This is a genomic window from Tistlia consotensis USBA 355, assembly GCF_900177295.1.
GTDB lineage: Bacteria > Pseudomonadota > Alphaproteobacteria > Kiloniellales > DSM-21159 > Tistlia > Tistlia consotensis.
In genome coordinates this window covers 450,444-504,425 of record NZ_FWZX01000001.1, presented here as the reverse complement: position 1 = coordinate 504,425, position 53,982 = coordinate 450,444, and the positions used below count along the sequence as shown (strand labels likewise).

Sequence of the window (53,982 nt, the reverse complement as noted above, 5' to 3'; positions counted from 1 at the left end):
ACGAAGCCGATGAAGGCGGCGAGGCCCAGGCGCTCGGCCTCGGCGCGGCTCGGCGCGTCGGCGACCGCCTCGGCGAGGTAGCCGCGCAGGCGCGAGCCGAGGTCGGCGACCAGCTCGCGGTACAGCAGCTCCTTGCTGTCGAAGTAGAGGTAGAAGGTGCCCTGGGCGACGCCGGCGTTGGCCGTGATGCTGGCGACCGAGGCCTCGTGGAAGCCGCGCGCGCCGAACTCCTGCTCCGCCGCGTCCAGAATCTTCCGGAGCGTACGGCGGCCGCGGGCCGTCTTCGGCGTCTTCTCTCCCAGCATCGTCATTTTTTGCTTTTATGAAACCTGACTCAGGTGTCATGTTCGGTCCAAAGAGGCCGGCTGTCAACGGCCGACCACGCCTTTCGAGACGAAATCCATGCCGAGCTACGACGCGGGCGACGGCCGCCGCCTCAGCTATCTCGACGCCGGCCCCCGGGACCGCCCGGCCGGCCGGCCGCTGGTGCTGCTGCACGGCTGGGGCTGCGACGGCGGGCTGTTCGAGGGGCAGCTCGCGGCGCTCTCGGGGCGACGGCGGGTGATCGCGCCGGACCTGCGCGGCCATCGGCACTCCTGGCGGGCCGGCGACGCGCCCGACATCGGGCTGCTGGCCGACGACCTGCAGGCGCTGCTCGCGCAGCTCGACGGGCCGGCGCCGGTCGTGCTCGGCTGGTCGATGGGCGCGCTGGTCGCCTTCGAGCTGCTGCGGCGGCGGGGCAGCGGCGCACTCGGCGGCCTCGTCGTCCTCGACATGACGCCGCGCGTCGCCAACGACACCGACTGGAAGCTCGGCCTGCTCGGCGGCTACCGCCAGAGCCAGGCCGAGAAGGCGGCGGCGACGATCCGCGCGCACTGGGACTACTGGGTCGAGACCTTCCTGCCGAGCGTCTTCGCCGCCGGACGGGCGCCCGACCCGGCGTTGCTGGAGCGGGTCGGCGCCTCGATGCGCGGCTGCGACCCGGCTGCCATGGCGGCGCTGTGGCGCGCGATCAGCGCCGCCGACTACCGGGCGATCCTGCCGTCCCTCGACCTGCCGACCCTGATCCTGCGCGGCGCCGGGAGCCAGCTCTACGGCCCGGAGACGGCCGAATGGCTGGCCGGGACGATCCCCGGCGCCGAGCTTTCGGTGATCGAGCGGGCCGGCCACGCCCCGCACCTGGAGCAGCCGGCGGCCTTCGACGCGCGGCTCGCGGCCTTCCTGGAGCGCCTCTAGCCGAGCCGCCGAAGCAGCCGGACGAGGCGCCGGCTGCGCTCGCTGAACAGGCGTGGCAGGAAGTAGCCGGCGGCGGCGCGCTTGCTCGCTTCCGAGCGGGTCGGGTAGGGCACGATCGCCTGGGCGAGGTCGCCGGCCTTCATGCCGCGCTTGACCGCCAGCACCCAGGGCAGGATCAGCTCGCCGGCCTGGGGCCCGGCGATGCCGGCGCCGAGCACCCGGCCGCGGGGCGTCACCAGGACCTTGACCAGCCCTTCGGTCTCGCCCTCGCACTGCGCCCGGTCGTTCTCGAAGAAGGCGCTGCGCAGGACCTCGAAGCGACGGCCCTGGGCGCGCAGCTCGGCCTCGGTCGGGCCGACCTGGGCCAGCTCCGGCTCGGCGTAGGTGACGCGCGGCACGGCCAGGCGCTCGGGCCCGGCCGGCAGGCGGAACAGGACGTTCTTCAGGACGACGCCGGCGTGATGGCCCGCGAGGTGGGTGAAGCAGGGCCCGCCGGCGGCGTCGCCGGCGGCGAAGACCCGCCGGTTGGTCGTGCGCAGCCGGCCGTCGAGCTGCAGCCGGCCCCGCTCGTCGAGCGCGATGCCGGCGCCGTCCAGGCCGAGCCCGGCGAAGTCGCTGCGCCGCCCGGCGGCGACCAGCAGGTGGCTGGCCTCCAGCGTCTCCGCGCCGGCCTCCGTCGCCAGGGTCAGGCGCAGGCCCCCGGCCGCGGCCTCGGCGCGCTCGGCCCGGGCGCCCTCGCGCAGCGCGACGCCCTCGGCCAGCAGGCGCCGGCGCAGCGGCTCGACCAGTTCCGGGTCCTCCCCGGCCAGCAGTCGGCCCTGCTCGACGATCGAGACCTCGGCGCCGAGCCGCCGGAAGGCCTGGCCGAGCTCGCAGCCGATGGCGCCGCCGCCGAGCACCAGCAGGTGCCGGGGCAGCGCCTCGAGCGCGAAGACCGTCTCGTTGGTCAGGTAGGGGACGGCGTCGAGACCGGGCAGCGGCGGCACGAAGGGGCGCGAGCCGGTCGCCAGCACGAAGCGCCTCGCCGCGATCCGCCGTTCGCCGACGGCGACCGTGCGCGGGTCGAGGAAGCAGGCCCGGCCCCGCAGCACCGTGACCCCCATGGCGCTGTAGCGCTCCTCGGAATCCACCGGCGCGATCGCCGCGACCGTGCGGTGGACGTGGCCCATGACGGCGGCGAAGTCAATCGCCGGCGGGCCGTAGGCGACGCCCAGCCCGGCGGCGCGCTCGCCCAGGGTCGCGGCCCGTGCGGCGGCGATCAGCGCCTTGGAGGGCACGCAGCCGACGTTGAGGCAGTCGCCGCCCATGGCGCCCGCTTCGATCAGCACGACCCGGGCGCCGAGCTGGCTGGCGCCGGCGGCGATCGACAGGCCGGCCGAGCCGGCGCCGACCACGCAGAGGTCGGCCTCCAGCCGTTCGGCGGTCGCTCCGGCCATCTGCGTCCTTCCCCTCGCTGCTGCCCGTCCCTATCTAGGGGCTACGGCGGGACCGCGGCAACGACGCTGCGGGCCCGGGTGCCGCAGGCCGCTTTACGTTGACACCGGCTCGCGCCACTTCTATACAGCCGCGCATTCCGCGAAACGCTTGGATTTCGGAGTAACAAACGTGAAGCGCACGTATCAGCCCAGCGTGCTCGTCCGCAAGCGTCGCCACGGCTTCCGCAGCCGCATGGCGACCGTGGGCGGCCGCAAGGTCATTGCACGCCGTCGGTCCAGGGGCCGCAAGCGCCTGTCTGCCTGAGGTCTCGGCCGGTGCCCGGTGTGGAACGGCTGAAGCGACGGGGCGAGTTCCTCGAGGTCGCCGGGCAGGGTCGAAAGTGGGCGATGCCCGGCCTGGTGCTCCAGGCGCTGCATCGGCCCGACGATGGACGAGCTCCCCGCTATGGCCTGACCGCCAGCCGCAAGGTCGGCGGCGCCGTCGCGCGCAATCGGGCGCGGCGCCGTTTGCGCGCGCTCGCCGAGCGATGGCTGCCGGAGGCCGGGCAGAGTGGCACCGACTACGTGCTGATCGCGCGCGCCGGCACCGTGACCCGGCCGTTCGACGCGCTGGAGCAGGACCTGAGGACGGCGCTGGAGCGGGTCGTGGCCGGCCGCCCGGCCCGGCCGTCGGCGGACCGCCCGCGCGGCGGACGACGGGAAGCCCGGTCGTGACGGGCCTGCTGACCCTCCTGGGCCGCGGCGTCGGCCTCCTGCTGGTCGGCCTGGTCCAGGTCTACCGCTACACGCTGTCTCCGATGCTCGGCCCGCGCTGCCGCTTCGCGCCGAGCTGCTCGGAATACACGATCGAGGCGATCCAGCTGCACGGGCCGGTCGTCGGACTGGGCTATGGCCTGCGTCGGATCGTCCGTTGCCATCCGTTCGGTGGCAGTGGATACGATCCCGTCCCCGCGCCGCGCCGATCGCGCGATGCCTCGGGCCGCGCCGCTGATCGTTCCGGGGCGGGTCGTTCCGGGGCGGGTCGCTCCGGGAGCGCGGCCGTCAGCCAGCCCGCACACGAACAGAAGGTTTGAGAGACGCACGATGGACGGTGATAACCAGCGCAATCTGCTTCTGGCGATCGCTCTCTCGGTAGCCATTCTGTTCGGCTTCCAGTTCTTCTTCGCCTCGCCGGAGAAACAGCAGCCGGCCCAGCAGCAGGCGAGCGAGCAGGCCGACATGCAGCCGGCCGCCCCGGCCTCCGGATCGACGGCGGACCATCCGGCTTCGACCCAGGCGCTCGACGCCACGGCCAGGGCCGGCAGCATCGAGAAGCTGCAGAGCCGCGAGCAGGCGCTGAAGGCGGGCCCGCGGATCATGATCGAGACGCCGACGGTGACCGGCTCGATCTCGCTGGTCGGTGCGCGCCTCGACGACCTGGTGCTGAAGCGCTACCACGACACCGTCGATCCGAAGAGCCCGAACATCGTGCTGCTCAACCCCAGCGGCACCGCGGATTCCTACTTCGCCGACTTCGGCTGGACCGCCGTCGGCAAGTCGGTCGACCTGCCCGGCCCCGACACGCGCTGGCAGGCCGACAATCAGACCCTGACGCCCTCGACCCCGGTCACCCTGACCTGGGACAACGGCCAGGGCCTGACCTTCGAGCAGACCTACGCGGTCGACGACAACTACATGTTCACCGTGACCCAGAAGGTGAAGAACGCCAGCGGCCAGGAGCTGCAGCTGGCGCCCTTCGGGCTGGTGTCGCGCAGCGGCACGCCGCCGACCAGCGGCTACTACCTGCTGCACGAGGGCCTGATCGGGGTGATGGGCGACACCCTGAAGGAGGTCGCCTACAAGAAGCTGCGCGAGGAGAGCACGATCAGCTACCCCTCGACCGGGGGCTGGATCGGCATCACCGACAAGTACTGGATGGCGACGCTGGTGCCCGACCAGCAGAGCGCGGTGACCGGCCGCTTCGTCTACAGCGACAAGAGCGGCATCAACAAGTACCAGGCCGACTTCCTCTACGACGCGAAGACGGTCCCGGCCGGCGGCTCGCTGCAGTCGACCAGCCGCCTCTTCGCCGGCGCCAAGCGCGTCAACCTGCTCGACCAGTACCGGGACGAGTACGGCATCAACAAGTTCGACCGCGCCGTCGACTTCGGCTGGTTCTACTTCCTGACCAAGCCGATCTTCCTGGCGCTGCACTGGCTGCACAGCGTCGTCGGCAACTTCGGCATCGCCATCATGATCCTGACGCTCGGGGTCAAGCTGCTGTTCTTCCCGCTGGCCAACAAGTCCTACAAGTCGATGGCCAAGATGCGGAAGCTGCAGCCGCAGATCATGCAGCTGCGCGAGCGCTTCGGCGACGACAAGCAGCGGCTCAACCAGGAGGTCATGGCGCTCTACAAGAAGGAGGGCGCCAACCCGATCAGCGGTTGCCTGCCGGTGGTCGTGCAGATCCCGGTGTTCTTCTCGCTCTACAAGGTGCTCTTCGTCACCATCGAGATGCGCCACGCGCCCTTCTTCGGCTGGATCCACGACCTCTCGGCGCCGGACCCGACGACGGTGCTGAACCTCTTCGGCGCGCTGCCCTGGGACCGTCCCGAGCTGGGCGCGCTCAACGTGCTGAACCTCGGCGTCTGGCCGCTGATCATGGGCACGACGATGTTCCTGCAGCAGCGGCTCAACCCGCAGCCGGCCGACCCGGTGCAGGCCAAGCTGTTCATGTTCATGCCGATCATGTTCACCTTCCTGCTGGCGCACTTCCCGGCCGGCCTGGTGATCTACTGGAGCTGGAACAACACGCTCTCGATGACCCAGCAGGCGATCATCATGAAGCGCCAGGGCGTGCCCTTCGGCGGCAAGCAGAACATGCTGCCGACCAAGGCCGGCACCCGCGCCGCCTCCAAGGGCGGCAAGCCGCCGGCCAAGCCCGACGACACGCCGCCGACGCCGGCGCTCCAGGCTGCCAACGATTCCGGCAACGGGGGCAAGGCCGCCAAGAAGGGCGGCCGGAGCCGGGGCCGCAACAAGTCGCGCTAGGCATGATGACCGGCAGCGAGCTCGAGGCCGACGAGGCGCAGCCGGACGGTTCCGGGGCGGAACTGGAGGCCGGGCGCAAGCTGTTCGCCCAGCGCTGCGACTTCGTCATGGCCGGGGTCAAGCCGGACGACGTGCCGGCCTCCGACCGGCCGGAGATCGCCTTCGCCGGGCGCTCCAACGTCGGCAAGTCGAGCCTGGTCAACGCCCTGACCGGCCGCAAGACCCTGGCCCGTGCCTCGAACACGCCGGGCCGCACGCGCCAGCTGATCTTCTTCGACCTCGCCGGCCGGCTGATGCTGGTCGACCTGCCGGGCTACGGCTACGCCAAGGCGCCGAAGCAGGACGTCGCGCTCTGGACCGGCCTGACCCGGGCCTACCTGAAGGGGCGGCCGCAGCTGCGCCGGGTGCTGCTGCTGATCGATTCGCGGCACGGCCTCAAGGACAGCGACCGCGAGGTCATGACCGCGCTCGACAAGGCGGCGGTCTCCTACCAGGTCGTGCTGACCAAGGCCGACAAGCCGAAGCCGGACGAACTCTCGCGCTGCGCCGAGGCGACCGCCGCGGAGCTGGCGAAGCACGTGGCGGCCCATCCGGCGGTCGCGGTGACCAGCGCCGAGAGCGGCCAGGGTATCGCCGAGCTGCGGGCCGAGCTCGCCTTGCTGGCGCTGCCCGCCGCCGCGGGCTGAGCGGCATGGCCGCTCGCGTCGCCGTCTAGCGGCCGGCCCGATGGCCGTGCCCCTTCTGCCCCAGCAGCCGGCGCCGGTCACCCGTCGGCAGGTCGCCCTGACGGCCCGCCACCTGCGGCCGATCCAGGGCCAGCTGTCGGCCCTGCTCCTGGCGTTGCGCCGGGAGACCGACGCGGCCCTGGGACCGCGTCTCAGGCCGGTCTCCGGGAAGAGCTACCCGCTCGGCCGCTGCCAGCCGATCACCGAGGACGTGGTCGCGCGCTTCCGCGGGCGCCTGGCGCGCGTCGACGGCCCGGTCGAGCGGGCGATCCGGCGGTTCCTGGCCGAGGGCGGCGTGATCCGGCCGATCTGGGGAGCCCTGCGGGGGCTCTACTTCCAGAACGCCCTGCAGGTCGGCGGGCTCTATGTCGACGTCGCCAACGACACGGTGACGGTGACGAAGCCGAAGATCGAGATCCTGCCGTTGCCGGAGTCGGGCTTCGAGGCGATCCGCGGGCCGGAGCATTTCGCGGAGATCGCCGAGCGCTATTGGGGGGCCAGGGTCTTCGCCAACCATGCGCTGCCGGCCCTGGCCCCGATCCTGCCCATCGTCTCGGTCGTTCCCGGCGGCGAGGCGCGGCTGCAGTCGGCGAGCGACTACATGATCGACCTGTTCCGTCGCGACGGCTTCGCCCTGTCCGAGGCCTGGCTCGCCGGTGGCCCGGTCCCGCCGCCGGAGATCGTCGCCGAGCTCGAGGCCCGCGGCCGCCAGGTCCTGGGCTCCGGGCCGGTCGCGACGGGCGCCGCGGCCGCGGTCGCGGCCTGCCGGCAGGCGCGCGCGGCGGAGGTGCATCGCGACGAGGGGTGGCGCGACGCCAGGGTCATGGACTACCTGCGCCTGCACGCCTCCGGCCAGCCCGCCGCGCCGCCGCCGCGGTGACGGTCGGCGATTCCGTCCAGGGGCGTTCTGCTCTATGGTGCGCCCCGACCGAGGAAGCGGGTCCGGCGGGGAGGACAGCATGACGACGCATCGCAACATCGCCGAAACCAAGAACTGGCTGCGCACCGCCGAGACGATCACCGAGGCGCTGCCCTTCATGCGGCGCTACGCCGGCAAGAACGTCGTCGTGAAGTACGGCGGCCACGCCATGGGCGACAAGAAGCTGGCCGACGTCTTCGCGCGCGACGTCGTGCTGCTGCGCCAGGTCGGCGTCAACCCGATCGTCGTCCACGGTGGCGGGCCGCAGATCGGCGACATGCTGAAGCGCCTCGCGGTCAAGAGCGAGTTCGTCGACGGCCTGCGCGTCACCGACGCCGAGACGGTCGACATCGTCGAGATGGTCCTGTCCGGCTCGATCAACAAGTCGATCGTCGCGGCGATCAACGAGGCCGGCGGCACGGCGATCGGCCTGTCGGGCAAGGACGGCGGGCTGATCCAGGCGCGCAAGCTGCGCCGCACCAAGCGCGACCCCGAATCCAACATCGAGAAGATCCTCGACCTGGGCTTCGTCGGCGAGCCGCGCGTGGTCAATCCCCAGGTGCTCGAGAACCTGCAGCAGGCCGGCATGATCCCGGTGATCGCGCCGATCGGCATCGGCGCCGGCGGCGAGACCTACAACATCAACGCCGACACGGTGGCCGGGGCGGTCGCCGGGGCGGTCGGCGCGACGCGCCTGCTGCTGCTGACCGACGTCGCCGGCGTGCTCGACAAGGAAGGCCGGTTGATCGAGGAGCTGTCCGTCGAGGACGTCGCCCGGCTGCAGGCCGACGGCACCATCTCGGGCGGCATGATCCCGAAGCTGGAGACCTGCGTGCAGGCGGTCCAGGAGGGCGTCGAGGCGGCGGTCATCCTGGACGGGCGCGTGCCCCATGCCATGCTGCTGGAGATCTTCACCGACCGCGGTATCGGCACGCTGATCAAGCGCTGACGGGCGCCGGCTGCGGCGCGCCGGGATCGGCTCCGGTCAGATCTCGCGGGCACCGTCGGCCATGACCCGGCAGAGCTGGGCCAGCGCCTCGCGGCTGCGCTCGTCGCGGATCCGCGAGAAGTTGCGCGCGACGTCGAGGCTCATGCGCTGGCGTTCCGGCATCTGTTCGCAGGGCTGGCGGGCGTCGAAACCTTCGAAGAAGTAGCCGACCTCGACGCCGAGCGCCTGGGCCAGCTCGTAGAGCCGGCCCGCCGACACCCGGTTGATGCCGCGCTCGTACTTGTGGGCCTGCTGGTAGGTGACGCCGATCATCTCGGCCAGGCGCTGCTGGGTCAGACCGAGCAGAATTCGCCTCTCGCGAATCCGGCGCCCGACGTGGCGTTCGATCCTTCCTTCGATATCCCGAGTATTCAGCACACTGTGTACCTGTGGTTATTGTGAGAGGTGCTTGTACACCGACGACGAGACATGATGCTCGCCGCCATCGGGATTAATCAACGAAAAGTTACAAAGGCGAGGCGATTTCCCGCGACGCCACGGCAGGCTTTGCCATTCGTTAATGTTCAGGCAACCGAAGTAATAGTCCCGGCAAGTGACTGGTATCTCACATATGAGCGAATGATAATAATACTCAATCCTATGAGACTCGGCGGCCGGACTCTATGCCGGTCGGCTGTAGCAGCCGGCGAGCGCCGCCCGTTGCTCTACCAGGGCGAGAACGCAGTCGACGGTCGGCGTTTCGACGCCGACCAGGGCGCCGAGCTCGGCGACGACGCCGACCAGGGCGTCGATCTCCATGGCCCGGCCGCGCTCGAGGTCCTGCAGCATCGAGGTCTTGTGCGCGCCGACCTCGGCGGCCCCCTCGATGCGCTTGTCGACGTCCAGGGAGAAGCGGACCCCGAGCGCCTCGGCGACCGCCTGGCCCTCGACCATCATGGCCCGCACGACCGCCCGCGTCGCCGGATCGCCGGCGATCTGCTCCAGGGTGCCGCCGGTCAGCGCCGAGACCGGGTTGAAGGAGAGGTTGCCCCACAGCTTGAACCAGATGTCGTCGCGGATGCGCGGACGCACCGGCGCCTTGAGGCCGGCGGCGAGCATCAGCCTGGACAGGGCCGAGACCCGCTCGGAGCGGCTGCCGTCTGGCTCGCCGAGCATGAAGCGGTTGCCGTAGGTGTGGCGGATGCGGGCGGGCTCGACCAGCTCGGTCGCCGGATAGACGACGCAGCCGATGCAGCGCTCCGGCGGGATCAGCCGCCACAGCCTGCCGCCGGGGTCGACCCGCTCGAGCGGCCGGCCGTCGTAGGGCCCGCCGTGGGCGTGGAAGTACCACCAGGGAATCCCGTTCTGCGCCGTCACCACCGCCGTCGAGGGGCCGAGCAGCGGCTGCAGGTCCTCGGCGACCTGGGGCAGCGAGGGCGCCTTCAGGGTGACGACGACGTAGTCCTGGGGGCCGGCCTCGGCAGGCCTGTCGGTCGCGCTGACCCGCGCGGTCCTGACGCCGCCGTCGATCTCCAGGGTCAGGCCCTTCTCGCGCATCGCCGCCAGGTGCGGGCCGCGCGCGATCAGCGTGACCTCGGCGCCGGCCTCGGCCAGCAGGACGCCCAGATAGCCGCCGATCGCGCCGGCGCCGTAGATGCAGACCTTCATGCCGCCCAATCCCTCGTCCGCCGCCCTACTCCGCGAGACCCAGCTGCTTGGCGAGGCCGATGCGCTGCAGCTTGCCGGTCGCGCCCTTCGGGATCTCCTCGAGGAAGACCCACTTGCGCGGCACCTTGAAGTCCGCGAGGCGGGTCGCCGCGAAGTCCCTGAGGGCGCGCTCGTCGGCGCTCTGGCCCTCCTTCAGGACGATGGCGGCAGCGACCTCCTCGCCCAGCTTCGGGTGCGGCAGGGCGAAGGTCACCGCCTGGCCGACGGCCGGGTGGTCGAGCAGCACCTCGTCGACCTCGCGCGGGCTGATCTTCTCGCCGCCGCGGTTGATGATCTCCTTGAGCCGGCCGGTGATGGTCAGGAAGCCGTCGGCATCGAAGGTGCCCTGGTCGCCGGTGCGGAACCAGCCGTCGCGGAACGATTCGGCGTTGGCCTTGGGGTTGGCCTCGTAGCCCGGCGTCACGTTGGGCCCCTTGATCACGACCTCGCCGACCGCGCCGGTCGGCACGCTCTCCCAGGCCTCGTCGACGACCCGCACCTGCGGGCCGGAGGGCACGCCGACGGTGCCGGGCTTGCGCTGGCCGGGCGGCAGCTGGTTGCTGGTCATCTGGTGCGCCGCCTCGGTCATGCCGTAGGACTCGATGACCGGGCAGCCGAAGGTCTCCTCCAGGGCCAGCATGACCTGCGGCGGCAGCGAGGAGGAGGAGGAACGGACGAAGCGCAGGCCGGCGCCGCGCGCGGCCTCGGGCTGGCGCTCGGCGCGCGACAGGATCGCCTGGTGCATGGTCGGCACCGCGGTGTACCAGGTCGCCCCCGACTCGCCGAGCCAGGCCATGAACCTCAGGGCGTTGAAGCCGGGCGTGCAGACCACGCTGCCGCCGGCGCCGAGCGACGACAGCACCGCGGCGATCAGCCCGTGGATGTGGAACAGCGGCATGACGTTGAGGCAGCGGTCGGCGGGGCCCAGCCACAGGGCGTCGCCGATGTGCCGGGCCGAGGCCAGCAGGTTGCGCTGGAGCAGCGGCACGACCTTGGGCCGGGAGGTCGTGCCGGAGGTGTGCAGCACCAGGGCCTCGTCGTCGGCGCCCGAGGGCCGGGCGGCGGCGGCCTCCGCCATGCCCGGCAGGTCGAAGACCCCGGCCGCGGCGCCTTCGGGCACGCTCAGCTCAAGCAGCGGCAGGCCGCGCTCGGCGGCGACGGCGCGCACCGGGCTGTCGACGCCTTCAGCCAGGATGATCGCCTTGGCGCCGAGGTCGTCGAGATAGAAGGCGAACTCCTCGGCCCGGTAGGCCGGATTGAGCGGCGCCGCCGTGGCGTGCGCCGCGACGCCGAGGAAGGCGGCGGCCATCTCGGGGCCGTTGGCCAGCACGATCGCGACCCGGTCGCCGGCGCCGATGCCCCGGGCCGCCAGCGCGCCGCCGATCCGCTCGATCTGGCGGGCGAGCCCGGCCCGGGTGGTCGGCGGCCGGTCCGGGGCGAGCAGCGCGGGGGCGTCGCCGTTGCCGGCGGCGATCAGGGCGGAGAGGCTCTCGGCCTCGCGTAAGTCGGTCATGCGGCCTCGTTTCCCGGCACTGGCTGGAGCGCGAGCCCGTCGCGTCGCGGCGATGCGACCGGCGGATCGCCCCCTGGGACATTGGAACGGATCATGGTCCAGGTTTCGGATCGACTCGATCCCGGGCCGCCATGATCCAGAGGAACGGGCGGCAAGGCTAGCAGCGGCCAACCGCCGGTGCCACACCCGCGTCGTCACGCTGCCGGGAGGGGACGGGAGCTGCCCGAAGGCGGAGGCGGATCAGGCGGTAACCGAGAAGATCCGCGGCTCCTCGCCGTAGCGCGGCGGCTCCGCGCCGGCCTTGCGATAGGCCTCGCTGGCCTCCTGCTGCGGCGTCCGCAGGCTGCCGGCGTCGGCGGCGCGCCGCGACGGCGCCGCGTCGGACGGCAGCAGGGTCAGGACCGCCTGGGTGGTCGGCGGCGCCGACCGTCCGTCGCGCTGCTCGCGCCGGCTGTCCTCCGGCCTCTGGTCGCGGGGCGCCTGGGGGCCTTCGACGAGGCGGCGGCGCGGGGAATCGACGAAGCCGGCGGTCGGGCGTGCCGACACACCGCTGGCTGGAACCGAGACTGGCGGAACGCTGGTCACCGGAAGATCATCAATCGCCACGCTGGGAGGGACGGTATCGCCCTCACCACAAGACCATAGGGAGCCTTTCGTGCCAAAACAAGCTCAAATGCGCGACAAAACGACTTGTTAACCATAGTGATTAAGACTTCCTGCATCTTCGGCCCGCTCAACGTTTGTCGTGTGAATCCCATTGGATTCGCCGCGGCTGCTTTCATCGATTTTTAAGGGCTTGCGACCGATCCTGCCGCTGGGATCGCCTGATCGCGTCGCGCCAGGACGTGCGCTCGACGACCGGTCGGACGGCCGTGCCAGGTAGGAGTCCAGCAATCTTGCCGCCTGTGGAAGCGACGGTGCGAGGGGAGGAGACGGAAGGTCTCTGGCGTGCGGCTGTGACCGCGGCCGGCGATCTCGTCTACCAATGGGACCTCGCGACCGACCGCATCGCCTGGGGCGGCGAGACCGAGCAGCTGTTCGGTCGCGCCAGGCGCCGGACGCCGCTCGACGGCAAGTCCTTCGCCGAGCGCATCAACGCCGAGGACCAGTCGCGCCGCAGTCGCGTTCTGGCCGAGCATTTCGCCGGCGGCGACGACTACGATGTCGAGTACCGCGTGCGCGCCGACAGCGGCGAGTTCAACTGGGTCCACGACCGCGGCCAGGTCGAGCGCGACGGCACCGGCGAGCCGCTGCGGGTGCACGGCACCCTGCGCCGGATCACCCGGCGCAAGCTCAACGAGGCGCGGCTGGAGTACCTGGCGAACTTCGACGAGCTGACCGGCCATTTCAACAAGCTGCGCCTGCGCGAGGCCCTGGAGTACGCCCTGGCCGACGCCCTGCGCGCGCGACGCTCCGGCGCCTTCCTTGCGGTCGGCATCGATTCGCTCGACCGGATCAACCGCGCCTACGGCTCCGAGCTCGGCGACGGCGTGCTGGTCGAGATCGGCCGGCGCCTCGACCGCTGCCTGCGCACCAACGACGTCGTCGGACGGCTCGGCGGGGACCGCTTCGGCGTCGTGCTCAACGGCTGCACCGCGGCCGAGGCGCTGCACACCGCCGAGCGCATCCTCACCGTCGTGCGGCGCAGCGCCGTCGACACCGCGGCCGGGCCGATCCACGTCTCGGTCTCGACCGGCATCCTGCTGTTCCCCGGGCAGGCGCACACCGCGCTCGACGCCATCGCCCGCGCTGAGGGCGCGCTGCTCAAGGCCAAGACGGCGGGCCGCGACTGCGCGGCGCTCTACGAGCTGACCGAGGAGCAGGAGCGCGGCTTCCGGGACGCCATGGAGATCGGCGAGCAGGTCAAGACGGCCCTCAAGGAGGGCCGCCTGCAGCTGGCCTTCCAGCCGATCGTCGCCGCCGACGGCGGATCGGTCGACTACTACGAATGCCTGGTGCGCATGAGGGCGACCGACGGCCGCCTGGTGCCGGCCGCGAGCTTCATCCCGGTCGTCGAGCAGCTGGGCCTGATGCGCGCGATCGACCGCTACGTGCTCGACCTCGCGCTCGAGGAGCTGACCGCGGTCGAGGACGTCCGTCTCGGCATCAACATCTCGGGCCTGACCGCCGCCGACCGCTCCTGGCTGCGCGCGCTCAACGCCCGCCTGCGCGGCCGCTCGGACCTCGCCCGCCGGCTGATCGTCGAGATCACCGAGACCGCCGCGCTGCACGACGTCGAGGACACCGCACGCTTCGTCCAGGCGGTGCGGGAGCTCGGCTGCCAGGTCGCGATCGACGATTTCGGCGCCGGCTACACCACCTTCCGGCACCTCAAGGCGCTGACCGTCGACATCGTCAAGATCGACGGCTCCTTCGTGCGCGGCGTGCTCGACTCGCCGCAGAACCAGCTGTTCGTGCGCAACCTGCTGAGCCTGGCGAAGGCCTTCAACCTGCGTACGGTCGCCGAGTGCGTGGAGACCGCCGAGGAGGCGGAGTTCCTGGCCGACGAGGGCGTCGACTTGCTGCAGGGCTACCACTTCGGGCGGCCGGAGATGCTGCCGCCCTGGCGAGCCGCCCCCGGCGTCGCGACGGCGCGTCGCGCCCGGCCCGACGGCCTCGCAGGCTCGCCCAGCATCGTCGCCGGCTGAGCCCGACGCCGCGGCGCGGCCTTTCCTTCCTTCCGGATGCGGTCGGCCAGTGGCGGCCGCGAGCGGCTAGTCCTTGTCCTTGCGGGACAGGGTCTCGAGCTGGCTCTGCAGCAGGTCGACCTGGCGCTTCAGGTTCTCGAGCTGGGCCTCGGCGCTGGCCGCCGGCGTCGGCGCCTCGCCGGCCTTGCCGGGCTCGGCGCCCTTGCCCTGGGCGCCGCCGAAGGGCGTGAACATGCGCATGGTGCGTTCGAGCAGCTGCATGTTCTGCTTGCCGAGCTCCTCGAAGTTGCCGAAGCCGAACACGCCGCCCATCGTGTCCTGCATCGCCTTGGCCATCTTCTCCTGGTTCTCGGCGAAGCCGTTCATCATGTGGTCGAGATAGCTCGGCACCATCCACTGCAGGCCGTGGCCGTAGAAGGAGATCAGCTGGCGCAGGAACGAGATCGGCAGCAGGTTCTCGCCCTTGGCCTCCTCCTCGACGATGATCTGGGTCAGGACCTGGCGCGTGATGTCGTCGCCGGTCTTAGCGTCGTAGACGACGAACTCGACCCCGTCCTTCACCATCTGGCAGAGATGGTCCAGCGTCACGTAGCTGCTGGTCGCCGTATTGTAGAGCCGGCGGTTGGCGTATTTCTTGATCGTGATGGCGGCCTGTTCGCCGCCCGTTCCGTTCTTTACGGCCACTACTTGGTCCTCGCGCGGCAGGGCGACCCCTGGAACCGCGATAATGCTGCGCTGCATTCTTCGCTGTCAACGATAGCGCTGCGGCGGCCATTGTGCGCAGCATGAGTGCAGCATGGCGGGACTTGGCCGGCCTCGGGGGCGCGGCCTATAGTCGCCGCCGTGGATGACGACCTCGACGAGCTGGCGCAGCGCTACCTGGATCTCTGGCAGGACCAGGTCAGCGCGCTCGCCGCCGATCCCGGCTTCGGCGACGCGCTGCGTCGCCTGATGGAGGCCGGGATGGGCGGCGCCGGCGGCATGATGGCGGCCTGGACCGCCTGGCAGGGCGCGCTGGCCGCCGAGGCGCTGCGCGCGGCCGCCGGCGGCGCGGCCAGGGACGGGAAGGACGGGACGGGCGGGCGTGCGGGCGAAGGCGGGTCAGACGCGGCAGGAGCAGGCGAGGGTGCCGCCGAGGCAGGGGCCGAGGCAGGGGCCGCGGCCGCTGCCGCTGCATCTCAGCGTGGCGGCGGCGACCTGGATCGCCTCGCGCGCCGCCTGGCCGCTGTGGAGCGGCGGCTCGCCGCCCTCGAACGGCAGGTCGACGCAGGACGCGGCGGCGAGCCCGCCGGTGGGTCCGCTGCCGAGGGCCCTGGCGGAGCGCAGCGCCGAGCTGCGGCAAAGCCTCGGCGACGTCGATCCTGAGCGCTTCGGCGCCGCGCTCGACCGGGCGATCTCGGCGCGCGGCCGGAGCCTCGTCGAGGCGATCGAACGCTACCGCCGCCACCCCTATCGCCGCCGCCTGACGGATCCGCCGACGCTCTGGGCCGACGGCCCGGCGCGGCTGCTCGACTACGGCGCGGCCGGCGGATCGGCAGACCGCCGCGACGGGCCGCCGCTGCTGGTCGTGCCGTCCCTGATCAACCGCGCCTACGTGCTCGACCTGTCGGAGCGCCGCAGCCTGCTGCGCTGGCTGGCCGGTGCCGGCTTCCGGCCGCTGCTGCTCGACTGGGGCGCGCCCGACGCGGAGCGGCGCCAGTTCACCCTGACGGACTACGTCGCCGGCACGCTGGACGGCGCGCTCGACGCCGTGCTGGAGGTCAGCGGGCGCGCGCCGCTGCTGCTCGGCTACTGCATGGGCGGGCTGCTCGCCCTGGCCCTGGCCCAGCGCCGGCAGCGCGACCTCGCCGGCCTGGCGCTGCTGGCGACGCCCTGGGACTTCCATGCCGGCAGCACGCTGCACGGCCCGCTCGGCCGTGCCGCCGTGCTCGGCTGCGCGCCGGCGCTCGACCTGTTCGGCGAGCTGCCGGTCGACGCCATCCAGGCGCTCTTCGCCAGCCTCGATCCCGAACTCGGCGTGCGCAAGTTCCTGGCCTTCGCCCGGCTCGATCCGGACGGCCGGCGCGCCGAGGACTTCGTCGCCCTCGAGGACTGGCTGAACGACGGCGTGCCGCTGGCCGCCCCGGTCGCGCGCGAGTGCCTCGGCGGCTGGTACGGCGAGAACACGCCGGCGCGCGGCCTCTGGCGGATCGCCGGGCGGCCGGTCGAGCCCGCCGCCGTCGAGCTGCCGAGCCTGGTGCTGGTGCCGGCCCAGGACCGCATCGTGCCGCCGGCCTCGGCCCTGGCGCTCGGCGAGGCGATTCCCGGCGCCGAGATCCGCCGCCCGGCGACCGGCCACATCGGCATGGTGGTCAGCGGCGGCGCCCCCGAGGCGGTCTGGCGGCCGCTCGCCGACTGGCTCTCCGCGCAAGCCTGAGAGGCGCTGCGCCGGCCCGCCGCGGGCCGCCTCGCTTGCGCCAGATCAAGGCAGGGGGCTAAGCTGCCGGAGCCTTATTGCGGCGCAGCGAAAAGTCGTTGGCCTGCGCTGGCCGGAGGCCCACATCAAGACCCGACAGTCCGCCCTTCAGGCGGCAGAGGCAGATCCGAGCAGCGGGCCGGGGCGCCCGGGGAACCACGAGGAGGAACGACCAGACCATGACCGACATCGTCATCGCCGCCGCCGTGCGCACGCCGGTCGGCGCCTTCAACGGCGGCCTGTCCAGCGTGCCGGCGTCCTATCTCGGCACCGTCGCCATCGAGGAGGCCCTCAAGCGCGCCAGGATCGAGGGCAAGGAGGTCGACGAGGCCATCCTCGGCCAGATCCTGATCGCCGGTGCCGGCCAGAACCCGGCCCGCCAGGCGGCGATGGGCGCCGGCATCCCGAAGGAAGCGACGGCGATGCAGATCAACCAGCTGTGCGGCTCCGGCCTGCGCTCGGTTGCGCTCGGCTACCAGGCGATCAAGACCGGCGACGCCAGGATCATCGTCGCCGGCGGCCAGGAGTCGATGAGCCAGGCGCCGCACTGCGCGCACCTGCGCGACGGCCACAAGATGGGCGACGTCAAGTTCATCGACACGATGATCAAGGACGGCCTGTGGGATGCCTTCAACGGCTACCACATGGGCAACACCGCCGAGAACATCGCCAAGCAGTGGCAGATCACCCGCGACGAGCAGGACGCCTTCGCCGCCGCCTCGCAGCAGAAGGCCGAGGCCGCGCAGAAGGCCGGCCGCTTCAAGGACGAGATCGTGCCGGTGACGATCAAGGGCCGGCGCGGCGACACGGTGGTCGAGGCCGACGAGTATCCCAAGCACGGCACGACGGTCGAGACCCTGGCGAAGCTGCGGCCGGCCTTCGACAAGGAGGGCACGGTGACCGCCGGCAACGCCAGCGGCATCAACGACGGCGCCGCTGCGATCGTGCTGATGAGCGAGGCCGACGCCTCGGCGCGCGGCATCGCGCCGCTGGCGCGCATCGTCTCCTGGGCGACCGCCGGCGTCGATCCGGCGATCATGGGCTCCGGGCCGATCCCGGCGACCCGCAAGGCGCTGGAGAAGGCCGGCTGGACGGTCGACGACCTCGACCTGATCGAGGCGAACGAGGCCTTCGCTGCCCAGTCGCTCTGCGTCACGAAGGATCTCGGCTTCGACCCGGCCAAGGTCAACGTCAACGGCGGCGCCATCGCCATCGGCCATCCGATCGGCGCCTCGGGCGGCCGCATCCTGGTCACCCTGCTCCATGAGATGCAGAAGCGCGACGCCAGGAAGGGCCTCGCGACCCTGTGCATCGGCGGCGGCATGGGCATCGCCATGTGCGTCGAGCGCTGACCCGGCGCCACCGTGGGCATTGCAGGGGCCGGCCCGGCGGGGCCGGCCCCTTTTTCTTTTCGGCTTCCGGCGATTGACCTGTCGCAAGGCCCCTTGGTCGCTTCGACCATACATGTTTTCATAACTTTGGAGCGTGGCACGAGACCGCGCGCGACCGGCCAACCAGCAGGGAGGACAGCATGGCACGCGTTGCTCTGGTGACGGGAGGCACGCGCGGCATCGGCGCGGCGATCTCGACCGGCCTGAAGGCGGCCGGCTACAAGGTCGCGGCCAACTACGCGGGCAACGACGAGGCCGCCCACCGCTTCCGCGACGAGGCCGGCGTCCCGGTCTTCAAGTGGAACGTCTGCGACTTCGACTCCTGCAAGCGCGGCATCGCGGCCGTCGAGGCCGAGCTCGGCCCGGTCGAGGTGCTGGTCAACAACGCCGGCATCACCCGCGACACGACGCTGCACAAGATGACCGCCGAGCAGTGGAGCGCGGTCGTCTCGACCAACCTCGACTCGCTGTTCAACATGACCCGCAACGTCATCGAGGGCATGCGCGACCGCGGCTTCGGCCGGGTCATCGGCGTCACCTCGATCAACGGCCAGAAGGGCCAGTTCGGCCAGACCAACTACGCCGCCGCCAAGGCCGGCATGATCGGCTTCACCAAGGCGCTGGCGCTGGAGAACGCGGCCAAGGGCATCACGGTCAACGCCATCGCGCCGGGCTACATCGGCACCGAGATGGTGCGCGCCGTGCCCGAGGAGGTGCTGAAGAGCAAGGTGCTGCCGCAGATCCCGGTCGGCCGGCTCGGCGAGCCCGAGGAGATCGCGCGCTGCGTCGTCTTCCTGGCCAGCGACGATGCCGGCTTCATCACCGGCTCGACCCTGACGGTCAACGGCGGGCAGTACATGTGCTGAGGCCCGGAGCGCGAGAGGCGACATGAGCAAGCCCCTGCTGCCGCCGGTCGAGTATGAGGCGGCCGGCCCCGAGGTGCGCGCCGTCTACGACGAGATCATGACGGCGCGCGGCACCGACTGGATCAACGACTTCTGGAAGGTGCTGGCCAACGATCCGGTGACCCTGCGCCGGACCTGGGATTCGCTGCGCCAGGTCATGGCGCCGGGGGCGCTCGATCCTTTGATAAAGGAGATGCTTTATATAGCTGTCTCCATCACCAACGGCTGCACCTACTGCATCAACAGCCACACCGCCGCGGCGCGCGCCAAGGGCCTGACGGACGCGCAGCTCGCCGAGCTGACCGCGGTCGTCGGCATGGCCAACGAGACGAACGCCCTGGTGACGGCCTGGCAGGTCCCGCTCGACGCGCGCTTCGAGGGCGGCGGCAGGGGCTGAGCGGCCGCTATTCCTCCTCGCCCAGCGAGGGGCCGGGGAACCAGTCGGGCGGCGCCAGCTCGAAGCCGCCGAACTCGAAGGCCGGCGCCACGGTGCAGCCGACCAGGGTCCAGGCGCCCAGGCTCTCGGCGGTCTGCCAGGCACCCGGCGGCACGATCAGCTGCGGGCGCTGCTGGGACAGGACGTCGGGGCCGAGCCGATGCGCCACCGCGTCCTGGCCGTTCTCGCTGAGCGTCAGGGAGAGCGGCGCGCCGGCGTACCAGTGCCAGATCTCGACCGCGTCGACCCGGTGCCAGTGCGAGTACTCGCCGGCCGCCAGCAGATAGTAGATCGCGGTCATCAGGCCGCGGCCGCCGAAGGGGTCGCTATGGCGGTAGGTCTCGCGGAAGTGGCCGCCCTCGGGATGCGGCCGGAGACCGAGCTGGGCGATGACCTTGGCGGCGTCGAGCATCAGGTCCCCGGCGCCGTCGCGGTCATGGAAGGGCGTTTGGCGACCGTCTCGTACCAGGCCGCGAGCGCCGGGCGACCCTCGCGCCAGGCCAGCTCCGGCAGGCGGAAGTCCAGGTAGCCGAGCGCGCAGGCGACGGTGATCTCGCCGACGTCCTCGAGCGCGCCGAAGCCGGCGGCTTCCCGCTCCAGGCCGTCGAGGGCGGCGCGGATCTTGCCGGCCTGACGCTGGACGTTGCCGTCCCAGACCTTGTCGGCCGGCCGGCGCAGCGTCTCGATGACCGTGCCGACCGCAGCGTCCAGGACGCCGTCGCCGAGCGCCTCCAGGCGCAGGGCGCGCCAGCGCGCCGGCCCGGCCTCCGGGACGAAGCGCCGGCCGTCGTGCAGGCCATCGAGGTACTCGCAGATCAGCGGCGAATCGCAGAGCGTGCCGTCGGGCGTCGCCAGCGCCGGCACCTTGCCGAGCGGATTGTCGGTCTGGATGTCGGTGTCGGCGGACCAGACGTCGGTCGGCACCAGCTCGATCCGGGGCGCGAGCCCGGTCTCCTGCGCCAGCACCATGGCCTTGCGGACGTAGGGGGAGGTCGGCGCGTGGCGCAGCTTCAGGCTCACGGGATGTCGGTTCCTCGGTCGGGGGGTCAGAAGACGTCCTTGCGGTGCCGGACTTCGGCGAAGACCGCGACCGGATCCTTGCCGGCCAAACCGACGGCGGCCGCCAGGGCCGGCTCGTCGGCGCGCAGGAAGGGGTTGGTCCGGCGCTCGAGCTCCAGCAGCGAGGGCACGGTCGGCCGCCCGGCGGCGCGCGCCGCGTCGATCTCCTCGGCGCGGGCCTTGAGCGCCGCGTTGCCGCCGTCGACCGACAGCGCGAAGCGGGCGTTGGCCTGGGTGTACTCGTGGGCGCAGTAGACCCGGGTCTCGGGCGGCAGGGTGCGCAGCTTGGAGAGCGAGCGCCACATCTGCTCCGGCGTGCCCTCGAACAGCCGCCCGCAGCCCAGCGCGAAGAGCGTGTCGCCGCAGAACAGGGCGTTGGACTCCGGGAACCAGTAGGCGATGTGGCCCCGGGTGTGGCCGGGCACGAAGAAGACCTTCGCCTCGCACTCGCCGAGCCGGTAGACGTCGCCCTCGTCGACCGCCACCGAGATGCCGGGGATGCGATCGCGGTCGGCGCGCGGGCCGACCACCGTGCAGCCGGTCGACGCCACGATCTCGCGGTTGCCGCCGACGTGGTCGCCGTGGTGGTGGGTGTTGAGGATGTGGGTGATCGTCCAGCCCAGCCGCCCGGCCTCGGCGAGCACCGGGCCCGCGACCGCCGGGTCGACGACGGCCGTCATGCCGGTCGCCCGGCAGCGCGCCAGGTAGACGTAGTTGTCGTTGAGGACGGGGATCTGGTGGATGTCGAGCTCGGCCATGGCGGGAAGGTAGCACCCGCCCTCCGGCCGGTGAAGTCCGGCCATCGCGTGCTATATTGGGACGGCATGTGGAGCGACGCCGTCGAGCTGCGGGAGTTCTACGAGGGCCGCACCGGACAGGTCGCGCGCCACCTGATCCGGCGCGCGCTGCGCCAGCTCTGGCCCGACGTCAGCGGCGACACGCTGCTCGGCCTCGGCCATGCCACGCCCTACCTGCGCACCTTCCGCGAGGAGGCGGCGACGACCATCGCGCTGATGCCGGCCGGACAGGGCTGCGTGCACTGGCCGCCCGAGGGGCCCTTCGTCGTCGGCTTGGTCGACGAGACCGAGCTGCCGCTGCCCGACGTCTCGGTCGACCGGGTGCTGCTGGTCCACGGCCTGGAGCAGGGCGACTACCTGCACGACATGCTGAAGGAGGTCTGGCGGGTGCTGAAGGGCGAGGGCCGCCTGCTGGTCGTCGTGCCGAACCGGCGCAGCCTCTGGGCCCAGCTCGAGCGCACGCCCTTCGGCCACGGCCATCCCTACAGCCCCGGCCAGCTGACCCGGGTGCTGCGCGACCACCTGTTCACGCCGCTCAGGCGCCAGGGCGCGCTCTACATCCCGCCGACCCGCTCGCGCTGGCTGCTGCGCGCCGCACCGGCCTGGGAGCGGATCGGTGCCCAGTGGTTCCCGCACTTCGCCGGCGTCCACCTGGTCGAGGCCTCGAAGCAGCTCTACGGCGGGCTGCCGCTGCGCGCCGCCGAGCGGCGGCGCCGGCACACGGTCGTCGCCTTCCCGCAGCTGGTCGGCCCGGCGGCGGCGCGCCGCGACCTCGACGACGAGGGCGCGGCCTGACCACTCCGGCGCCTGACCACTCCGGCGCCTGATTACTCCGGCGCCTGATTACTCCGGCGGCGGCGGCGGCCGGTCGTCATCGTCGCGGTCGTGCTTGGCCCATTCCTTGTCGCGCCGCGCCTCGCCGGCGAAGAAGGCCTTGAAGTAGGCCTGCCGCTGATCGGCCGGCAGGCTGGTCGCGATCGCCATGATCTTCTGCTCCATCGTCTCGCGCACCTCGGCGCGCTTGGCGTAGAGCTGGTCGAGCACGGCCTGGGCCGCGGCCGGATCGAAGGTCTCGGCGGTCAGGATCTCGCGATAGCGCTGGCGCGCCGCACGCATCGCCCGGAAGTCCTGTCGGACCGTGTCGCGGCCGCTCTCCCAGATCTGCTCGATGCGCTTGCGCTCGGCCTCCGGCAGGACCTCGACGGCTTCCTTCTTCGAGGCCCAGTCGCCGTGCGGCGGCGGGCCGAAGAAGTGGCGCGACACCACGGCGCCGGCGACGAAGAGGTTGATCGCCACCGACACCGCCAGGGCCAGCGCCAGCAGCTTCTGCGAGCGGCTCATAGGCTGTCCTCCGCATAGACCGGCGTGGCCAGCAGCACCGCGATCTCCTGGCTCGAATCCTGGGTCACCGTCTGGGTCGTATCGCTCTGCGGCAGCAGCGGCCCGCTGGCCAGGCCGAGCAGCAGCGCCAGCGCCAGGCCGAAGGCCGGCTGCCAGGCCGGGCCGAACGGCCAGAGGTCGGTGAGCCAGCGCCTTCGGCCGCGCGGCGCCGCCTCGACCAGCCGGCCGATCAGCGCCCCCGAGGCGCGCGGCCGCTCGGCCTGCGCGAGCAGGCGGTCGAGCGCCGCCGCCCGGCTCCGCTCGGCGTCGAGATCCGGGTGCTGCGTCAGCAGCGACCGGGCCGCCGCTCGCTCGGCCTCCGGCCAGCGCCGCTCCTCGGCGCCGTAGCAGTCCAACAGTTCCCTGAGACGGGCTTCGGTCATCGTCATGGTCTTGCTCATGGGGCTCCTCCAGCCGCGGCGCGGCCGCCACCGGAAACCTCGCCGGTCTCGGTCAGACGCTCGCGCAGGCGCCGGCGGGCCCGGGCGAGCAGGGATTCCAGGGCTTCGACGCTGACCCCGAGGATCGCGGCGGCGTCGATGTTGCTGAGGCCCTCTTCGTGGACCAGGCTGATCGCGCTGCGCTGGCGCTCCGGCAGCGCGGCGATCTCCTCGGCCACCCGGCGCGCGGTGCGCGCCTCGTCGATCAGTCGCTCGGCGCTCGGCGCCGGGTCGGGCAGCTCGGGCAGCGGCGCGTCGATCTCGCGCCCGGCCTTGCGCAGGCGGTCCAGGCAGAGGTTGCGCGCCACGGTGTAGAGCCAGGTGTCGAGCCGCGCGTCGGGACGCCAGGCGGCGGCGCGCGACCACAGCCTGAGGAAGGTGTCCTGGGCGACGTCCTCGGCCGCCGAGCGCTCGCCGAGCAGGCGGTAGGCGAGGCCGATGACGCGGTCCAGATGGCGTTCCAGCAGGTCGCGGCAGGCACGCGCGTCGCCTGCCGCAACCGCCCGGACCAGGGCGGCATCCGCTTCCGCGCCGCTTGGCGGCGCAGTCTCGGCTAGTCCGATGGCCATGCCGTCTCCGGTCCGGTGGTTGCGAGGCGCCGGCCCTACTCCTTGCGGTCGCCGTGCCGATGCTCGCGGAAGTCCGCCATCGCCTGCTGGGCCTCCGCCTGGGTTACGACGCCGTCACCGTTGCTGTCGAGCCTGGCGAACAGCTTCATGCCGCGCGCGCCCAGCTCGTCCGGCTCCAGCACGCCGTCGTGGTTGGCGTCCATCCGGGCGAAGTGGATGGCCGCCCGGTCGCGGCCGCGCTCGTCGTTCATGCGGGTCTGCATGCGCGCCAGCTTGGCCTTGACGAACTCCTGCTCGGAGATCTCGCCGTTGCCGTCGGCGTCGAGCCGCTTGAACTCGTCGGTCGCGCGCTGCTCGGCCATGCGGGCGTGGAAGTCGGCCAGCTCCTGCGGCGTCACCTTGCCGTCGCCGTTGGTATCGGCCTCGGCGAAGCGCGCCGCGCGGAAGGCCTCGGCCTCGGCCTTGTCGATCTGGCCGTCGCCGTTGGCGTCGATCTGCTTGAACAGCTCCATGATGCGCGGGCCGTGGCGGCCGCCGGGGCCGTCCATCGCGCCGGGCATCGGTCCGGGCATGGCGTTCTGGGCGAGCGCCGCAACGGCCAGACCGCCGACCAGGGCCGTCGCGCCGAGCAGGCTGAAGGTAAGCTTCTTCATCAAAGGATTCTCCGACTGGGGTCCTTGAGGGGGAGTGGTTTCGGTCGACCTTGCCCCTCTAACGCCCCAGCGCGGCGTTCCCGTCGCGGCTCGTGATCGGATGGTCCGGCGCCGGCCGGCGCCGCGCAGAGGCTAGCGGTCGGCCCGGCGCAGCAGGAACAGCCCGTCCTGGCCGAGCAGGTTGGCCCGGCGCATCGAGCCGATCGGCTCGGCGCGGTTGTCGGCGCCGATGGTCAACGCCCGCTCGATGGCGATGCCGCCGGCCTCGCAGAGCTCCAGGAAGTCACGGATCGTGCAGAGATGGATGTTCGGCGTCTCCCACCAGGGGTCCGGCAGGGAGCGTGTCACCGGCATGCGCCCGCGGGTCAGCAGCGCCCAGCGGATCCGCCAGTAGCCGAAGTTGGGGAAGGAGACGACGGCGCGCGTGCCGATCCTGACCAGGTGCTCCAGCACCTCGCGCGGGTTCTGGGTGGCCTGCAGGGTGCGCGACAGCACGACGTAGTCGAAGGTGCCGTCGGGATAGTCGGCGAGGTCGAGGTCGGCGTCGCCCTGGATCACCGACAGGCCGTGGGACACGCAGGCGTTGACGCCTTCCTGACTGAGCTCAAGGCCGCGGCCGGTGACCTGCCGGAAGTGGATCAGGTAGTCGAGCAGCACGCCGTCGCCGCAGCCGACGTCGAGCACCCGGCTGCCCGGCTCGATCATGTCGGCGATCAGCAGCAGGTCGGCGCGGATGTCGGCGCGCTTGCCGGCGTTCTTGGCGCGCAGGGCCGGGGAGTCGAGCGGGCTCACGTGACGCGGTCCCGGGTCGGGTCGTGGGACTGGTCGAGCGGCCGCAGCTGGCCCTGCGGCAGGCCGAGCCCCTCGCAGCAGCCGTTGAGGAAGCCGTTCAGCGTCTCGTGGAACTCCGGCTCGATCAGCAGGAAGGCGTCGTGGCCCTTGTCGCTGTCGCACTCGACGAAGGAGACGTCGGCGGCGACCGAGTTGAGGGCATGGACGATGCGCTTGGCCTCGCTGGTCGGGAACAGCCAGTCGCTGGTGAAGGACATCACGCAGAAGCGCACCGGCGACCGGCGGAAGGCGTCGGCCAGCACGCCGCCGTGCTCGGCGGCCAGGTCGAAGTAGTCCATCGCCCGGGTGATGTAGAGGTAGGAGTTGGCGTCGAAGCGGTCGACGAAGCTGGAGCCCTGGTGGCGCAGGTAGCTCTCGACCTGGAAGTCGGCGTCGAAGCCGAAGGAGGGCTTCTGCCGGTCCTGCAGGCGGCGGCCGAACTTGCGGTGCAGCGCCTGCTCCGAGAGGTAGGTGACATGGGCGGTCATGCGCGCCACCGCCATGCCGCGGCGCGGCGTCTTGCCGGACAGCTGGTACCAGCCCTCGTCCCAGTCGGGATCGGCCATGATCGCCTGGCGGCCGACCTCGTGGAAGGCGATGTTCTGGGCGGTGTGGTAGGCGGCCGTGGCGATCGGCACCGCGGCCAGCACCCGCTCCGGGTAGCGGGCGGCCCACTCGAGCACCTGCATGCCGCCCATCGAGCCGCCGACCACGGCGAACAGCCGCGCGATGCCCAGATGGTCGACCAGCAGCTTCTGGGCCCGCACCATGTCGCCGATCGTGACGACCGGGAAGGTCGGGCCCCAGGGCTTGCCGGTCGCCGGATCGAGGTCCTGCGGACCGGTGGTGCCCATGCAGCCGCCCAGCACGTTGGCGCAGATCACGAAGAAGCGCTCGGTGTCGAGCGGCCGTCCCGGGCCGACCATGACCTCCCACCAGCCGGGCCGCCCGGTCACCGGGTGCGGCTCGGCCATGTACTGGTCGCCGGTCAGCGCGTGGCAGACCAGCACGGCGTTCGACTTCTCGGCGTTGAGCGTGCCGTAGGTCCGGTAGGCGACGGTGAAGGGCCCGAGCTGGGCGCCGCTGTCCAGCGGCATCGGGCTGCCGGCGGCCAGCACGACCTGCTCGCCCGGCAGGTGCCGCTCGCCCGCCGGCGCGCCGTTGCGCGCAGCCGAGTCCGCTCCGCCGGCGGCGGCCGGCCGGTCCGCGGTCCCGGGGCGGGTGTCCTGGCTGGTCATGGGGCTCCGGCGAGGTCCTGCGAAAAGGGGGCGCCAAGTAAGCGCGGCGCCGCTTCGGCCTGTCAATGATCCAGCAGAGATAGGCGCTCTGTCACGCTCCCGCCACGATCCCTTTGATTTCGACCGGCTGCCGGACTATCACTAGCGGCCGCCCGGCCCCTGGTCGGGCACTGTCGTCCACCCGTCCCGCAGGACCCCGAGCAATCACCGATCCCATGGCACAGGCACCGGCGACGCTCGACGCCCTGCGTCGCGAAATCGACGAGATCGACGACGCCCTCCAGGAGCTGCTGATCCGCCGCAACGAGGTCTCGCGCCGCGTCGGCATGACCAAGGGGCCCGGCAGCCCCGCGGTCCGGCCGGCCCGCGAGGCGGTCATCCTGCGCCGCCTGGTCGCCAGGCATCGCGGCTCGCTGCCGCGCGCCGTCCTGGTGCGTCTCTGGCGCGAGATCTTCTCGGCTTCCCTGGCACAGCAGATTCCCCTGAAGGTTGCGGTCGCCGGCGGCAACCGCCTGGCGCCGCTGGCGCGCGAGCAGTACGGCGTGCTGACGCCGATCCTCGAGCTCGGCTCGCCGGTGCGCGCGGTCAATGCGGTCGCCGAGGGCGAGGCCGCGATCGCCGTGGTGCCGCTGCCGGGCGACGGCGAGAGCGACCCCTGGTGGCGCTTCCTCGGCCGCGACGGCCAGACCGTGCCGCGCATCGTCGCCCGCCTGCCCTTCGCGGTCGCGGCGACGCCCAGCGCCTCCGACGGCACCGCCGCCCTGGCGGTCGCCCTGTCGCCGCTCGAGGCCAGCGGCGACGACCGCAGCTACGTCATCCTGGAGACCGCCGAGCAGATCAGCCGCAGCGCCCTGCGCGACTGGCTGGCCAAGGCGGACCTCACCCTGCGCGAGACCTCGGCCTGGCGCGACGACGACAGCCGCTGGCTCTACCTGATCGAGCTGGAAGGCTTCGTCGACCCCAAGGACGAGCGGCTCGGACGCCTCGCCGGCACCAGCGAGAGCCGAATCCTGCGGGCGACGGCGGTCGGCGCCTACGCCGTGCCCTTCGAGGACGAGGACCTGGCCGACTGGCAGAGCGCGAGCAAGCTGGAGGCGCGCTGACATGACCCTGATTCCCCGCCCGGGCATCCTCGACATCGCGCCCTACGTCGGCGGCGAGTCCAAGGTCGAGGGCCGCGAGAAGCCGATCCGCCTGGCGTCCAACGAGAACCCGCTCGGCGCCAGCCCGAAGGCCGTCGAGGCCTACAAGGCCCTGGCCGCCGAGCTGAACCGCTACCCCGACGGCGGCGCGCTGGCCCTGCGCCAGGCGATCGCCAAGCGCTACGACCTGGCGCTCGACCGCCTGGTCTGCGGCGCCGGCTCCGACGAGCTGATCTCGCTGCTGGTGCGCGCCTATGCCGGCCCCGGCGACGAGGTGCTCTACAGCCGCCACGGCTTCCTGATGTACGGCATCTCGGCGCGCACCGTCGGCGCGACGCCGGTCACGGCGCCGGAGCGGAACCTGACCGCCGACCTCGAGGCCCTGCTCGCCGCGGTCACCGAGCGCACGCGCCTGGTCTTCCTGGCCAACCCGAACAACCCGACCGGCAGCTACCTCGGCTACGAGGCGGTGCGCAGCTTCGCCGAGCGCCTGCCCGCCGACGTGCTGCTGGTCATCGACGCGGCCTATGCCGAGTACGTCGAGGCCTCGGACTACGACGACGGCCTGTCGCTGGTCGAGCGCCTGTCCAACGTCGTGGTGCTGCGCACCTTCTCGAAGATCCACGGCCTGGCGGCGCTGCGCCTCGGCTGGGCCTACGGGCCGGTCGAGGTGATCGACGTGCTGAACCGCGTGCGCGGCCCCTTCAACGTCTCGGCCGCCGCCCTGGCCGCCGGCGTCGCGGCGATCAACGACCCCACCCACGTCGAGCGCAGCCGGGCCCACAACGCGCGCATCCATGCCTGGTTCGTGCGCCAGCTGCAGCGGCTCAACCTGCGTGCCGAGCCGAGCGTCGGCAACTTCGTGCTGGTCCGCTTCGGCGACGCCCCGGGGGCCGCCGCCTTCCTGAAGAGCCAGGGCGTGCTGGTCCGCGCGGTCGGCGCCTACGGCCTGCCCGACCACCTGCGCATCACCCTCGGCACCGACGAGGAGATGCAGGCCGTCGTCGACGCGCTGGAACGCTACCGGCAATGACGGCCGCGTCCGGCACCGGCGCGACCGAGCTGTTCGGCAAGGTCGCGCTGCTCGGCGTCGGCCTGATCGGCTCGTCGCTGGCCCTGGCCTGCCGGCGCCACGGCCTGGCCGGCAGGCTCGCGGGCTACGCGCGCAGCGCCGAGTCGCGCGAGGTCATCGAGCGTCTCCGCCTCACCGACAGCGTCCACGCCGAGCCGGCCGAGGCGGTGGCGGATGCCGACCTGGTCGTGCTCTGCGTGCCGGTCGGCGCCAACGCGGCGGTCGCCGAGGCGATGCTGCCGGGGCTCAAGCCCGGCGCCATCGTCACCGACGTCGGCTCGGTCAAGCAGGCGGTGATCCGCGACGTCGGGCCGCTGCTGCCCGAGGGCGTGCACTTCGTGCCCGGCCACCCGATCGCCGGCACCGAGCATTCGGGTCCGGCTGCCGGCTTCGCCGACCTGTTCGAGGAGCGCTACTGCGTGCTGACCCCGCCGCCCGGGGCGGACGAGGCGGCGGTCGGCCGGGTCGCCGAGCTGTGGCGGCGCTGCGGGTCGCGGGTCGAGACCATGGAGCCGGCGCACCACGACAAGGTGCTGGCGATGACCAGCCACCTGCCGCACCTGATCTCCTATACCATCGTCGGCACCGCCTACGACCTGGCCGAGAGCGAGCGCGGCGAGGTCATCAAGTTCGCCGCCGGCGGCTTCCGCGACTTCACCCGCATCGCCGGCTCCGACCCCGTCATGTGGCGCGACATCTTCCTCAACAACCGCGAGGCGGTGCTGGAGATCCTGCAGCGCTTCGGCGAGGACCTGTCGCGCCTGCAGCGCGCCATCCGCTGGGGCGAGGCCGAGGTCCTGGAGGACCGCTTCCGGCGGACCCGCGAGATCCGCCGCGGCGTCATCCAGCTCGGCCAGGCCGGCACCTTCGACGCCCGCGAGCCGCACAAGGACGACGAAGCGGGCTGAGGCCGGCTCCGGCGGGGTGCGACACTCTTGCCCGGCGTCCGGCCCGACTTTCCGTGCCTCTGCGATTGAGAATTGATTGCATGCATGCGATCTTCCTGCCGCGCGCGGGGGACGGCCGTCGCGGCCGGCTTCCTTGATCCGGATCAGGGGCGGCTTCCGCGCGATCGGGTTGAATGACAGCCGGCCGATCCTGCCGGCCGTACGGAGCGAGGGGCAGCTGCCTTGCGTCTGAGCGACCTGTCGAAAGGGGACCGGGGCGTCATCACGGGCATCGGCCCGTCGGACGCGGCCTCGGCGCGCCTGGGGCACGCGATTCCGCACGACGAGCTCGAGCGGCGCCTGCTCGAGATGGGCTTCGTCGAGGGCGCCCGCTTCCAGGTCCTGCACGAGGGACTGGTCGGCCGCGACCCGATCGCGATCAAGCTCGACGACATGCGCCTCGCCCTGCGCCGGCGCGAGGCGAGCGCCGTCCAGGTCGCGCTGGACGAGCGCGGGGCTGCCGCACGCTGACCATGGCCAGCCTCGTCCAAGAGCCCTGCTGCACGGCGCCGCGCGTCGCGCTGGTCGGCAATCCGAACTGCGGCAAGACGGCCCTGTTCAACGCGCTGACCGGCGCCCGGCAGAAGGTCGCCAACTTCCCCGGCGTCACGGTCGAGCGCAAGGCCGGCCTGGCGCTGACGCCGGCCGGCCGGCGCGCGCAGATCGTCGACCTGCCCGGCACCTATTCCCTGCGCGCCCGCAGCCCGGACGAGGCGGTGACGCGCGACGTGGTGCTCGGGCGCCTGGCCGGCGAGGCCCAGCCGGACATCCTGGTCTGCGTCGCCGACGCGACCAACCTGCGCCTGGTCCTGCGCCTGGTCATGGAGCTCAGGCAGCTCGGCCAGCCGATGGTCCTGGTGCTCAACATGTTCGACATCGCCGAGCGCCAGGGCATCCGCATCGACCGCGAGGGCCTGTCGCAGGCGCTCGGCGTGCCGATCGTGACCGCCGTCGCGGTGCGCCGGCGCGGGCTGGAGGCGGTGCTGCAGGAGGTCGACGCGCTCGCCGAGCGGATCGGCCCGGACGCCGCCGCGCACGACTGGCGCGAGCCGACGGCGCAGGAGATCCGCGCCGCCCATCGCGAGGCCGAGCGCATCCTCAAGCTCACCGTCAAGCCGCCGCTCCGGCCGGACACCTGGACCGGCCGGCTCGACGGCGTCCTGCTGCACCCGGTCGCCGGCACGCTGATCCTGCTGGCCATCCTGTTCCTGATGTTCCAGGCGGTGTTCAGCTGGGCGACGCCGCTGATGGACCTGATCGACGCCGGCTTCCGCCTGCTCGGCCGGGGCTTCGCCGAGCTGCTGCCGCCCGGCCTGCTGCAGAGCTTCCTGGTCGACGGCGTGATCGCCGGCGTCGGCAGCGTGCTGGTCTTCCTGCCGCAGATCCTGATCCTGTTCTTCTTCATCATCCTGCTCGAAGACTTCGGCTACATGGCGCGCGCGGCCTTCCTGATGGACCGCCTGATGGGCGCGGCGGGGTTGCACGGGCGCGCCTTCATCCCGCTGCTGTCCAGCTTCGCCTGCGCGATTCCCGGCATCATGTCGGCGCGGGTCATCGACAACCGCCGCGACCGCTTCACGACGATCCTGGTCGCGCCCCTGACGACCTGCTCGGCGCGCATCCCGGTCTACACCCTGATCATCTCGGCCTTCATTCCCGAGCGTCTCGTCTGGGGCTTCGCCAACCTGCAGGGCCTGGTGATGTTCGGCCTCTACGCCGCCGGCATCCTGAGCGCGCTGGCCGTCGCCTTCGTGATCCGCCGGCTGCTGTGGCGCGGCGCCGCCGAGCCCTTCCTGATCGAGCTGCCGGCCTACAAGCTGCCCGACCCGGCCAACGTGGCGCGCGGCCTGACCCTGCGCGCCCGGATCTTCCTGCGCCGCGCCGGCACGATCATCTTCTCGATGATGGTGCTGATCTGGTTCCTCAGCTCCTTCCCGGCACCGCCGCCCGGCGCCCCGGGGCCGGCGATCGACTACAGCCTCGCCGGGCTGCTCGGCCATGCCATCCATCCGCTGCTGGCGCCGATCGGCTTCTCCTGGCAGATGGCGGTGGCGCTGATCCCCGGCATGGCGGCGCGCGAGGTCGCGGTCGGCGTGCTCGGCACGGTCTATTCGCTGGGCGGCGAGGTCGGCGGCGGCACCCTGGCCCATGCGCTGGCCGGCCAGTGGTCGCTCGCCTCGGCGCTCGCCTTCCTCGCCTGGTACGTCTTCGCGCCGCAGTGCGCCTCGACCCTGGCGGTGGTGCGGCGCGAGACCAACTCGCTGCTCTGGCCGACGATCCTGTTCGCCTACATGCTGGCGCTGGCCTACGGCGCCGCCTTCCTGGTCTTCCGCCTGGCCTCGCTCTGGCCGGGCTGAGGGGGCCGGGGCGCCGTCCGGCGGCCGCTCAGATCAGGAAGACCCCGAGCGCGACCGCGCCGAGCGCCATGCAGTACCAGGCGAAGGGATCCAGGGCGTCGAGGTCGCGCTCGCCGAAGTAGCGCATCAGGAAGGCGGTGCTGGCATAGGCGCAGACCGCCGCGACGGCCCCGGCCAGCCAGACCGTGGCGTCCAGCGCGGCGCTCGACTGGTGCAGCAGCTTCGGCACCTCCAGCACGCCGGCGGCGAAGATGATCGGCGTCGCGATCAGGAAGGAGAAGCGCGCCGAGGCCTTGTGGTGGAGGCCGGCCAGCAGGCCGCCCAGGATCGTCGCGCCCGAGCGCGAGATGCCGGGGATCAGCGCGGTGCACTGCCAGAGGCCGATGGCCAGCGCGCCCTTCCAGGTCAGGCTCGAGAGCTCGCCGTGGCTGGAGCGGCGGCGCAGGCGCTCGCCGCCGAACAGCACGGCACCGTTGACGACCAGGAAGGCTGCGGCGACGACCGGCGTCGCGAAGAGCTCGCGGAAGGTCTTCTCGAGGGCGAAGCCGACAACCACGGCCGGCAGCGTCGCGACGACCATCAGGCCGATCAGGCGCCGCCGCTCGGCCCGCTCCTCCGGCTCGCCGAAGCCGAGCAGCGCGCCGACCAGCGCCACCCAGTCGCGCCGGAAGAAGACCAGCAGCGCCGTCGCCGTGCCGAGGTGCAGCACGACCAGGAAGGGCAGGAAGCTGCCGCCCTGGCGGTCGAGCGACCAGCCGAGCAGGGCGGGCAGCACCACCGCGTGGCCCAGGCTGCTGACCGGGAACAGCTCGGTGATGCCCTGGAGCGCGGCGACCGCGAGGGCCTGGAGAAGTGTCATGGGCGGTCCCGTTCTGGCGCCGACCGGCGGCGGAAAGCGGCGCCAGCCTAGCCGAGAAAGCGGCGTCGGCAGGGCAGCGCCGCGGGCGGCCGGCTGCGGCATGCCGCCGCAGCGGCCGGCGACCGCCCCGCCGCCTCACCGCTGCACGACCAGCAGGCCGGCGCCGGCGATCATCAGCGTGCCGGCGACCGTGGGGCCATCCGGCGGCTCGTCGAAGAGGCCGTAGCTCCAGGCGGCGGCGAAGATCAGGTAGCTGTAGTCGAAGGTCGCGACGATCACCGGCGGCGCGGCCTGGTAGGCCGCCGCGAGGCCGATGCCGATCCCGACGATCAGCAGGGCCAGCAGGCCGATCAGCCCCCAGTCGGCCGCTCCCATGACGGCCCAGGAGCCGAAGAGGAAGGGCGAGATCGCGGCCTCCGCCGGGGTCGGCCGCCAGAGCGCCAGCGCCAGGCCGGCGAGCAGGCCGGCGGCGAGCAGCGCGAGATTGAGGGCGAGGGCCAGGACGACCGGGGCCGCGTCGCGGCAGCGGCCGCGCGTTGCCACGGCGGCGCAGGCGTAGAACAGGCCGGCGAGCACCGGCAGCAGGGTCGGCCAGGCGAAGGCGTCGCCGCCGGGCCGCAGCACGACCAGCACGCCCGTGAAGCCCAGCGCGACCGCCAGCCAGCCGCGTCGCCCGACCGGCTCGCCGAGCAGCACCGCCGAGAGCAGCGTGATGAACAGCGGGCCCGTGTAGAACCCGGCGGCGACGGTCGAGAGGCTGAGCACCGGCACCGCCGCGTAGAGGCAGAGGTACATCAGGACCAGCAGGCCGGCGCGCAGCAGCGGCCAGCCGCCGAGCGCCCGGGCCAGGGAGCTGCGCGGCGCCGGGCGGCGCAGGGCCGCGACGGCGATCAGCGCCGGCAGGGCGAGCAGGCCGCGCAGCAGCCAGAGCTGCCAGAGCGGCAGGTCGGCGCTGGCGTACTTGATGACCGCATCCTGCAGCGACATCAGGAAGACCGAGCCGACGATCAGGGCGGCGCCGCGCGCGACCCGGTCGGGCCGCCGGTCGATCGTCGTCCTGCTCATCGCCGCTCCGCCTCCCTGACTGCGGATCCGACGGTAGAGCGTGACGCTCTCTTCGAAGAGTCGTTGGTTTTTGATCAGATTGCTGCATTATTTTGAATAATGAGACGTCTTCCGATCAGCGGTCTCGAGGTCTTCCTGGCGATCGCGCGCGAGGGCTCGCTGCGCGGCGCGGCGACCGCCCTGGGGCTCGGTGCGCCGGCGGTCAGCCACCAGCTGAAGAGGTTCGAGCAGGAGCTCGGCGTCGACCTCTTTGCCCGGACCACCCGCTCGGTCGAGCTGACCGAGGCCGGCCGGGTGCTTCTCAAGGGCGCCGATCCGGCCTTCGGCGAGCTCGCCGACGCCGTCGAGGCGGCGCGCGGCGCCGGCCGCAGCCGGACCGGCACGCTGCGCCTGACCCTGCCCTGGAGCGCCTACCGGGTCGCCATCGAGCCGATGCTCGGCGCGTTCCGCGCGGCCCATCCCGACGTCCGCCTGGAGCTGTCGTTCGACGAGGCCCTGGTCGACGTGGTGCGCGAGGGCTTTCACGCCGGGATCCGCCTCGGCGACCGGCTGACCCCGGGCATGGTGGCGGTGCGCATCACGGCGCCGATGAAGGCGGCCTACTCGGCGGCACCCGCCTACCTGGAGCGCGCCGGCCGGCCGCGCCATCCGCGCGACCTGCTGGGCCACAGCTGCATCCGCTACCGCTTCATCAGCACGCGGCGCATCGCCGACTGGCAGTTCCGGGAGGACGGCCGGCTGTTCAGCGTGGACCCGCCCGCCGGCCTGGTCTTCGACTCCTTCCAGTCGGTCGTCCAGGCGGCCGGCGGCGGCCACGGCATCGGCTGGTCGTTGCGCGCCGTGGTCGAGAGCGAGCTCGCGGCCGGAAGGCTGGAGAGCGTGCTCGACGCCTTCACCATCGGGCACCCGCCCTTCTTCCTCTACTACCCCGAGCAGAACCGCCGGCTGGAGCTGCTGCGCCTCTTCGTCGCCTTCCTGGCCGGCGGGGGCCGGCGCTAGCCGCCGCCCCGATGCGGCTCACCGGCCTCTTTGCTGCAGAGCAGCATCGGCGCTACCATGTCGGACAGCATGCACGGCAGCCCTCCCCCGGTCCGCTCGCTCGACTACGACGCCCTGCGCGCCTACGGCGCGACCCGGCCGCGCCCGGAGTTGCCCGAGGGCGAGAACTTCTGGGTCTTCGGCTACGGCAGCCTGATGTGGAACCCGGGCTTCCCGCACCTCGCGGTGCGCCAGGCGCTGCTCTACGGCTACCACCGGCGCTTCTGCGTCTACTCGCACCGCTACCGGGGCACGCCGGAGCGGCCGGGGCTGGTGCTCGGGCTCGACCGGGGCGGCGCCTGCCACGGCATGGCCTTCCTGGCTCCGGCGGCGGAGTCCGCGGCGGTCATGGACTATCTCTGGGACCGCGAGATGACGACCGGCGTCTATCGGCCGCGCTGGCTGGCCCTGCGCACGCCCGAGGGCCCGATCGCCGCGCTCGGCTTCGTCGTCGATCCGCGCCATCCGCAGTACACCGGCCGGATGCCCGACGACTGGGTCGCCCGGCTGATCGTCCAGGGGCGCGGCCATCGCGGCCCCTGCAGCGAGTACCTGACCGAGACCGACCGGCACCTGCGGGCGCTCGGCATCGTCGACCGCTCGCTGGCCCGGCTGATCCATCTGGTCGACGCGAACTGCGCCGAGGGCGCGCCGCCGGCCTGAACGCCGGCCTGGGCGCCGGCCTGGGGCGCCGGGCCGCGGCTTGGGCTTGCACGGCGCCTGCGGCGCCGGCCACTCTTGCCGCATGCCCGCCGCCGACCTCGACTCGCTCTCGCGCCTCGCCGTCGCCCTGGCCGCCGGCCTGCTGATCGGGCTGGAGCGCGGCTGGCACGCGCGCGCCCTCGCCGAGGGCGAGCGGGTCGCGGGCTTCCGCACCTTCGGCCTGATCGGCCTGCTCGGCGGTCTCGCCAGCCTGCTCGGCCAGAGCCAGGGCCTGCCGGTGCTGGCCGCCGGCTTCCTGGCGCTGGGCGCGGTGCTGGCCGCGGGCTACTGGCGCGGCACCGCGGCCAGCCACGACCTCTCGGCGACCAGCGCGGTCGCCGCCCTGGTGACTTTCGGCCTGGGGGCGGCGGCCGGCGAGGGCGAACTGGAGGTCGCCGGCGCCGGCGCCGTGATCGTCGCCCTGCTGCTCGGCACCAAGCCACAGCTGCACCGCCTGGTCGAGCGGCTCGAGCAGGCCGAGCTGCTGGCCGTGCTCAAGCTGCTGCTGATGTCGGTCGTGCTGCTGCCGGTACTGCCGGACCGCGGGCTCGGCCCCTGGAACGCGCTCAACCCCTACCGCATCTGGTGGATGGTCGTGCTGATCGCCGGGCTGTCGTCGATCGGCTACTTCGCGATCCGGCTCGCCGGGCCGCGCCGCGGCATCCTGCTGACCGGCCTGCTCGGCGGGCTCGCCTCCTCGACCGCGACCACCGTGACCCTGGCGCGGCGGGCGGCGCCCGCCGCGCGCCCCGCGATGCCCGGCCGGCCGGACGGCCAGGCCCGGCTGATCGCCGCAGGCATCCTGCTGGCCTGCGCCGTCATGTTCCCGCGCATGCTGCTGGTCGCCGCGGTGATCGCGCCGGCCCTGCTGCCCGTGCTCGCGGTGCCCCTGGCCGTCGCCGGGGTCGTCGCAGCCGCGGTCGGCCTCTGGGCGGCGGGCCGCGAGCCGGCCGAGGGCCCGTCCGCCGCGGCCGGGCTGAAGCCGGAGAACCCTTTCGAGTTCGGCACGGCGCTGAAGTTCGGCCTGCTGCTCGCGGGGATCCTGCTGTTGACGGCCGCGCTGCGCCGCTGGATCGGCGACGAGGCGCTCTATCTGATCGCCGCGGTCTCGGGCCTCGCCGACGTCGACGCCGTGACGCTGTCCTTCTCGGCGCTGGTCGCCGACGGCCGGACCCCGGCGCTGCTGGCCGGTGGCGCGATCCTGCTGGTCGGGGCGGTCAACACGCTGGTCAAGGCCGCCTTCGGCATCGCCCTCAGCCGCGGCCGGCTCACGGCCTGGCTCGCCGGCGGCCTGGGTGGTGCGCTGCTGGCCGGCGCCGCCGCTGCCGCCGTCGAGCAGCTGCTTCTGCCGGCAGGGCCGTAGCCCGGCGCGGGCCGCCGGCTACTCGAACCCGAGAACCTTCGCGACGTCGCTGAAGTCGACCAGCAGCAGGAACAGCAGGGCGACGATCGCGAGGCCCAGGATCGGCGTGTACCAGGGCACCGGCACGGGGTTGCTGGCGCCGCAGGCCTCGCAGCGGCTGTCGTCGACGCCGAGCTCGGCGTGGCACTTGCGGCAGAGCCTGCGGGTCGCGGGGTGTCGGGTCATGGGGCGGCGGCTCACGGCGGGCTCACGAGCACTTCGAATGGCCGCAGTTGGTGCAGAGGTCGCAGCCTTCCTGGCGCACCAGCGCGGCGGCGCCGCACTTCGGGCACTGGCCCGCGAGGCGCCGGCGCTCGGCGGCCGGCGGGGCCTCCTCCGTGTCCTCGCCGGCGAGGCGGCGGACCTGGTCGGCCAGGGGGGCGTTCTCGCGCGGCGCCAGGAAGCCGATGTCGATCATGTGGCGCTCGATGACGCCGCCGATCGCGGCCAGCAGCGAAGGCACGTAGCGGCCGCCCAGCCAGGCGCCGCCGCGCGGGTCGAAGACCGCCTTCAGCTCCTCGACGACGAAGGAGACGTCGCCGCCGCGCCGGAACACCGCCGAGATCATCCGGGTCAGCGCCACGGTCCAGGCGTAGTGCTCCATGTTCTTGGAGTTGATGAAGACCTCGAAGGGCCGGCGCCGGCCGTCCTGCACGATGTCGTTGACCGTGATGTAGATCGCGTGGTCGCTCTCCGGCCAGGTCAGCTTGTAGGTCCGGCCGGGCAAGGCCTCGGGGCGCGCCAGCGGCTCGGTCAGGTGCACGACCGCGCCCTCGGCCGGCCGCGGCACCGCGGCGACGACGGGCGCCGCGCCGCTCTCGACCTCCAGCACGGCGCCGCGGAGCTCGCTCGGCCGGTAGGTCGTGCAGCCCTTGCAGCCGAGCTCGTAGGCCGAGAGGTAGACGTCCTTGAAGGCCTCGAAGCTCATGTCGGCCGGCAGGTTGATGGTCTTCGAGACCGAGGAGTCGATGAAGCGCTGCACCGTCGCCTGCATGACCAGGTGCGCCGCAGGCTCCAGGGACTGGGCGTCGACGAAGGCCTCGCCGGGCGCCGCCTCGGCGCCGAAGCGCTCGCGGAACAGGCGGTAGGCGTGGTCGGTCACCTTCTCGGCGAGGCGCGAGCCGTCGGGCTGGCGGATCTGGCGCTTGTACTCGAAGGCGAAGACCGGCTCGAGGCCCGAGGAGACGTTGTCGGCGAGCAGCGAGATCGTGCCGGTCGGCGCCACCGAGGTGACGAGGCCGTTGCGGATGCCGTAGCGGCCGATCGCCTCGCGGACCTCGGGCTCCAGCTCCTGGACCGTCTCGCCGGCCAGGAAGGGGTCGCGCTCGAACAGCGGGAAGGCGCCCTTCTCGGCGGCGAGGTCGCTGGAGGCGAGGTAGGCGGCGCGGCGCAGCACGCGCAGCCACTGCTCGCTGCGCTCGACCGCGGCCTGGCTGCCGTAGCGCAGGCCGCAGAGGATCAGCGCGTCGGCGAGGCCCGTGATGCCGAGGCCGATGCGCCGCTTGGCCTGGGCCTCCGCGCGCTGCGCCTCGAGCGGGAAGCGCGAGGCCTCGATCGCGTTGTCGAGCATGCGGACCGCGACTGGCACCAGTTGCTCCAGGGCCTCCAGGTCAAGGTCGGCCTCGGGCTCGAAGGGATGCCGGACCAGGGCCGCCAGGTTGATCGAGCCGAGCAGGCAGGCGCCGTAGGGCGGCAGGGGCTGCTCGCCGCAGGGGTTGGTCGCGCGGATCTCCTCGCAGTAGTGCAGGTTGTTGCGGCGGTTGATCCGGTCGATGAAGATCACGCCCGGCTCCGAGGCCTCGTAGGTCGCGTGCATGACCTGGTCCCAGAGCGCGCGCGCCTTGAGCGTCCGGCAGGTCCTGCCGTCGAAGACCAGTGGCCAGTCGGCGTCCTCGCGCAGCGCCGTCATGAAGGCGTCGGTGACCAGCACCGAGAGGTTGAAGTTGGTCAGGCGCCCGGCGGTGCGCTTGGCCTCGACGAAGGCCTCGATGTCGGGATGGTCGCAGCGCAGGGTCGCCATCATCGCGCCACGCCGGCTGCCCGCCGACATGATGGTCGCGCACATCGCGTCCCAGACGTCCATGAAGGACAGCGGGCCCGAGGCGTCGGCGCCGACCCCGGCGACCGGGGCGCCGCGCGGGCGCAGGGTCGAAAAGTCGTAGCCGATGCCGCCGCCCTGCTGCAGGGTCAGCGCCGCCTCGCGCAGGTGGCTGAAGATCCCGCCCATGTCGTCGGGGATCGTGCCCATGACGAAGCAGTTGAAGAGGGTGACGTTGCGTTCGGTCCCGGCGCCGGCCAGGATCCGGCCGGCCGGCAGGAAGCGGAAGCCCTCGAGCGCCTCGTAGAAGCGCTGCTCCCACTGGGCGGGCGTGCGCTCGACGGCGGCCAGGGCCCTGGCGACCCGCCGCCAGCTGTCCTCGATCGTCCGGTCGAGCGGCTCGCCCTCGGGCGTCTTCAGGCGGTACTTGGCGTCCCAGACCTGTTCGGAGATCGACGAAAGCGCCATCGGGCCGTTGCGCTCCGCGCTGCCTGCAGGACCGGAAAGGTAGGCGCGCCGCCCCGGCGAATCAACGTTCTTCCTTCGTTCGAGGGCGCTACTTCAGGATCAGGCTGTCCTGCGCGACGACGGTGCCTTTGGCGTCGAGCCGCTGCCAGTCGCACTTCAGGTAGCTGAGGTCGGCCGGCGAGTTCTGGCAGCTGAAGCGCGACACCTCCTGGCGGAAGATCACCTCGGCGGTCTCGCCGAGCCGGGCGACGAGGTAGGGGCAGCCGCTGCCCGGCGGCCGGCTGGCCGGGCAGGGGCCGGGATAGATGTGGTAGCCGACGCCGCTCTGCACCGCGACGAGGCCGAAGGGCAGCGGCAGCCAGTCGGCCATCGGTTCCGAGCGGTAGATCACCGCCGTGCCCTTCGGCGTGACGTAGCGGCCGACGAGACGCCGCTCGCCGCCCGACTGGACCAGCCAGTACCGGCAGCAGGGCAGATCGATCACCGGCGGGCCCTCGGGCAGCGCCTGCCAGCTCTTCAGGAACTCGTCGTAGGCCAGGCGCGCCCTGACCAGGTTGTCCCGCGCCTTGCGGCTGGCCTGCTCGACCGCCCTGGTCAGGACCTCGCGGGCGTAGCGCAGCTCCAGCATGCGCCCGACGTAGGCGACCGCCTCCTCGTCGAGGGCGCGGGCGACGTCGCCCGGCTTGGCGACCTCGGCCAGCAGGCGCTTCAGCGTCGCCTCGACCGCGGTCAGGCCGGCGCTGTCCAGGTAGCCGCCGGCGTCGCGGTAGCGCTCGTTGAGCTTGGTGATGTCGTACATCAGGCCCGACAGTGCCGCCGGCGGGTCGCCGCTGACCTCGACGTCGATGGTCCGGGCGAAGCGCGGCGTGCCGCCCTGGCCCGCGTGGTGGATCAGGTAGGGCCGGCCGTAGGGCCAGTTGCCGGGCGCCCGGTAGGTCACGCGGATCGCCTTGCCGGCCGCCTCGGCGGTCAGCGTACGGCTCGCCTTGGCGAAGTCGGGCTTGTCCCAGGTGAGGTCGTGGGCCGGATAGATGGCCCGCTTCTTGACCTCGGCCAGCACCGGATGGGGGACCACGTAGCGCAGCTCCGACCAGACCTGGGCATGGCTCTCGCCGGCTGCGCGCTGGGCGCGGTAGTCGGCGTAGAGCCGGTCGACCAGGGTCGGGATGAAGTACTGGGAGTGGACGAAGTCGCCGGCCGCGACGGCGACCTGGAAGGCCGTCGTGATGGTCGCCAGCGGCAGGTTGCCGGCGGCCTGCCACTCGCCGAGCATGAAGCCGGCGCCGTACTCGCCGAAGGTCTTGAAGGCGCCCCAGGCGTCGCCCTTCGACAGCTGCTGGTGGATGATGATCGCGTTGACGCTGTCCTTGGTCACGGTCAGCCAGGCCGGCGCGCTGCCCAGGAAAGCGTTCCAGGCCTCCGCCGTGCCGGCCATCGCCTGGCCGGAGTAGCTGGCCATGTCGGCCAGGGTGACCTGCTGCTTCAGCGGTACGCCCTGGGAGAGCGCCGGGGCGGCCGGCGCGGCCAGGCCGGCGGCCAGCAGCAGGGCGCAGAGGCAAGATCGCATTGCCGTCGCTCCTCGCGGGTGGGGCGGGAGCCGCCAGATTTCCGGGCGGACGTGCCGGCGTCCTTGGCCCAGATCAATCCGGCCTGACTTCGCCCCCGCCTTCGGCGACCAGCCGCTCCGTGGCCGGCTCGATGCGTGCCTCCAGCTCGGCGAGGAACTGCCGGCGCGGCAGGCCCGGCGGGATCGGCTCCAGGAACTCCAGGACGATCCGGCCCGGCCGGCGCAGGAACGACTTGCGCGGCCAGAACAGGCCCGAGTTGAGGGCGACCGGCACGACCGGCACGCCGAGCTCGCCGTAGAGCGCGGCGACGCCGGGCTGGTAGGGCCGGTGGGCACCGGGCGCGGTGCGCGTGCCCTCGGGATAGATCACCAGGGGCCGGCCCTCCCCGCCGACGATACGCCGCGCCGCCTTGAGCAGCCGGCGCAGCGCCGCGCCGCCGCCCTTGCGGTCGACCGCGACCATGCGCAGGCGCCACATGATCCAGCCGAAGAAGGGGACCAGCAGCAGCTCGCGCTTCAGCACGTAGGCCGGATCGGGGACGAGCAGCGGGAAGATCAGCGTGTCCCAGGCCGACTGGTGCTTGCTGGCGATCAGCACGGCGCTGTCCGCCGGCAGCCGCTCGCGGCCCCGGACCTCCCAGGTCAGGCCGCAGAGATGCTCCATCATGAACAGGATGCCGTGCACCCAGAGCCGCCCGCCGGCGTAGAGCCAGCGCCAGGGCAGCAGGAAGGCCGGCAGCAGGGCGATGCCGATCGCGATCAGCCAGAGGTGGTAGCAGAGCTGGAACAGCGCCGAGCGAAGGATCAGGCCGGCGCTTGTCTTGTCGCTCACGATGCGGCGATCCCGTCCATGCCGCCGGGCACCAGGCCGACGACCAGCGCGGCCAGGTACTTGACGTACTCGGTCATCAGCAGCAGGGCGCTGCGCGGGCTGAACCACCAGTGCTCGCGGAAGCCCTCGGGGAAGACCGGATGCGGCAGGATCCTGGCCTCGGGCAGGGCGCGGCGGAACTCCAGCAGGCTGCGCGGCATGTGGTAGGCGCCGGTGACCAGGCGCAGGCTGGTCAGGCCCTCCTTGCGCATCCACTCGGCGGCCTCGCGGGCGTTGCCGTGGGTGTCCTCGGCGTCGTAGCCGAGCGCGATGCAGCAGGCCAGCTCGTCGGGCGCGCCCTGGCTGAGGCGCAGCAGCTCGCTGACCTCGACGCCGCGGTAGACGCCGGAGACGAAGAGCTTGCGCGCGGCGCCGGCGGCCAGCAGCTCGAAGCCGACCTTGATGCGCTCGCTGCCGCCGGTCAGCACGACGATGGCGTCGGTGCGCTCGCTGGGCGGCGGCGTCTCGGACGACAGGCCGAGCGCGAAGGCGACGAAGCCGCCGAGGAACAGCGCGGCCAGGGCGAGCAGCGGCGCCAGCAGGCGCAGCGGCCTCCTGCGCTGCCGGGCGGGAGGGCCGGGGGGCGGCGGATCGCAGGCCGGCGCGCTCATGGTCAGGGCAGGCGGGTCAGGGTGCGCAGCACGGTCCAGCGCGCAGTCAGGGCGGCGACCGCCACCGCCAGCGGCGGCAGCACCAGCAGGGCCGCCCAGTCGACCGGCGTCGGCGAGAAGCTCGGCAGCAGGCCGGCGCCGCCGCTCTGCACGACCCGCTCCAGGGCGTAGAGCACCAGCCCCGCCGCGACCAGCCCGACCAGGCCGCCGCGCAGCGCCAGCCGCGCGGCGTTGCCCTGGAACTGGCCGGCGACGTAGCGGTCCCGGGCGCCCATCAGGTGCAGCAGCTCGATGGTCTGGCGGTGCACCGACAGGCCGGTGCGGGTGACGAAGATCAGCGTCAGGATAGTCGCCGCGCCGACCAGCACGACGACCGCCAGGGCGATCAGCTGCAGCGAGCGGGCGAAGGAGATCAGGGCGCCGAGGTAGCGCTGGTGGTCGTCGAGGTGGGCGGCCGGGATCTCCTTCTCCAGGCGCTCCGCGAGGCCGGGCGGCACGCCCTCGACGCCGGGGTCGAGGGTGACGTCGATCAGCATCGGCAGCGGCAGGCTCTCCTCGTAGGCACTGGCGCCGAGCCAGGGCTCGAGCAGGGCGCCGAGCTGCTTGCGGTCGAGCACCTCGACGCTGGCGACCCCCTTGCTGGCGGTCAGCAGGTCGAGCACCAGGCCGACCCGGGTCTTTGTCTCCTCGGCGTTCTGGCCGGGCATGACCTGGACGGTCAGCTTGCCGGCCAGTCCGCTGTCCCAGCGCGCCGCCAGGCGGTTGGCGCCGAGCCCGCCGACCAGGGCGAGGCCGGCCAGGAAGACCAGGAAGGCGATCAGCCAGGGCAGGTAGCGGGCCGAGGCGTCGTTGGCCAGCGGCAGGTCGCGCCGGCGGCGCCGGCGCGACCCGGGCGGCCGGGCGGCCGGACGACCGGCCGGCGGCGTCTTCTCCCCGCGCGGCGCCACGGCTCAGGCCGTCCCGTCGGCGGCGGCTTCGGCCGGCACCAGGCGCAGCGTGCCGCCTTCCAGGCGCAGCCGCGGGTGCTGGAAGCGCCCGACCAGGGTCTCGTTGTGGGTCGCCACGACGACCGTCGTGCCGTTGCGGTGCATCTCCTCGAACAGGAACATCAGGCGCATGGCGATGCGGTCGTCGACGTTGCCGGTCGGCTCGTCGGCGAGCAGCAGGCTCGGCCGCCCGACCACGGCGCGGGCGATGGCGACGCGCTGCTGCTGGCCGCCCGACAGCGTCGCCGGCAGCGCGTCCAGGCAGTCGGCCAGGCCGACCCAGGACAGCAGCTCGCTGACCTTGGAGTCGATCGCGCCCGGCCGCTCGCCGACCAGATGGAGCGGCAGGGCGACGTTCTCGAAGGCGGTCAGGTGGCCGATCAAGCGGAAATCCTGGAACACGACGCCCATGCGCCGGCGCATCAGGGCGCGATCCTCGCGGCCCAGTCTGGCGACATCGCGGCCGAACAGCATCAGCCGGCCGCGGGTCGGGCGCTGGCCGAGGTTGAGCAGGCGCAGGAACGAGGACTTGCCGGCGCCGCTCTGGCCGACCAGGAAATGGAAGGAGCCCGGCTCCAGGTGGCTGGTGACGCCGCTCAAGACCTCCGGCCCCTGGCCGTACCGCAAGGCAACGTCGTCCAAACGAACCAAGGGGCCTGTCCTCCTGGCGGCGCGGGCGGTGCGGGGGGCGCCGGGAATCGCCACGACCGGGTCGCCCGTCCGGATCACCTGGATAGCAAGGGCCGGGATCGCTCCACAAGGGCCAGCCCCGCCGCGGCGTCGGGCCGGCGGCTCGGCCTCGAAGCCGACACCGGCCGGCCTTGCTAACGCGCGAGTCGCAGTCTTATAAGGGATTCCGCCCGCCCGCGTCGCTCCGCGTGCCCACTAGACGGACTGTCCGCCCGGCCCATGGAAATCGCTTGCCCAAACTGTGCGAAGCGCTTCCGCGTGCCGACCGAGAAGCTCGCCCCCAACGGGCGCAAGGTGCGCTGCGCGGCCTGCGGCCACGTCTGGCACCAGCCGGCGCCGGAGGGCGCCGCACCGGCGCAGCCGGCGCCCGGGCCGGCCGCCGCCCCGCCCGCCCCGGCCCGGCCGGCCGCGCCGAAGCCCGCCGCGGCCGAATCGGCGGAGCAGTGGCCGCGCGACCCGCATCGCGCCGAGCCGGCCTACGACCGGCCGCCGATCTTCGACGAGCCCCATTTCGGAGAGCCGCGGCGCTTCGAGCTGGCCGGCGACGGCGACTATGCGCGGCTGTCGCGCGGCCGGTCGCGCGTCGTCCTCCTGCTCGGCTGGCTGCTGCTGCTGCTGGTCGTCGCCGCGCTGCTCGGCGGCGGCTGGTACTACCGTAACCAGGTCGTCGCCACCGTGCCGGAGCTGCAGCAGATCTACGACCTGCTCGGCGTGCCCCTGGAGAACGGGCATCCGGGGGTCGCGCTCAGGGACGTCACGACCCAGCTCAACACGGTCGACGGCAGCCGGGTGATGACGATCACCGGCTCGGTGGTCAACATCGGCGACGAGGAGCGCAAGGTCCCGCTGCTGGTCGCCACGGTGACGGACAAGACCGGCGCCGTGCTGGTCGAATGGCGTTTCGAGGCCGGCAAGGCCCTGCTTGCGCCGGGCGAGAAGGTCGCCTTCGAGACCAAGCGCGAGGCGATCCCGCGCGGCGAGCTCAGCGTCCGGGTCGACTTCGTCCTGCACTGACGGCGGGTGACGGCCGGGCCGCGCGCCACCGTCGCGGACGTCCGGGGCCGTCTCGCCGATTTCTTGGCTCGAATTCGCCGCTAATATAGGCTTTCTTTGCGGCGGGCAGGCCTGGGGGCCGCCCCCCGCCGCCGGCCCGGCCGGTGCTCCGGTCCTCCGTTCGCTTGGGAACAGCCGATGGTCCGCATCCTGGTCGCCGAGGACGACGAAGCCGTCCGGACGTTCGTCACCCGGGCGCTGGAGTTGCGCGGCTTCCAGGTGACCGCGGTCAACGACGGCCTGCAGGCGCTCGAGAGCCTGAAGGACGACAGCTTCGACCTGCTGGTCACAGACATCGTCATGCCCGGCCTCGACGGCATCGGCCTGGCGCTCAAGGTGACGCGCGACCACCCGGACCTGCCGGTCTTGCTGATGACCGGCTATTCGGCTGAGCGCCAGCGCGCCCACAATCTCGACGAGCTGATCGCCGAGGTCGTGGTCAAGCCCTTCACCCTGAAGCAGATCTGCGACGCCGCCGAGTCGGCGCTCGGGCTGCGCCGCGAGATGACCGCGCCGCGCTGAGCGGCCGCGGCCCTGTGGCCGCGGCCTGTCGGCTCAGAACTGGCGGAGCAGGCGGTCGAGGTAGTCGAGCTCGACCGGAGGCCGGTCGACCTCCTCGCGGCGCCGGCGCAGCTCGTCGAGGATCTCGCGGGCGCGGCGCAGCTCCGAGCCGGTCGGGATCTGCACCCGGTCGTTGCCCTCCAGGCCCTGGCCCTGGGGGCCGCGGCCGAAGGGGTCGCGGCCCTCGCCGGGCCGCTCGCCGGCCTGGTTGCCCTCCTTGCCCTGACCCTTGCGCATCTGCTGCGCGAAGCTCTCCAGCATCGTCTCCAGGCCCTGCTGCAGCTGGTCGAGGGCGTCGGCCTGCGGCTGCACGGCGTTGCCCGGCTGGTCCTGCTTCAGGGCATCGCGGGCGTCGCGCATCGACTGCTCGGCCTGGCCGAGCGAGCGCGGGATCTCGCCGGTCATGTCGCCGAACTTGCGCATCATGCCGCCGAGCTGGCGGCGCAGCGCCTCCTGGTCCTGGGCGTCGCCGGCGTTCGAGCTGCGGCCGGGGTCCTTGCCCTGGTCCTTGCCGTCGCCGGGCTGCTGCAGCTGCTGGCGCTTGCCCTGCTGCGAGCGCTGGAAGCTGCGGTCCATCAGCTCCTGCTGCCGGCGCATCATCTCCTGCAGGCTCTGCATCATCTGCTGCGCCTTCTGGGCCTGCTGGTTCATGCGCTGCTGCATCGGCATGGCCTGCAGGTTCTCCAGCATCTGCTGCAGCTGGGCGAGCAGCTCGCGGGCCTTGTCGCGGTCGCCGGCCTTGGCCAGCTGGCGCGCCTGCTCGATCATCTTCTGCAGGTCGTCGCGCTGCAGCACCTGGGCGTCGGGCGGCAGCGGCTGGTTCTCCGCGGGCGGCTGCTGGCCGGCCTGCTTCATGGCCTGCTCGGCCATCTGGCGCAGGAACTCGTCGAGCGCCTGCTGCACCTCGTTCATCAGCCGGTCGATCTCCTCGTCCGGCGCGCCCTTCTCCAGGGCGTCCATCAGCTGCTGCTGCAGGTTGCGCAGGCGGCGCTCGGCCAGCGCCACCTCGCCCTCCTCGATGTGCAGGGCGGTGTCCCAGAGCAGCTCCTGGACCTCGCCGATCGCGGTCGGCTCGTGGTCGTGCACCAGCCGGCGCTCGGCGACGACCAGCGCCAGGGCGACGACCAGGTCGTTGGCGAAGTGCTCCGGCCGCCGGCTGAGCGCGGTCAGCCCCTCGATCACCGGCATGCGCTGCTCCGGGTGCAGCGTCAGCTGCTTGCGCAGCTCGATCAGGCGGCGCGCCACCGGATGCTGAAAGACGCGCTCCGGCATGACCATCTGGAAGGCTTCCGTGGTGCCGGTCTGGCCGGTCGCGTCGCGCGCCTCGAGCTGCACCGTGACCGGGATGCCGGCCCAGGGATGGGGCGTCAGGTCCCGGTAGGCCGTGCCCTCGCTCTGCTTGACCTCGCCGCTCGGCAGGCCGAGGTCGAAGCTGAGCGGCGGGCCGTCCGGCTTGTCGACGCGCCGGATGACCGCCTGCAGACCGACCAGGCCGTAGTCGTCGGCCGCCCGGTAGGCCAGCTCCAGGGCACCGCGGCGGGCCGGCGCCGGGGGCTTGAGGTACTCGACCGAGGGCGCGTGGTCGGGCAGGACGTGCAGGGTCCAGGCGCCGAGCGTCCGCTCGCCGCGCCGGATCTCCAGCGGCAGGTCGCTGGCCTCGGCGCCGGTCTCGATCGACCGCTGCAGGCGCAGGCTGCCGGCGTCGTAGCGCTGGAACGGCGTCTCGGCGCCGCCGAGGCTCATCACCGCGTCGCCGCGGCCGCCCTGGACCTGGGCCAGCAGGGCGCTGCCGGTCGGCACCTCAATCGTCCCGTCCGCGGCCTTCGCCGGGTCGAGATAGCGCGGCGGCTGGCCGGTGTAGGACGGCGGGTTGAGCCAGACGTCGAGCTGGGTCGGCAGGCTGGCCTCGGTGGCGCCGAGGCTGGGCGTCACCGCGCTCGACAGGCGGAAGCGCCAGTCGCCGCCGCCGACGACCAGGCCGATGACCAGCAGCAGACCGACCGCGGCGCGCAGGGCGAAGCCGTCGACGCGGGCCCAGCCGGCGGCCGGCGGGGCGACCCGCAGCCGCCGCAGCTGCTCGGCGAGGCGCCGCCGGTGGGCGCGCCACAGCGCCTGGGCATCGGGATCGGCCGGATCGGTGGCCAGGCTGTCCTCGAGCGCCTGCAGCGGCCGGTGCGCGACGCCGCTGTCGCGCTCGAGCCGGCGCCGCGCCGCCTCGCGCCCCGGCAGGCGCACGCGCCGGGCGGCCCAGGCCAGGCTGGCCGCCGCGGCGAGCGCGAAGCCGACCAGAACCGCCAGGTGCAGCCAGCCGCCGAGATCCGACAGCAGGTCCATCAGGGCGAGCGCCAGGAACAGGCCGACGACGCAGCCGAAGGGGAAGAGCGCCGGCCAGAGGCTCTCCCAGAACAGCGCGGCCCGGCTCAGGGCGAGCCGCAGCCGGTAGCCGCGCAGGGGAAGGTCGGACTGCTGCTCGTCGGATCGCGGGGCGCGCCTGCCCGCCGTCGGGGTCCGGTCGGCGCCGGGTCGGTCGGTTCGGAAGCGGTCGGGCCGCTGTTCGCTCACCTGGTCGCTCGCTCTGCCGCTCTCGGGGCTCGCCTCTGGTATCGCGTCACCGTCACCTCGTCCGGCCGGACTCCTCCAGCCAGGCCGGCAGCCGATCCTGGGCGATCATTGCGGCGTGATCGGGACGGGCCTTGATGACCGCGCTGTCGCCGCCTCTGACCATCACCTCGGGTGCCGGCAGTCTTGAATTATAGGTCGAAGACATGGTGGCGCCATAGGCCCCCGTGGAGAGGATCGCGATCAGGTCGCCCGGCGCCACCGGCGGCAGCAGGCGGTCGTGGGCGAAGATGTCGCCGCTCTCGCAGATCGGCCCGACCACGTCGACCGGCTCGAGGGCCGCGCCTGGCGCCGGCTCGGCGACCGGCACGATCTCGTGCCAGGCGTCGTAGAGCGTCGGCCGGATCAGGTCGTTCATCGCCGCGTCCAGGATCACGAAGCGCTTCGAGCGGCCCTGCTTGACGTAGAGCACGCGGGCCAGCAGCAGGCCGGCGTTGCCGACCAGGTAGCGGCCCGGCTCGAAGACCAGCGGTAGGCCGAGGCTTCCGACCGTGCGCTTGACCGCAGCGACGTAGGCGTCGAGCGGCAGGGCGGCGCTGCGGCCGTCCCGCGCCGGGCCGTAGGGGATGCCCATGCCGCCGCCGAGGTCGAGATGGCGCAGCCTCCAGCCCCCCGCGAGCACCTCGCGGGCCAGCTCGGCGAGGCGCGCGAAGGCGGCCTCGTAGGGCTCGGCGTGGACCAGCTGGGAGCCGATGTGCACCGCCAGTCCGTCGAGGCGCAGGTTCTTCAGGTCGCGCAGCAGCGCCAGCGTCGCCGGCATCTGGTCGATGTCGATGCCGAACTTGTTGCCGGCCTTGCCGGTCGCGATCTTGGCGTGGGTGCGCGCGTCGACGTCGGGGTTGACGCGCAGCGCCACGGGGGCCGTGCGGCCGAGCCGTCCGGCGACCGCGTCGAGCACCTTCAGCTCGTCGATCGATTCGGCGTTGAACTGCAGGATGCCGGTCTCCAGCGCGAAGGCCATCTCGGCCTCGGTCTTGCCGACCCCGGCGAAGACGATGCGCTCGGGCGGCACGCCGGCGGCGAGCGCCCGGCGCAGCTCGCCCTCGGAGACCACGTCGGCACCGGCGCCGAGCGCCGCGAAGCCGCGGATCACCGCGACGTGGGGGTTGGCCTTGACGGCGTAGCAGATTGTCGTCGGCAGGCCGACCGCCCCGAGTGCCGACGCGAGCGCCCGGTAGGTCGCCTGCATCGCGCCGCCGGCATAGACGTAGCAGGGCGTGCCGACCGCCTCGGCGATGCGTGCCAGCGGCACCTGCTCGGCCTGCAGGCCGCCGTCGCGGTAGACGAAGGCGGCCTCGGCCGGGTCGGCCGCGCCGCCGGCGCTGCTCTCGAGGACCGTGCTCACCGGGTCACCCTTCACTGGCTGCCATAGACCGTGGTGGTCGTGCGGCTTCCGTTCCAGCGCGGCAGCGTCTCGGGCTGCTTGAAGCCGCTGCGCGGCTCCAGCCCGCTGTTCACCTCGGCTTCCTTCGACAGCGGCGGCACCACGGTGTCGGGAGCCGGATACTGCTTCGGCCAGCTGTAGGCCGTGTGCTCGCCGAGCGGTGGCCTGAGGTCGCCCTTCCGGCCGCAGGCGGCGAGCAGCGCCAGGCAGACCAGGCCGGCGCAGAGCAGGCCGGTCCGGAGCGGGGCAGTCCGGAGCGGGGCAGTCCGGAGCGGGGCGTTCCGGAGCGGGGCGGGGCGCGTCACAGCCAGCGCTCCCGGGCGGCGGCGGCGGCTTCGCGCACGCGCTCCGGCGCCGTGCCGCCCAGCGAGACGCGGCTCGCCACGGCCTGTTCGGGTGTCAGCACGCTCAGCACTCCCTCGTGGATGCGCGGCTCTACCGAGCGCAGCTCGGCGAGCGGCAGGGCAGCCAGGTCGCAGCCGGCGGCCTCCGCCTTGGCGACCAGGCTGCCGGTGACGTGATGGGCTTCGCGGAACGGCAGCCCGAGCTCGCGGACCAGCCAGTCGGCGAGGTCGGTCGCGGTGATGAAGCCGGCCGACAGGGCCTTGCGCATGCGCTCGCGGTCGACCGCGAGGTCGCGCACCATGCCGGCGGTCGCGGCGATGCAGAGGTCGAGCGTGTCGACGGCGTCGAACACCGGCTCCTTGTCCTCCTGCATGTCCTTGCCGTAGGTCAGCGGCAGGCCCTTCATCACGATCAGCAGGGCGTTGAGGTCGCCGATCACCCGTCCGGCCTTGCCGCGCACCAGCTCGGCGGCGTCGGGGTTGCGCTTCTGCGGCATGATCGAGCTGCCAGTCGTGAAGGCGTCGCTGAGCCCGACGAAGCGGAAGCCCTCGGAGCACCAGAGCACCAGCTCCTCGGCGAAGCGCGACAGGTGCACGGCCAGGATCGAGAGCGCCGAGAGGAACTCCAGGGCGAAGTCGCGGTCCGAGACGGCGTCGATCGAGTTGGCCATCGGCCGGTCGAAGCCGAGCGCGCGGGCGGTCGCCTCGCGGTCGATCGGGAAGGAGGTGCCGGCCAGCGCCGCGGCGCCGAGCGGCGACTCGTTGAGCCGCTCGCGGCAGTCGGCGAGGCGCCCGCGGTCGCGCCCGAGCATCTCGACATAGGCCAGCAGGTGGTGGCCGAAGGTCACCGGCTGGGCCGCCTGCAGGTGGGTGTAGCCCGGCATCAGCGTGCCGGCCTCCTGCTCGGCGCGGCCGATGAGCGCGGCCTGCAGGTCGCGCAGCCGCTCGTCGAGCCCGTCGAGCGCGTCGCGCACCCAGAGGCGGAAGTCGGTCGCGACCTGGTCGTTGCGCGAGCGCGCCGTGTGCAGACGGCCGGCCGGCTCGCCGACGATCTCCTTGAGGCGCGCCTCGACGTTCATGTGGATGTCTTCGAGCGCGCGCGAAAAGGTGAAGCGGCCCTCCTCGATTTCCGCCAGCACCTGGTCTAGACCCCGGTGGATGGCCGCGCCATCTTCGGCCGAGACGATGCCCTGGGCGACCAGCATCGCGGCATGGGCCTGGCTGGCGCGGATGTCCTGGCGATAGAAGCGGCGGTCGATGTCGATCGAGGCGTTGATCGCCTCCATCACGCGGTCGGCGCCGCCGGCGAAGCGGCCGCCCCACATGCTGTTCGCCGCGCTCCCGGCGGTCCGGGGCGAAGCGGCGGTCTCGGTCGGCTTGATGGCGCTCATGACGAGGAGGTTTAACGGATGACGCGGCCCTTGAGAAAGCCTCTTCGCATGCTCGCCGTCGCGGCGCTGCTGCTGGCGCCGCTCGCGCCGGGGCCGGCCGCCGCGGCGAGCGGCTCGCTGGCCGACGGCTACGTCATCTACGAGCATGCCAGGCCGGTGCCCGATCTGCCCTTCAAGCAGCGGCTCGACGGCATGATCCGGGACGTCAGCCTCAAGGACTTCGCCGGCAAGGTCGTGGTGCTGAACTTCTGGGCGACCTGGTGCCCGCCCTGCGTCGCCGAGATGCCGTCGCTCGACCGGCTGCAGGGCGACCTCGGCGGCGAGGGGATCGTCGTGGTGGCGCTGTCCGAGGACCGCGGCGGCTTCGCCGTGGTCGATCCCTTCTATGCGGGCAAGGGGCTCTCGACGCTGGCGCGCTACAGCGATCCGGACGGCAGGCTGGCGCGCCACTTCGGCATCAAGGTGATGCCGACGACCATCCTGATCGGCCCCGACGGCATCCCGGTCGGCGAGATCGAGGGCGGTGCCGAGTGGGACTCGCCGGAGGCGAAGCGGTTGCTGCAGGCCCTGAAGAAGCACTGACCCGCCGGCAGTCGTCCACCGAGGGATCGCGGGATGCGACGCGGCGGGATGCAGGTCATTTTGTTCCCGTTATGTTTACTAGCACGGGAATAGGAGGCATCAGCCATGTCGTGCAATTCGGTCCTCGCGAACTACAGCGTCCCGACCCTCGGCTCCCAGCACATCGCCGCCGGGGCCACGGGCTCGGAAGTCACCCTGGTCTCGGCCCAGGACAACACCGCGGGCGTCCTCGTGGTGTGCGCGAGCATGATGGCGCTCGCGGAGGTGGGGCAGGGCAAGGTCGGCTGCTACCTGCGCAGCTCCAACGCCTTCCTCGTCCATGCCCTCGCCTGGGCGACCTCGACCGCCAGGGGCAGCGCCTCGGTCTGCGGCGGCCCCTTCATCGTGCCTGCCGGTGAGGAGGTGGTCATCGGCGGCGGGACGACCAACTGCGAGTACAACGTCAACTGGGAGGTCCTGAGCTGACCGCTCGGATGAGCTGACGTGACGCTCCGGGCCGGCGGCGCTGCCGTCGGCCCGGCGGCTTTGCCGAGAGAAGTCGGACGGGGCGGGCCGCAGGGGCGCTCAGCGCGTCGGGACCGGGGTCTCGGTGCTGTAGTCGTAGAAGCCGCGGCCGGACTTGCGGCCGACCCAGCCGGCCTCGACGTACTTCACCAGCAGCGGGCAGGGCCGGTACTTGGTGTCGGCGAGGCCGTCGTGCAGCACGTGCATGACCGCGAGGCAGGTGTCGAGGCCGATGAAGTCGGCCAGCTCGAGCGGGCCCATCGGGTGGTTGGCGCCGAGCCGCATCGCCGTGTCGATCGCGGTCACCGAGCCGACGCCCTCGTAGAGCGTGTAGACTGCCTCGTTGATCATCGGCAGCAGGATGCGGTTGACGATGAAGGCCGGGAAGTCCTCGGCGGCGACCGGCTGCTTGCCCAGCTTCACGGTCAGTTCGCGGATCGTCGAGAAGACCTTCTCGTCGGTCGCGATGCCGCGGATCAGCTCGACCAGCTGCATCACCGGCACCGGGTTCATGAAGTGCATGCCCATGAAGCGGGCCGGACGGTCGGTGACCGAGGCCAGGCGCGTCACCGAGATCGACGAGGTGTTGGTGCAGATCAGCGCGTCTTCCCGCAGCACCGGGCAGAGCTTCTGGAAGATCGAGCGCTTGATCTCCTCGTTCTCGGTCGCCGCCTCGATGACCAGCTCGCAGCCGCCGAAGGCGGAGAGCTCGGTCGCCGTCGAGATGCGCGCCAGCGTGGCGGCCTTGTCGGCCTCGCTGATCTTGCCGCGCTTGGCCTGCCGGTCGAGGTTGTGGTCGATGCCCTCGACCGCCTTGTCGAGCTGCGCCTGGCCCAGGTCCTGGAGCACGACGTCGTAGCCGGAGAGGGCGCAGACATGGGCGATGCCGCTGCCCATCTGGCCCGCGCCGATGATGCCGATGGTCTTGATCTCGGCGGGCAGTGGCGCGTTGCTCTGGTCGGACATGGCGGAGGGGTCTCTTTGCTGTCTGGCCGACGGGCGGCCGGCTGGTGGTCGGGCGGCGCGCTCCGGCTCAGGCCTTCGAGAGCTCGGCCTCGAGTTCCGGCACGGCCTGGAACAGGTCGGCGACCAGGCCGTAGTCGGCAACCTGGAAGATCGGCGCCTCCTCGTCCTTGTTGATCGCAACGATGACCTTGGAGTCCTTCATGCCGGCCAGGTGCTGGATGGCACCGGAGATGCCGACCGCGATGTAGAGCTCGGGCGCCACGACCTTGCCGGTCTGGCCGACCTGGTAGTCGTTCGGCACGAAGCCCGCGTCGACCGCCGCACGGCTGGCGCCGACCGCCGCGCCGAGCTTGTCGGCGATGCGCTCGAGCATCGCGAAGTTGTCGCCGGACTGCATGCCGCGGCCGCCGGAGATGATGACCCGCGCGCTGGTCAGCTCCGGCCGCTCCGACTTGGTCAGCTCCTGG

The 53,982-nt window shown here is 72.5% G+C and carries 58 protein-coding genes (2 of these 58 running past the window's edge); 27 read left to right on the top strand and 31 right to left on the bottom strand.

Annotated elements, in window-relative coordinates; all coding sequences use genetic code 11:
• Nucleotides 1-311: the 5' portion of a TetR/AcrR family transcriptional regulator gene (locus B9O00_RS02340; protein ID WP_089229530.1), read on the bottom strand. Its footprint begins 322 nt before the window's first position; 311 of the gene's 633 nt are visible here — the first part of the coding sequence; it begins with the start codon at nucleotides 309-311; its stop codon lies off the left edge, out of view.
• Nucleotides 312-402: 91 nt separating this feature from the next.
• Here B9O00_RS02340 and B9O00_RS02335 point away from each other — a divergent pair, with 91 nt between their 5' ends.
• A complete protein-coding gene (locus tag B9O00_RS02335) occupies nucleotides 403-1,236 on the top strand; it encodes an alpha/beta fold hydrolase (protein WP_085120804.1) in 834 nt (277 codons plus the stop codon).
• Here B9O00_RS02335 and B9O00_RS02330 read toward each other — a convergent pair.
• Nucleotides 1,233-2,672, bottom strand: coding sequence for a dihydrolipoyl dehydrogenase family protein (locus B9O00_RS02330; protein WP_085120803.1), 1,440 nt, complete (start codon nucleotides 2,670-2,672; stop codon nucleotides 1,233-1,235). The genes B9O00_RS02335 and B9O00_RS02330 overlap by 4 nt on opposite strands.
• A 169-nt stretch (nucleotides 2,673-2,841) precedes the next feature.
• Between B9O00_RS02330 and rpmH the strand changes: the two genes are divergently transcribed.
• From rpmH to argB, 7 genes are all read left to right on the top strand, one after another.
• A complete protein-coding gene (rpmH, locus tag B9O00_RS02325) occupies nucleotides 2,842-2,976 on the top strand; it encodes a 50S ribosomal protein L34 (protein WP_085120802.1) in 135 nt (44 codons plus the stop codon).
• 20 nt (nucleotides 2,977-2,996) lie between these two features.
• The gene (gene rnpA / locus B9O00_RS02320; protein WP_235017017.1) at nucleotides 2,997-3,386 is read left to right on the top strand and encodes a ribonuclease P protein component; all 390 of its coding nucleotides are present in this window, start codon (nucleotides 2,997-2,999) and stop codon (nucleotides 3,384-3,386) included.
• Nucleotides 3,383-3,745 carry a membrane protein insertion efficiency factor YidD gene (gene yidD, locus B9O00_RS02315; protein WP_235017016.1) on the top strand — a complete coding sequence of 121 codons (363 nt, stop codon included), beginning with the start codon at nucleotides 3,383-3,385 and terminating at the stop codon, nucleotides 3,743-3,745. Before rnpA ends, yidD begins: the two co-directional genes overlap by 4 nt.
• Before the next feature lie 10 nt (nucleotides 3,746-3,755).
• Complete coding sequence (gene yidC, locus B9O00_RS02310; protein ID WP_085120800.1) at nucleotides 3,756-5,702, top strand: membrane protein insertase YidC; 1,947 nt, start codon at nucleotides 3,756-3,758, stop codon at nucleotides 5,700-5,702.
• Between the two features lie 2 nt (nucleotides 5,703-5,704).
• Entirely contained in the window at nucleotides 5,705-6,388 is a 684-nt protein-coding gene (gene yihA / locus B9O00_RS02305) for a ribosome biogenesis GTP-binding protein YihA/YsxC (protein WP_179243907.1), read from the top strand.
• 40 nt (nucleotides 6,389-6,428) lie between these two features.
• A complete protein-coding gene (locus B9O00_RS02300; RefSeq protein WP_085120799.1) occupies nucleotides 6,429-7,307 on the top strand; it encodes a hypothetical protein in 879 nt (292 codons plus the stop codon).
• Between the two features lie 79 nt (nucleotides 7,308-7,386).
• On the top strand, nucleotides 7,387-8,295 hold the full coding sequence (argB, locus tag B9O00_RS02295) for an acetylglutamate kinase (RefSeq protein ID WP_085120798.1): 909 nt from the start codon (nucleotides 7,387-7,389) through the stop codon (nucleotides 8,293-8,295).
• Between the two features lie 36 nt (nucleotides 8,296-8,331).
• Here the strand turns inward: argB and B9O00_RS02290 are convergent, their stop codons facing one another.
• The 4 genes from B9O00_RS02290 to B9O00_RS02275 all read right to left on the bottom strand — a co-directional run bounded on the left by B9O00_RS02290 (nucleotide 8,332) and on the right by B9O00_RS02275 (nucleotide 12,079).
• Nucleotides 8,332-8,712 (bottom strand): helix-turn-helix domain-containing protein, encoded by a 381-nt coding sequence (locus tag B9O00_RS02290; protein WP_085120797.1) that lies wholly within the window; start codon nucleotides 8,710-8,712, stop codon nucleotides 8,332-8,334.
• A gap of 243 nt (nucleotides 8,713-8,955) precedes the next feature.
• Entirely contained in the window at nucleotides 8,956-9,942 is a 987-nt protein-coding gene (locus tag B9O00_RS02285) for a 2-dehydropantoate 2-reductase (protein ID WP_085120796.1), read from the bottom strand.
• 25 nt (nucleotides 9,943-9,967) lie between these two features.
• Nucleotides 9,968-11,494: an acyl--CoA ligase gene (locus tag B9O00_RS02280; RefSeq protein ID WP_085120795.1), complete on the bottom strand. Its 1,527-nt coding sequence runs from the start codon at nucleotides 11,492-11,494 to the stop codon at nucleotides 9,968-9,970.
• 240 nt (nucleotides 11,495-11,734) lie between these two features.
• Complete coding sequence (locus B9O00_RS02275) at nucleotides 11,735-12,079, bottom strand: hypothetical protein (RefSeq protein WP_143596123.1); 345 nt, start codon at nucleotides 12,077-12,079, stop codon at nucleotides 11,735-11,737.
• 371 nt (nucleotides 12,080-12,450) lie between these two features.
• Here B9O00_RS02275 and B9O00_RS02270 point away from each other — a divergent pair, with 371 nt between their 5' ends.
• Nucleotides 12,451-14,142 carry a putative bifunctional diguanylate cyclase/phosphodiesterase gene (locus B9O00_RS02270; RefSeq protein ID WP_143596122.1) on the top strand — a complete coding sequence of 564 codons (1,692 nt, stop codon included), beginning with the start codon at nucleotides 12,451-12,453 and terminating at the stop codon, nucleotides 14,140-14,142.
• A gap of 66 nt (nucleotides 14,143-14,208) precedes the next feature.
• On the opposite strand, the gene phaR is transcribed toward B9O00_RS02270, so the two are convergent.
• Nucleotides 14,209-14,826, bottom strand: a complete 618-nt coding sequence (gene phaR, locus B9O00_RS02265; protein WP_235017014.1) for a polyhydroxyalkanoate synthesis repressor PhaR — start codon at nucleotides 14,824-14,826, stop codon at nucleotides 14,209-14,211.
• Nucleotides 14,827-14,985: 159 nt separating this feature from the next.
• On the opposite strand from phaR, the gene B9O00_RS33625 reads away from it, so the two are divergent.
• From B9O00_RS33625 to B9O00_RS02245, 5 genes are all read left to right on the top strand, one after another.
• Nucleotides 14,986-15,507 (top strand): hypothetical protein, encoded by a 522-nt coding sequence (locus B9O00_RS33625; RefSeq protein WP_218822767.1) that lies wholly within the window; start codon nucleotides 14,986-14,988, stop codon nucleotides 15,505-15,507.
• Nucleotides 15,434-16,558: an alpha/beta fold hydrolase gene (locus B9O00_RS02260; protein ID WP_218822766.1), complete on the top strand. Its 1,125-nt coding sequence runs from the start codon at nucleotides 15,434-15,436 to the stop codon at nucleotides 16,556-16,558. The genes B9O00_RS33625 and B9O00_RS02260 overlap by 74 nt, the downstream gene beginning before the upstream one ends.
• A gap of 218 nt (nucleotides 16,559-16,776) precedes the next feature.
• On the top strand, nucleotides 16,777-17,949 hold the full coding sequence (locus tag B9O00_RS02255; RefSeq protein WP_085120790.1) for an acetyl-CoA C-acetyltransferase: 1,173 nt from the start codon (nucleotides 16,777-16,779) through the stop codon (nucleotides 17,947-17,949).
• A gap of 179 nt (nucleotides 17,950-18,128) precedes the next feature.
• On the top strand, nucleotides 18,129-18,854 hold the full coding sequence (phbB, locus tag B9O00_RS02250) for an acetoacetyl-CoA reductase (protein ID WP_085120789.1): 726 nt from the start codon (nucleotides 18,129-18,131) through the stop codon (nucleotides 18,852-18,854).
• Nucleotides 18,855-18,876: 22 nt separating this feature from the next.
• Nucleotides 18,877-19,290 (top strand): carboxymuconolactone decarboxylase family protein, encoded by a 414-nt coding sequence (locus tag B9O00_RS02245; RefSeq protein WP_085120788.1) that lies wholly within the window; start codon nucleotides 18,877-18,879, stop codon nucleotides 19,288-19,290.
• Between the two features lie 7 nt (nucleotides 19,291-19,297).
• On the opposite strand, the gene B9O00_RS02240 is transcribed toward B9O00_RS02245, so the two are convergent.
• Genes B9O00_RS02240 through gloB form a run of 3 tightly spaced genes read right to left on the bottom strand, consistent with a single transcriptional unit; the run spans nucleotide 19,298 to nucleotide 21,146 of the window.
• Nucleotides 19,298-19,741, bottom strand: a complete 444-nt coding sequence (locus tag B9O00_RS02240) for a cupin domain-containing protein (protein ID WP_085120787.1) — start codon at nucleotides 19,739-19,741, stop codon at nucleotides 19,298-19,300.
• Nucleotides 19,741-20,349 (bottom strand): glutathione S-transferase, encoded by a 609-nt coding sequence (locus tag B9O00_RS02235; RefSeq protein ID WP_235017013.1) that lies wholly within the window; start codon nucleotides 20,347-20,349, stop codon nucleotides 19,741-19,743. Before B9O00_RS02235 ends, B9O00_RS02240 begins: the two co-directional genes overlap by 1 nt.
• 26 nt (nucleotides 20,350-20,375) lie before the next feature.
• Nucleotides 20,376-21,146: a hydroxyacylglutathione hydrolase gene (gloB, locus tag B9O00_RS02230; protein WP_085120786.1), complete on the bottom strand. Its 771-nt coding sequence runs from the start codon at nucleotides 21,144-21,146 to the stop codon at nucleotides 20,376-20,378.
• Nucleotides 21,147-21,212: 66 nt separating this feature from the next.
• Between gloB and B9O00_RS02225 the strand changes: the two genes are divergently transcribed.
• Complete coding sequence (locus B9O00_RS02225) at nucleotides 21,213-21,980, top strand: class I SAM-dependent methyltransferase (RefSeq protein ID WP_085120785.1); 768 nt, start codon at nucleotides 21,213-21,215, stop codon at nucleotides 21,978-21,980.
• A 48-nt stretch (nucleotides 21,981-22,028) separates the two neighbouring features.
• Here B9O00_RS02225 and B9O00_RS02220 read toward each other — a convergent pair whose 3' ends face one another.
• From B9O00_RS02220 to metX, 6 genes are all read right to left on the bottom strand, one after another.
• On the bottom strand, nucleotides 22,029-22,526 hold the full coding sequence (locus B9O00_RS02220; RefSeq protein WP_085120784.1) for a periplasmic heavy metal sensor: 498 nt from the start codon (nucleotides 22,524-22,526) through the stop codon (nucleotides 22,029-22,031).
• The gene (locus B9O00_RS02215; RefSeq protein WP_085120783.1) at nucleotides 22,523-22,966 is read right to left on the bottom strand and encodes a hypothetical protein; all 444 of its coding nucleotides are present in this window, start codon (nucleotides 22,964-22,966) and stop codon (nucleotides 22,523-22,525) included. Before B9O00_RS02215 ends, B9O00_RS02220 begins: the two co-directional genes overlap by 4 nt.
• The gene (locus B9O00_RS02210; RefSeq protein ID WP_085121070.1) at nucleotides 22,963-23,574 is read right to left on the bottom strand and encodes an RNA polymerase sigma factor; all 612 of its coding nucleotides are present in this window, start codon (nucleotides 23,572-23,574) and stop codon (nucleotides 22,963-22,965) included. Before B9O00_RS02210 ends, B9O00_RS02215 begins: the two co-directional genes overlap by 4 nt.
• Nucleotides 23,575-23,609: 35 nt before the next feature.
• Entirely contained in the window at nucleotides 23,610-24,227 is a 618-nt protein-coding gene (locus B9O00_RS02205; RefSeq protein WP_085120782.1) for an EF-hand domain-containing protein, read from the bottom strand.
• A gap of 132 nt (nucleotides 24,228-24,359) precedes the next feature.
• Complete coding sequence (gene metW / locus B9O00_RS02200; protein ID WP_085120781.1) at nucleotides 24,360-25,019, bottom strand: methionine biosynthesis protein MetW; 660 nt, start codon at nucleotides 25,017-25,019, stop codon at nucleotides 24,360-24,362.
• Nucleotides 25,016-26,296, bottom strand: a complete 1,281-nt coding sequence (metX, locus tag B9O00_RS02195) for a homoserine O-acetyltransferase MetX (RefSeq protein ID WP_085120780.1) — start codon at nucleotides 26,294-26,296, stop codon at nucleotides 25,016-25,018. Before metX ends, metW begins: the two co-directional genes overlap by 4 nt.
• Nucleotides 26,297-26,511: 215 nt before the next feature.
• Between metX and B9O00_RS02190 the strand changes: the two genes are divergently transcribed.
• From B9O00_RS02190 to feoB, 5 genes are all read left to right on the top strand, one after another.
• The gene (locus tag B9O00_RS02190; protein ID WP_085120779.1) at nucleotides 26,512-27,399 is read left to right on the top strand and encodes a chorismate mutase; all 888 of its coding nucleotides are present in this window, start codon (nucleotides 26,512-26,514) and stop codon (nucleotides 27,397-27,399) included.
• 1 nt (nucleotide 27,400) lies between these two features.
• Nucleotides 27,401-28,471, top strand: coding sequence for a histidinol-phosphate transaminase (gene hisC / locus B9O00_RS02185; RefSeq protein ID WP_085120778.1), 1,071 nt, complete (start codon nucleotides 27,401-27,403; stop codon nucleotides 28,469-28,471).
• Nucleotides 28,468-29,418 (top strand): prephenate/arogenate dehydrogenase family protein, encoded by a 951-nt coding sequence (locus tag B9O00_RS02180; RefSeq protein WP_085120777.1) that lies wholly within the window; start codon nucleotides 28,468-28,470, stop codon nucleotides 29,416-29,418. Before hisC ends, B9O00_RS02180 begins: the two co-directional genes overlap by 4 nt.
• Nucleotides 29,419-29,640: 222 nt before the next feature.
• Nucleotides 29,641-29,928, top strand: coding sequence for a FeoA family protein (locus B9O00_RS02175; RefSeq protein ID WP_089229529.1), 288 nt, complete (start codon nucleotides 29,641-29,643; stop codon nucleotides 29,926-29,928).
• Nucleotides 29,929-29,930: 2 nt separating this feature from the next.
• Nucleotides 29,931-31,814: a ferrous iron transporter B gene (feoB, locus tag B9O00_RS02170; RefSeq protein WP_085120776.1), complete on the top strand. Its 1,884-nt coding sequence runs from the start codon at nucleotides 29,931-29,933 to the stop codon at nucleotides 31,812-31,814.
• 28 nt (nucleotides 31,815-31,842) lie between these two features.
• Here the strand turns inward: feoB and B9O00_RS02165 are convergent, their stop codons facing one another.
• Nucleotides 31,843-32,673 (bottom strand): undecaprenyl-diphosphate phosphatase, encoded by an 831-nt coding sequence (locus tag B9O00_RS02165; RefSeq protein WP_085120775.1) that lies wholly within the window; start codon nucleotides 32,671-32,673, stop codon nucleotides 31,843-31,845.
• Nucleotides 32,674-32,808: 135 nt separating this feature from the next.
• Nucleotides 32,809-33,738, bottom strand: coding sequence for a DMT family transporter (locus B9O00_RS02160; protein ID WP_085120774.1), 930 nt, complete (start codon nucleotides 33,736-33,738; stop codon nucleotides 32,809-32,811).
• A 99-nt stretch (nucleotides 33,739-33,837) separates the two neighbouring features.
• On the opposite strand from B9O00_RS02160, the gene B9O00_RS02155 reads away from it, so the two are divergent.
• The 3 genes from B9O00_RS02155 to B9O00_RS02145 all read left to right on the top strand — a co-directional run bounded on the left by B9O00_RS02155 (nucleotide 33,838) and on the right by B9O00_RS02145 (nucleotide 36,841).
• Nucleotides 33,838-34,737: a LysR family transcriptional regulator gene (locus B9O00_RS02155; protein ID WP_085120773.1), complete on the top strand. Its 900-nt coding sequence runs from the start codon at nucleotides 33,838-33,840 to the stop codon at nucleotides 34,735-34,737.
• A gap of 57 nt (nucleotides 34,738-34,794) precedes the next feature.
• Nucleotides 34,795-35,439, top strand: a complete 645-nt coding sequence (locus tag B9O00_RS02150; protein ID WP_235017011.1) for a gamma-glutamylcyclotransferase — start codon at nucleotides 34,795-34,797, stop codon at nucleotides 35,437-35,439.
• A gap of 82 nt (nucleotides 35,440-35,521) precedes the next feature.
• Nucleotides 35,522-36,841, top strand: coding sequence for an MgtC/SapB family protein (locus B9O00_RS02145; RefSeq protein WP_085120772.1), 1,320 nt, complete (start codon nucleotides 35,522-35,524; stop codon nucleotides 36,839-36,841).
• Nucleotides 36,842-36,859: 18 nt separating this feature from the next.
• On the opposite strand, the gene B9O00_RS02140 is transcribed toward B9O00_RS02145, so the two are convergent.
• The 7 genes from B9O00_RS02140 to B9O00_RS02110 all read right to left on the bottom strand — a co-directional run bounded on the left by B9O00_RS02140 (nucleotide 36,860) and on the right by B9O00_RS02110 (nucleotide 44,021).
• Nucleotides 36,860-37,066, bottom strand: coding sequence for a hypothetical protein (locus tag B9O00_RS02140; RefSeq protein ID WP_085120771.1), 207 nt, complete (start codon nucleotides 37,064-37,066; stop codon nucleotides 36,860-36,862).
• 22 nt (nucleotides 37,067-37,088) lie between these two features.
• Nucleotides 37,089-39,386 carry an adenosylcobalamin-dependent ribonucleoside-diphosphate reductase gene (locus B9O00_RS02135; protein ID WP_085120770.1) on the bottom strand — a complete coding sequence of 766 codons (2,298 nt, stop codon included), beginning with the start codon at nucleotides 39,384-39,386 and terminating at the stop codon, nucleotides 37,089-37,091.
• Nucleotides 39,387-39,474: 88 nt separating this feature from the next.
• On the bottom strand, nucleotides 39,475-40,953 hold the full coding sequence (locus B9O00_RS02130) for a hypothetical protein (protein WP_085120769.1): 1,479 nt from the start codon (nucleotides 40,951-40,953) through the stop codon (nucleotides 39,475-39,477).
• A gap of 73 nt (nucleotides 40,954-41,026) precedes the next feature.
• Nucleotides 41,027-41,785, bottom strand: a complete 759-nt coding sequence (locus B9O00_RS02125) for a lysophospholipid acyltransferase family protein (RefSeq protein WP_085120768.1) — start codon at nucleotides 41,783-41,785, stop codon at nucleotides 41,027-41,029.
• Nucleotides 41,782-42,435, bottom strand: coding sequence for a YdcF family protein (locus B9O00_RS02120; protein ID WP_085120767.1), 654 nt, complete (start codon nucleotides 42,433-42,435; stop codon nucleotides 41,782-41,784). The genes B9O00_RS02125 and B9O00_RS02120 overlap by 4 nt, the downstream gene beginning before the upstream one ends.
• A gap of 2 nt (nucleotides 42,436-42,437) precedes the next feature.
• Nucleotides 42,438-43,382, bottom strand: coding sequence for a cell division protein FtsX (locus B9O00_RS02115; RefSeq protein WP_085120766.1), 945 nt, complete (start codon nucleotides 43,380-43,382; stop codon nucleotides 42,438-42,440).
• Nucleotides 43,383-43,385: 3 nt separating this feature from the next.
• Entirely contained in the window at nucleotides 43,386-44,021 is a 636-nt protein-coding gene (locus B9O00_RS02110; protein WP_322111157.1) for a cell division ATP-binding protein FtsE, read from the bottom strand.
• Nucleotides 44,022-44,330: 309 nt separating this feature from the next.
• Here B9O00_RS02110 and B9O00_RS02105 point away from each other — a divergent pair, with 309 nt between their 5' ends.
• Both B9O00_RS02105 and B9O00_RS02100 read left to right on the top strand, forming a co-directional pair.
• Nucleotides 44,331-45,125 carry a zinc-ribbon domain-containing protein gene (locus B9O00_RS02105; protein WP_085120764.1) on the top strand — a complete coding sequence of 265 codons (795 nt, stop codon included), beginning with the start codon at nucleotides 44,331-44,333 and terminating at the stop codon, nucleotides 45,123-45,125.
• 177 nt (nucleotides 45,126-45,302) lie between these two features.
• Nucleotides 45,303-45,686 (top strand): response regulator, encoded by a 384-nt coding sequence (locus B9O00_RS02100; RefSeq protein WP_085120763.1) that lies wholly within the window; start codon nucleotides 45,303-45,305, stop codon nucleotides 45,684-45,686.
• Between the two features lie 33 nt (nucleotides 45,687-45,719).
• On the opposite strand, the gene B9O00_RS02095 is transcribed toward B9O00_RS02100, so the two are convergent.
• Genes B9O00_RS02095 through argH form a run of 4 tightly spaced genes read right to left on the bottom strand, consistent with a single transcriptional unit; the run spans nucleotide 45,720 to nucleotide 51,463 of the window.
• Nucleotides 45,720-48,287: a TIGR02302 family protein gene (locus B9O00_RS02095; protein WP_159460064.1), complete on the bottom strand. Its 2,568-nt coding sequence runs from the start codon at nucleotides 48,285-48,287 to the stop codon at nucleotides 45,720-45,722.
• Between the two features lie 52 nt (nucleotides 48,288-48,339).
• Complete coding sequence (gene lysA, locus B9O00_RS02090; protein ID WP_085121067.1) at nucleotides 48,340-49,689, bottom strand: diaminopimelate decarboxylase; 1,350 nt, start codon at nucleotides 49,687-49,689, stop codon at nucleotides 48,340-48,342.
• A gap of 11 nt (nucleotides 49,690-49,700) precedes the next feature.
• Nucleotides 49,701-50,033: a lipoprotein gene (locus B9O00_RS02085; protein ID WP_085120761.1), complete on the bottom strand. Its 333-nt coding sequence runs from the start codon at nucleotides 50,031-50,033 to the stop codon at nucleotides 49,701-49,703.
• On the bottom strand, nucleotides 50,030-51,463 hold the full coding sequence (gene argH / locus B9O00_RS02080) for an argininosuccinate lyase (protein WP_085120760.1): 1,434 nt from the start codon (nucleotides 51,461-51,463) through the stop codon (nucleotides 50,030-50,032). The genes B9O00_RS02085 and argH overlap by 4 nt, the downstream gene beginning before the upstream one ends.
• Nucleotides 51,464-51,493: 30 nt before the next feature.
• On the opposite strand from argH, the gene B9O00_RS02075 reads away from it, so the two are divergent.
• Nucleotides 51,494-52,045, top strand: coding sequence for a TlpA family protein disulfide reductase (locus B9O00_RS02075; RefSeq protein WP_218822765.1), 552 nt, complete (start codon nucleotides 51,494-51,496; stop codon nucleotides 52,043-52,045).
• A 105-nt stretch (nucleotides 52,046-52,150) separates the two neighbouring features.
• Nucleotides 52,151-52,510 (top strand): hypothetical protein, encoded by a 360-nt coding sequence (locus B9O00_RS02070; protein WP_085120758.1) that lies wholly within the window; start codon nucleotides 52,151-52,153, stop codon nucleotides 52,508-52,510.
• 99 nt (nucleotides 52,511-52,609) lie between these two features.
• On the opposite strand, the gene B9O00_RS02065 is transcribed toward B9O00_RS02070, so the two are convergent.
• Together B9O00_RS02065 and B9O00_RS02060 are read right to left on the bottom strand one after the other, a co-directional pair.
• Complete coding sequence (locus B9O00_RS02065) at nucleotides 52,610-53,515, bottom strand: 3-hydroxybutyryl-CoA dehydrogenase (protein ID WP_085120757.1); 906 nt, start codon at nucleotides 53,513-53,515, stop codon at nucleotides 52,610-52,612.
• A 67-nt stretch (nucleotides 53,516-53,582) separates the two neighbouring features.
• Nucleotides 53,583-53,982: the 3' portion of an electron transfer flavoprotein subunit alpha/FixB family protein gene (locus tag B9O00_RS02060; protein WP_085120756.1), read on the bottom strand. Its footprint extends 551 nt past the window's final position; only the last 400 of its 951 coding nucleotides appear in the window; its start codon lies beyond the right edge, outside the window; the stop codon is at nucleotides 53,583-53,585.

Coding starts and splice junctions, on each gene's coding strand:
- B9O00_RS02180 (WP_085120777.1), top strand. CDS start 28,468: ATGACGGCCGCGTCCGGCACCGGCGCGACCGAGCTGTTCGGCAAGGTC.
- B9O00_RS02160 (WP_085120774.1), bottom strand. CDS start 33,738: ATGAGCAGGACGACGATCGACCGGCGGCCCGACCGGGTCGCGCGCGGC.
- phbB (WP_085120789.1), top strand. CDS start 18,129: ATGGCACGCGTTGCTCTGGTGACGGGAGGCACGCGCGGCATCGGCGCG.
- B9O00_RS02240 (WP_085120787.1), bottom strand. CDS start 19,741: ATGCTCGACGCCGCCAAGGTCATCGCCCAGCTCGGTCTCCGGCCGCAT.
- feoB (WP_085120776.1), top strand. CDS start 29,931: ATGGCCAGCCTCGTCCAAGAGCCCTGCTGCACGGCGCCGCGCGTCGCG.
- B9O00_RS02065 (WP_085120757.1), bottom strand. CDS start 53,515: ATGTCCGACCAGAGCAACGCGCCACTGCCCGCCGAGATCAAGACCATC.
- B9O00_RS02140 (WP_085120771.1), bottom strand. CDS start 37,066: ATGACCCGACACCCCGCGACCCGCAGGCTCTGCCGCAAGTGCCACGCC.
- B9O00_RS02255 (WP_085120790.1), top strand. CDS start 16,777: ATGACCGACATCGTCATCGCCGCCGCCGTGCGCACGCCGGTCGGCGCC.
- B9O00_RS02300 (WP_085120799.1), top strand. CDS start 6,429: ATGGCCGTGCCCCTTCTGCCCCAGCAGCCGGCGCCGGTCACCCGTCGG.
- B9O00_RS02120 (WP_085120767.1), bottom strand. CDS start 42,435: ATGAGCGCGCCGGCCTGCGATCCGCCGCCCCCCGGCCCTCCCGCCCGG.
- B9O00_RS02225 (WP_085120785.1), top strand. CDS start 21,213: ATGTGGAGCGACGCCGTCGAGCTGCGGGAGTTCTACGAGGGCCGCACC.
- B9O00_RS02070 (WP_085120758.1), top strand. CDS start 52,151: ATGTCGTGCAATTCGGTCCTCGCGAACTACAGCGTCCCGACCCTCGGC.
- B9O00_RS02130 (WP_085120769.1), bottom strand. CDS start 40,953: ATGCGATCTTGCCTCTGCGCCCTGCTGCTGGCCGCCGGCCTGGCCGCG.
- argH (WP_085120760.1), bottom strand. CDS start 51,463: ATGAGCGCCATCAAGCCGACCGAGACCGCCGCTTCGCCCCGGACCGCC.
- B9O00_RS02285 (WP_085120796.1), bottom strand. CDS start 9,942: ATGAAGGTCTGCATCTACGGCGCCGGCGCGATCGGCGGCTATCTGGGC.
- B9O00_RS02155 (WP_085120773.1), top strand. CDS start 33,838: ATGAGACGTCTTCCGATCAGCGGTCTCGAGGTCTTCCTGGCGATCGCG.
- B9O00_RS02215 (WP_085120783.1), bottom strand. CDS start 22,966: ATGAGCAAGACCATGACGATGACCGAAGCCCGTCTCAGGGAACTGTTG.
- gloB (WP_085120786.1), bottom strand. CDS start 21,146: ATGGCCGAGCTCGACATCCACCAGATCCCCGTCCTCAACGACAACTAC.
- B9O00_RS02335 (WP_085120804.1), top strand. CDS start 403: ATGCCGAGCTACGACGCGGGCGACGGCCGCCGCCTCAGCTATCTCGAC.
- metX (WP_085120780.1), bottom strand. CDS start 26,296: ATGACCAGCCAGGACACCCGCCCCGGGACCGCGGACCGGCCGGCCGCC.
- argB (WP_085120798.1), top strand. CDS start 7,387: ATGACGACGCATCGCAACATCGCCGAAACCAAGAACTGGCTGCGCACC.
- B9O00_RS02280 (WP_085120795.1), bottom strand. CDS start 11,494: ATGACCGACTTACGCGAGGCCGAGAGCCTCTCCGCCCTGATCGCCGCC.
- B9O00_RS02165 (WP_085120775.1), bottom strand. CDS start 32,673: ATGACACTTCTCCAGGCCCTCGCGGTCGCCGCGCTCCAGGGCATCACC.
- B9O00_RS02210 (WP_085121070.1), bottom strand. CDS start 23,574: ATGGCCATCGGACTAGCCGAGACTGCGCCGCCAAGCGGCGCGGAAGCG.
- hisC (WP_085120778.1), top strand. CDS start 27,401: ATGACCCTGATTCCCCGCCCGGGCATCCTCGACATCGCGCCCTACGTC.
- B9O00_RS02330 (WP_085120803.1), bottom strand. CDS start 2,672: ATGGCCGGAGCGACCGCCGAACGGCTGGAGGCCGACCTCTGCGTGGTC.
- B9O00_RS02190 (WP_085120779.1), top strand. CDS start 26,512: ATGGCACAGGCACCGGCGACGCTCGACGCCCTGCGTCGCGAAATCGAC.
- B9O00_RS02145 (WP_085120772.1), top strand. CDS start 35,522: ATGCCCGCCGCCGACCTCGACTCGCTCTCGCGCCTCGCCGTCGCCCTG.
- B9O00_RS02245 (WP_085120788.1), top strand. CDS start 18,877: ATGAGCAAGCCCCTGCTGCCGCCGGTCGAGTATGAGGCGGCCGGCCCC.
- yihA (WP_179243907.1), top strand. CDS start 5,705: ATGATGACCGGCAGCGAGCTCGAGGCCGACGAGGCGCAGCCGGACGGT.
- B9O00_RS02150 (WP_235017011.1), top strand. CDS start 34,795: ATGTCGGACAGCATGCACGGCAGCCCTCCCCCGGTCCGCTCGCTCGAC.
- B9O00_RS02220 (WP_085120784.1), bottom strand. CDS start 22,526: ATGAGCCGCTCGCAGAAGCTGCTGGCGCTGGCCCTGGCGGTGTCGGTG.
- yidC (WP_085120800.1), top strand. CDS start 3,756: ATGGACGGTGATAACCAGCGCAATCTGCTTCTGGCGATCGCTCTCTCG.
- B9O00_RS02105 (WP_085120764.1), top strand. CDS start 44,331: ATGGAAATCGCTTGCCCAAACTGTGCGAAGCGCTTCCGCGTGCCGACC.
- B9O00_RS02205 (WP_085120782.1), bottom strand. CDS start 24,227: ATGAAGAAGCTTACCTTCAGCCTGCTCGGCGCGACGGCCCTGGTCGGC.
- B9O00_RS02100 (WP_085120763.1), top strand. CDS start 45,303: ATGGTCCGCATCCTGGTCGCCGAGGACGACGAAGCCGTCCGGACGTTC.
- B9O00_RS02135 (WP_085120770.1), bottom strand. CDS start 39,386: ATGGCGCTTTCGTCGATCTCCGAACAGGTCTGGGACGCCAAGTACCGC.